This is a genomic window from Plesiocystis pacifica SIR-1 (genome assembly GCF_000170895.1).
Classification (GTDB): Bacteria; Myxococcota_A; Polyangia; order Nannocystales; family Nannocystaceae; genus Plesiocystis; species Plesiocystis pacifica.
The window spans coordinates 1-40,715 of the sequence record NZ_ABCS01000085.1 but is presented as its reverse complement, the minus strand read 5'-3'; the positions used below and the strand labels follow the sequence as shown (position 1 = coordinate 40,715).

The window sequence follows — 40,715 nt, the reverse complement described above, 5'->3', positions numbered from 1 at the left end:
GCCCTCGGCGGCCTCGCCCTCGCCGACGACGACGCAGCGCCCGCTCAGCCGAGACCCGGCGCGGCGCAGGGCGGCGAGCAGGCCCCGGGCGCCGACGACCCCGGGGAGGTCGTTGTTGGCGAAGGGGATCATCGGCTCGCGGCAGCCCGTGGCGAACACCAGGTGGCGCGGGCGGAAGGCGTAGAGGCGCTCGTGGTTCGAGGACTCGCCGCCCTCGCTCGCGGCCACGAGCGCGCGGTCCGGCCCTTCCTCCTCGCCCTCGAGCCCGAGCTTGGGTCCGGGGTAGACCCCGAACACGCCGGTGTCGGCGAGCACGTCTTCGACGGGCGCGAGGGCGGGGGCCTCGGCTCCGAGGGCGGGCGCGGCGCGGAGCTGGGGCCGGTCGAGGCGATCGACGATCGCGTGGTCGATGCCCGCCTCGCGCAAGCGGGCCGCGAGCGCGCGCCCGGCCGGACCCGCGCCGATGATCAGCACGGGCAGCTCGTGGGCGATGTGCTCGCAGCCGCGCTCGCCCACGACCTCGGGGAGCTCGCCGAAGCCCGTGAGGTTGCGGGCGAACTCCTGCATGATCTGGTTGGCGATGCGCGGGCGGACCATCAGGTGGTGGTGGTCCATGCCCTTGACGAAGACCTTGTCCACTATAGCGGTGGGGTCGAGGCGTCGCGGGCGGTAGGTGTTTTGCGAGCTCACGCGCATGCCCTCGCGGACCGGAGTCATGCACGCGCGCACGTTGGGCCGGCCGTCGACGCGGACCAGACAGGTGCCGCAGTCGCCCGCGAGGCAGTAGGCGCCCCGGGGCCGGCGATACTTGGGCGAGCGGCTCGTCATCAGCTCGCCCGCGCCGATCAGCGCCGTCGCGAGGGTGTCCTCGGGGCGCGCCGCGATCAGCGTCTCGTCGAAGCGAATGTGCACGGTTTCCCCGGTCTCCCGGTCCGGCTCCAACAAAGGGCGCGCACGAGTCACGCAGCCTAGTTAGCAGATTCCAGGGGGCGTGGAAGCCCGAAGGTCGGCCCGAACCCGGAAAAGTTCTTGGGCCCGAGGGGTGGCGCAAGGGCCTTCGCTGGGCAACTCCTCGCACACTTGGGCGGGGATCCCTCGGGAGAACCGGGTTTTTGTATGGGCGCGTTCCGAGGGCTCGCTGTTCGAGCCCCGCTCGGGACTAGTTTCGGGGCCCAAAGATGGCGGTTCCGACCCGAACGAGGGTCGCGCCCTCCGCTATGGCGACCTCGAAGTCCGAGCTCATGCCCATGGACAGCTCGCGCAGCAACACCCGCGGGGCCTCGCCCGTGCCCGGGAAGCGGCCGCGCAGATCATCGCGGAGCTCGCGGAGGGCCTGGAACCAGCATCGGGTGTCCTCGGGCGTGCCGGCGGGGGGGATGATCATCAGGCCCAGGCAGCGGACGCTGCCGTGCTCCGCGCGCTCGCAGGCCGCGAGCAGGTCGGGGAGCGCGGCTGGGGCGACGCCGGCCTTTTGCGCCTCCCCGGCGATGGCGACCTCGATGAGCACGTCCTGGACGACGCCGGCGGCGTGGGCCCGGCGATCGATGGCGGTCAACAGCTCGGGGCGATCGACGGTGTGGATCAGCGTCGTCTTGCCGACCAGGTACTTGAGCTTGTTGGACTGGAGCGCGCCGATGTAGTGCCAGCGCGGCGCGTCGTCTCCCGCGGGCGCCCAGTCGCGCTGCTTGTCGCGGAGCTCCTGGGCATAGTTCTCGCCAAAGTCGCGGAGCCCGGCGGCGTGGGCCGCCTCGAGCTTGGCCAGGGGCTGGCGCTTGCTGACGCCGATCAGCCGGACCTCGGGGGCGTCGGCGGCGATGCTTGGGTTGCGCCGGGCCACGGCGGCGTCGAGGCGCGCGCGGATGTCGGCGAGGCGGGCGGGGACGTCGATGGTGGGCATGGCGAGCTCAGCGGGACAGGGCTTCGAGGTGCGCGACGACCTGGGCGAGGGGGAGGCCGACCACGCTCGTGTAGCTCCCCGTGATGCCGGTGACCAGGGCGGCGGCGAGGCCCTGGATGGCGTAGCCCCCGGCCTTGTCGGTCCACTCGCCGGCGTCGAGGTAGGGGCCGATGAAGGCCTCGAAGGCGGCGTCGTCGAGGTGGCGCATGCGGACCTCGGTGGTCTCGCACAGCTGACTGTGCGCGCCGGTGGACAGCTCGACGAAGGCGCAGGCCGTGGTCACGTGGTGGGCACGGCCGGCGGTCAGCGAGCGGAGCATGGCCCGGGCCTCGCCGCGCTCGGCAGGCTTGGCCATGGGCGGCGCCGAGCCGTCGCCCTCGAGCCACACCGTGGTGTCGGCGGCGAGCAGCAAGGTCGGGGATGTCGTCGGGCCGTGCCGCGCCGCGGCGAGCTCGGCCTTGGCCCGGGCCACGCGCTGGACGTAGGCGACGGGGGTCTCGCCCGGGTGCCAGCTCTCGTCGCAGTCGACGGGAGCCAGCTGGCGCTCCCAGCCTGCCCGGGCGAGGAGCTCGGCGCGGCGGGGCGAGGCGGACGCGAGGATCAGCGGCGGGCGCATGGCCGCGAGATGCTCGCCCGAGTTGGGCAGGGGCGCAAATCGGGATCGGGCGCACAGATGGTCTAGACTGCGGCCATGACTCGGCCCGCGAACGTCTCGCCTTGTTCCCTCGCCAGCGTGCTCATCGCGGGGGTCGTCGGCCTGTCCGTGGCCGCGACCGCGGTCCGCGAGGCCCGGGAGGAGCACCGCGAACACGACCGCGCCGCCGCGCCCACGGAGGAGGCGGGCGAGGGGGAGGTCCAGGCCGATGTGCTGCGGGGCTTGTGGATGCGCTACGACCGACGCGGCGAGGGCGACCCGCTGCGCTTTTGGTACTTCCACGGCGACGGCAAGGGGCTGTACCGCTACGGCAAGGTCGGCCTGGCCCACACCCACAGCTTCGACTACGCCGTCGACGGGGACCTGCTCGACCTGCGCTTTCGCAAGTCCGGCGAGCGCCACCACAGCCGCGTCCGCCTCGAGCGCGACGGCGCGGGCGACCAGTGGCTGGTGATCCTCGACGATCCGCGGGAGGCCGGGGCGCGCTACCGCTTTGTGCCCTCGGACCTCGGCGAGGCCTTGACGGATGCGCCCGCGCCCGGGCTCGCGGGGGCGGGGGAGCTCGGCGATCGCATCTGGATCGACTACCGCAACTACGCCACCGGCGGCGCCGGCTTTGCGATGTACCAGCTCGCGGCGCCGGCCATCGACGGCCGCGGCGTGGGCTGGTTCCACCGCGGCGACTTCGACGACTGGAGCACGGAGTCGCTGACCTACCGCGTCGACGGCGAGCGCCTCGAGCTGTTCTTCGACCTCCGCGAAGAGCCCGCGGTCACGCCCTTCGCCCTGGTCGCCGACGAGGACGGGGCGCGCACGCTGGTGCTCGACGCGGATCCCCGGGACTACTGGGCGCGCCACGTCTACAACGACGGCGGGCGCTCCTTCGGCACGCAGGCCTTCGGGGCCGTCGAGGCGGTGCGGGCCTTCGAGGCCTCGCTGCAGGCGGACTGAAAGCCCCGCGGGTCCCGGCCGACGAGGGAGCATGCCGCGCTCCCTCGCCCTCGCCGCCTTCGCCTGCCTCAGCCTCGGGTGCCTGCCCGAGCCGACCGTCGACCTCGACGGACCCCGCGTGGTGACCAGCACCCTCGACGCGGGCGCCGTCGCCGTGCCCGTCTTGCCCGAGCTCGCGCTCGCGTTCAGCGAGCCCCTCGACCCGACCTCGCTGCACCGGGGCAGCGTCGCGCTGATCCCCTGGGAACTCGGCGAGGACTGCGAGCACACGCCGGTGTGCGCGGAGGGGCTGTGCGTGGCGGGCCGCTGCCAGACGGATCCGGTGCGCTCGGCGGTGCTCTCGGACCTCGAAGACGGGGAGTACCTCGGCGAGGACGACCCCCAATTCGAGCTCGCGCTCTCGGCCGAGGGCACCCGCGCGACGCTGACCCTCGGGCGGGCCCTCGACGCGGGGCGGCGCTACAGCCTGGTCCTCGGCGCGGGCGTGCGCGACCGGGGCGGCGCGGGGCTGCTCGGCGGCGGCGGAGGGACGCCGGGCCCGTGGCTGCGCGTGCTGTCTACGGCGCGGGCGGGCAGCGGCGGGCCGGAGCCGCGCCTGGTCTCGCCGGCCCCCGGGCGCGAGGGCGTGCCGACGAACCTCGGCCGCGTCGAGCTGAGCTTCTCGCCGCCCGTGCCGTTGCCGGGATCCGAGAGCGGGGCGAGCGTCGAGCTCGAGGCCGAGGACGGCGGACCCGGGGTGATCCTCGAAGCGCCCGAGCCCTGCCCAGGCTGGGTCCCCGGCGCGTGCTTGCGCCTGCGACCCCGCACCCTGCTGCGCCCCGGCGTTCGCTATCGGCCCGCGGGGGGCAGCCTCGTCGATCGTCTCGGTCGGCCCGTCGTGCGCCCGAGCGCGGCCAACGAGGGCTGGTTCGCCACGGGGGAGGGGCCCGACCTCGACGCGCCGGGCTTCGTCGTGGCCGGCGCGGACGAGACGCGGGGTCGCTGCGTGGTCCTGGAGGTGACGGTGTCCGAGCCCGTGCGCGCGCGCCTGGAGGTCGGGGAGGCCTCGATCGTCGCCGAGCTCCCCGAGGGTCTGTCGGTCCTGGGCGCGGCGGCCGAGGCGAGCGGCGTGGGCGAGGCGCTCCCGTGGACCCTCGAGCTCGAGGACGCGGCGGGGAACTGGGCCCGCGCGGGCGGTGCTGCCGTCGCCGGCCCGAGCTTCGACCCCGCGGTACCCGAAGGCCTGCGCATCTCGGAGATCCTCGCCAACCCCCTCGGCCCCGAGCCCCACGCCGAGTTCGTCGAGCTGGCCCTCGCCGCCGACGCCCCCGGGCCCGTGGAGCTGGCCGGGCTGATCCTCAGCGACCGGAGCATGGCGGAGATGCGCGCGGCCTCACTGGCCGGGGAGGCGATCCCCGGGGACTCCTTGCCGGCCATGGCGCTCGCGCCCGGGGAGCTGGCCGTGGTCGTCGCGCAGGGCTGGGCGCCGGGCTTGGGGGACGATCCCCCGCCGCCTCCGGGAGCGAAGCTCGTCGTGGTCGACGGTAGCCTCGGCGAGGGCGGCCTCAAGAACGCGGGGGAGCCGCTGACGCTGTGGATGCCGGGGCCCGAGGGGCCGATCTCCATCTCGAGCTACGGGAACTGGATCGACCCGAGCGCGGCGGCCCACGCCGGGCGGAGCGTGGTTGCGACGCCCGCCAGCGACGGCTGCGATCTGCCCGCGCACCCGCCCCGCTGGCGCTCCCATCCCCTGGGCTCCGCGTCACCGGGCCGCTCACCCTGAGCCGCCGGGCTTTTGCCATCGAGCCGCGAGTGCCGGATGCTTGGCGGACATGCCGATCGACGACCAGGGCTCCGAGCCGCCCGAGCGAGGCCGCGGCCCCGCCCGCCAGCAAGCTCGCCCGCAGCTCGACAAGGTCGAGGGCGTCGTCGAGCGGACCGTCTACCACAACGTCGACTCGCGCTGGACCGTGCTGCGGGTCCACGTCGAGGGCGAGCTGGGCCTGGTGACCATGGTCGGGCGCACGCCCGGGGTCGAGGACGGCGGCGAGGTCGTGGCCCGGGGACGCTGGACGGTGCACCCCACCCACGGGCGCCAGTTCCAGCTCGAGCACATCGAGCTGGCCCGGCCCACGACCACGGCGCAGATCGTCGCGCGGCTCAAGACCTACCCGGGCATCCGCGAGGTCATGGCCGAGCGCATCGTCCGGCGCTTCGGCGCGGACACCCTCGACATCCTCGACACCGACGCCGACCGCCTGCTCGAGGTCTCGGGCCTGGGCCAAAAGACCCTCGACAGCATCACCGCCTACCACGAGACCCGCCAGGGGCCCGTGGCCGAGCTCGAGAATCGTCTGCTCGAGCTCGAGGTCTCGCCGCGCCTGGGCCTGAGCCTGCACCGGCGCTACGGCGACCAGGCCATGGCGATGCTGGTCCACCACCCCTACCGCCTCGCGCGGGAGGTCAAGGGCATCGGCTTCCAGACCGCCGACCGCATCGCCCGAGCCCTGGGCGTGGACCTCGACAGCGACGAGCGCGTCGACGCGGGCATCGTGCACGCCCTCGAGAAGGCCAAGAACGACGGACACTGCGCGCTGCCGCCGGGCAGCTTGCTGGACCAGGCGCGCTCGATCCTCTCGCTGCCCGAGGCGCGCATCGAGGCCGGCATCGATCGCCTCATCGACGCCGGCGACCTGATCCCGCGGCTGCGGCCAGAGTCGGGCTTCCACTCGGGGGAGAAGGGCTCGGGGGGCCCAAAGCCGGCGGGCGGCCCCGACGAGCTCTACTTCCTCGAGCGCTTCGACGAGGCCGAGACCAACCTCGTCGCGGCCCTGCTCGCCCTCGCCAGCGCCCCGAGCGAGGCCTGGCCCGTGGGCGAGCTGCCCGACCACCTCAGCGAGGGCCAGCGCCGGGCCGTCGAGGCCGTGGCGCGCTGCGGGGTCACGATCCTCACCGGCGGTCCGGGCACGGGCAAGAGCACCGTGGTCGCCAACGTGCTCAACGTCGCCAAGGCGGCCCTGGTCCCGATCATGCTCGCCGCGCCCACGGGCCGGGCGGCCAAGCGCCTCGAGCAGACCACCGGCGAGGCCGCGCGCACGGTCCACCGCCTGCTCGAGGTCCAGGGCGAGACCGGCGAGTTCAAGCACTGCGCCAACGACCCGCTGCCGCCGGGGCTGGTGGTCATCGACGAGAGCTCGATGCTCGACCTCGAGCTCGCCGAGGCGCTGATCACCTCGCTGACCGCCGACAACCGCCTGCTGCTCGTCGGCGACGCGGATCAGCTGCCCTCCGTGGGCCCGGGCAACGTGCTCCGCGACCTGATCCGCGCCGCCGAGACCCTCGGCGAGCGGGGGGGCGAGCTGGAGGTCCCCGTGGTCCGCCTCGACCGGATCTTTCGCCAGCAAGAGGGCTCGACCATCGTCCTCAACGCCCACCACGTGCTGTCGGGGCGCCCGCTGGCCCCCGACGGGGCCGATCGCGGCAAGGCCGGGGAGTTCTTCGTGCTCCGGGCCCCGGACGCCGAGCGGACCCACGCCAAGATCGTCGAGATGGCCGCCGAGCGCATCCCCGCCGCCTTTGGCCTGGACCGCATCACCGAGGTCCAGGTGCTGTGCCCCATGCACAAGGGTCGCGCGGGCACGGAGGCCTTCAACCGCGCGCTCCAGGCCCGCTACACCGGCGACCGCGAGTGCCTCGAGGCCCCGGGAGCGGGGCGGGGCAAGGGCGGCGACGGGCGGGTGTTTCGCCTGGGCGATCGGGTCATGCAGATCCGCAACGACTACGACCGCGGCGTGTTCAACGGCGACATCGGCGTGGTCCTGCGCATGGACCAGAGCGCCGCCAACGGGGCCGGCACGATGACCGTCGACTTCGAGGGCAGCCTCTCGACCTACGAGCGCAAGGACCTGGGCTCCCTGCGCCTGGCCTACGCCATCTCGATCCACAAGAGCCAGGGCAGCGAGTTCCCGGCCGTGCTCATCCCCATGCTCACCGAGCACCACGTGATGCTCCGCCGCAACCTGCTGTACACGGCGATGACCCGGGCGCGGCGGCTGTGCGTGCTCGTGGGCGACCCGCGGGCCATCGAGCGGGCGATCCGTCGGGCCGACGCGGCGCACCGGTGGACGGGGCTGGCCGAGCGGACCATCGCCATGGCGACCCTGGAGTGGGACGGCGGGGGAGGGGCGGAGGCGGACCTGGGGATGGGCGAGGCGCTGTTCGGGGACGCGGGCGAGGACGCCGGTGAGCTCGACTCGGAGGACCTGCCGCTGTGAGCTGCACGCGAATCCTGGGCATCGATCCGGGCACGCGGGTCGTCGGCTACGCCCTCGTCGAGGTCCCGACGCGGTCCAAGTCCAGCGCGGGTCCCGGGCCCGCCCGCTTCGACTACGTCGAGTGCGGGGTCCTGCGCGCCAGGGCCCGGGACGAGATGCACGTGCGCCTGGTCGAGATCGCCAGCGGCCTGCGCGAGCTCCTCGCTGAGTTTCAGCCCCACGAGCTCGCCATCGAGCGGGCCTTCCACGGCCTCAACGCGGCCAGCGCCCTGACCCTCGCCGAGGCCCGGGGCGCGTTCAAGCTCATCGCCCTCGAGCACGGGCTGAGCGTGGCCGAGTACGCCCCGGCGATGATCAAGCGGGCCGTGACCGGGCGAGGCCGGGCGACCAAGGCCGAGGTCCAGGCCCGGGTCCAGCTATTGTGCCGGCTGGCCAAGGAGCCCCAGGCCGACGCCGCGGACGCCCTGGCCACGGCCATCTGCCACGTACAAGCGCGGCGCTTGTCGGGCGTCACCGAGGCGACGCCCGCAAAGGCAAAAGTGAAGGCAAAAGCGAGGAAATCCCCATGATTGGTTGGCTATCCGGAGTCGTGAAGCACCGCGACCCCGCCTCGGGCGTCGTCATCCTCGACGTCAAGGGCGTGGGCTACGAGCTCTTCGTATCCATTCAAACCCTCGCGGGCGTGCCCGCCGAAGGGGACGAGGTCGAGCTGTGGGTGCACACCAACGTGCGCGAGGACGCGATCACCTTGTTCGGCTTCGCCGAGGCCGAGGAGCGCCTGCTGTTCCGCATGCTGACCTCCGTGCCGAAGGTCGGCCCGCGCAACGCCGTCGCCGTGCTCGGCGGCTTCCCGGCCATCGAGCTGCTCGAGACCATCGCGGCCAAGGACAGCGCCAAGCTGGTCAAGATCCCCGGCATCGGCAAGAAGACCTCCGAGCAGATCGTGCTGACCCTGGGGGACAAGGTCGTGACCTTGCTCGAGCTGCTGCGCGCGCAGCGGGGCGGTGAGCCCGGGACCCAAGCCGAGCTCCTGCCCGCCGAGGCGCCGGACTTTGGCACGGAGGCCCGGGAGGTGCTGTTGAGCCTGGGCTGGAAGGGCCGCGCCGTCGAGAAGGCGCTGGTCGCCGTGGAGGCCGAGCTCGCCGAAGGGGCCAACGTGCAGCTGGACGCCCTCGTGCGCATGACCCTGGCCAAATTGATGGAGCGCTGAACTCTGCTCTACCCCCGCAGGCATTTGAAGACCGGGGGCGCTTCGTCGCTATCCGCTCCTCCGCTTTGGCTTGGTGGGCAATGGGGTTCGTGCCTTCGAGAGGGCTGGTGGTCGCCCCCGCGAGCGGGGGCGTGGATTCGTTGACAGCCCCTGAGCTCTGCTTTGCCCCCACGGAGGTCCGGGGACCCCGTAGAAGTCGCCCACCCCGGCCACGCCGGGACCCATGATCCAGGAAAGCGTCGTCCACGGACTCAGCTGGCGTTGAACCCGTGGGCGGCTGCCTTTCTCGGTAGGGGCGAACTTTTTTGCGTCCGCCAGGGGAGCTCTGCGTCTGCCAGGACATGCAGACCTCAGCCGTCACCTTCGCCACCAAGATGCGCGCCCACGTCGCCCTCGCGTCCGCGGACGTCGAGCGCTCCATCGCCTTTTACTCCGAGCTGTTCGAGACCGAGCCGACCAAGGTGCGCCGGGCGGTGGTCGAGGCTGGCGAGGACGCTGCCGTCGCGAGCGGGACCGCCATCTACGCCAAGTTCGAGCTCGCCGAGCCGCCCCTGAACCTGACCCTCAATTTCGCCAAGGACGCGCCCAAGCAGCGCTCGCCCGCGCACTTCGGCGTCCAGGTCAAGTCCACGGGCGAGGTCATGACCAAGCGCGCGACCATGGCCCGGGCTGGCTTTGCCGCCCGCGCCGAGGTCGGGGTGGGCTGCTGCTACGCCGTCCAGGACAAGGTATGGTTCGAGGACCCCGACGCGAACGCGTGGGAGGTGTTCGTCGTGACCGAGGCCGACATCCCCGAGCACAGCCGCCCCGCGGTCTCCGTCGAGGGCACGGCGGGCGTCGGCATCGAGGCCTCGACGGACGAGGCCTGCTGCTCACCCGGGTGCTGCGCATGACCGAGGCCCTGGCCAGCCCCAGCGGGGCGGACGCGGTCGCCGAGTCGACCTGGCGCCGCGTCCACGCCAACCTGCGCGCCTTCCTGGGCGCGCGGGTCTCCGATCGTCAGCTCGCCGAGGACCTGACCCAGGAGGTGGTGCTGCGCATGCACGAGCGCCGGGAGCAGCTGCGCGACGAAGAGCGCCTCGACGCCTGGGCCTTTCGCATCGCCCGCAACGTGCTCATCGACCACCGCCGCCGCCACGTCCCGCCGTCGGTGAGCGCCGACGACGAGGCCCTCGGCTTGGGCCTGCCCTCGGAGCTCGACCGCGCCATCGAGGCGGACGACCGCGCGCCCCGCTTTCTCGGCGCGTGGGTGCGCCAGCGCATCACCACGCTGCCCCCGAAGATGCGCGCGGCCCTCGAGCTGACCGAGCTCGAGGGCCTGAGCCAGCGCGAGGCCGCCGAGCGCCTGGGCGTGCCGCTGTCGACCCTCAAGTCCCGGGTTCAGCGCGGGCGCGAGCGGCTGCACGCCGAGCTGCTGGCGTGTTGCGCCGTGGAGCTCGACGCGCGCGGCCGGGTCACGGACTTCGCCCCGCGCGGCTGCGGGCCGTGCGGGTGCGACTGAGAGCTCGAGAAGGATCAAAAGGGCACGCCGAGCACGCCGCACAGCCAGCCCACGTAGGGCGCCGAGGTAGCGAAGCGCTCGGCGATGCGGTCGACGCTGCCCGGGCCGAGCAGGTCGCCGATGCTCAGGTCGCACACGGCGATGTGGTCCTTGCGCTTGATGTCCTCGATCAGCGGGTGCTCGGCGTCGAAGCCCCGGGGCGGGCGCTTGAGGCTGTCGCCGCCCAGGCGCCAGTGCTCGCGGAAGCGCGCGTCGTCGCGGGCCGCCGTCCAGGCCCCGTCGTCTTCGGCGATGGCCGCACGCAGCTGCGCGAGGGCGGAGCTCTCCGGGCGCCAGGTGCCCGCGCCGAGGAACACGCCCTCGTTGTCCATGTGCACGTAAAAGCCCGGCGCGTGCACGTCCTTGCCGACCTCGTGGCGGAACTGGATGCCGAGGTTGGTCTTGTAGGGGGTCTTGTCCTTGGAGAAGCGGACGTCGCGATAGATGCGCATCAGCGAGCCGCCGACCTTCTTGTCCGAGGCGACGAAGTGTCCGCTGATCTCGGCGAGCCTCGGGCCCATGGCGCGGACGAAGGCCAGCGCGGGTTCGCGGACTTGCTCCTCGTAGCGCGCCTTGTTGGCCTCGAACCAGTCGCGGTCGTTGTTCATGGACAGCTCCGCGAAGAACTCGAGCAAGCCCGGGCCGAAGCCTCGGAAGTCTCCGCTGGCGGCTGCGGGGGCCTTCTTCTTGGCGGTCGACTTCTTCTTCTTGGTGGCCTTCTTCTTGGCGGTCGCCTTCTTTTTGGCGGGGGCCTTCTTCTTGGCGGGGGCCTTCTTCTTGGCGGGGGCCTTCTTCTTGGCGGGGGCCTTCTTCTTGGCGGGGGCCTTCTTCTTGGCGGGGGCCTTCTTCTTGGCGGTCGCCTTCTTCTTGGCGGTCGCCTTCTTCTTGGCGGTCGACTTCTTCTTGGTGGCCTTCTTCTTGGTGGCCTTCTTCTTGGTGGCCTTCTTCTTGGTGGCCTTCTTCTTGGTGGCCTTCTTCTTGGTGGCCTTCTTCTTGGTGGCCTTCTTCTTGGTGGCCTTCTTCTTGGTGGCCTTCTTCTTGGCGACCTTCTTCTTGGCGACCTTCTTCTTGGCGACCTTCTTCTTGGCGACCTTCTTCTTCGAAGCCTTCTTCTTCGCGCGAGCCATGGGACCCTCCTTCGCTCCCATGATGCACCGCGCCCGGATCAGCCGTCGAGCGCTAGCCCCGGGCGCGGGCGAGGAGGGCCGCCCGGGCGGCGTCGTGATCGGAGAAGGGCGTGCGCTCCTTCCCGCGGATCTGGTCGCGCTCGTGGCCCTTGCCGGCGACGATGACGAGGTCCCCGGGCTGGGCTTCGGCGATGGCGAGGGCGATGGCCTGGCCCCGATCGAGCTCGACGACGTGGGGGTGTCCAGCCGGGATGCCTGCGCACACTTGCCGGGCGATGTCCGACGGATCTTCGTCCCGCGGGTTGTCGGTGGTGACGAAGATCCGGTCGGCCACGCTGGCGGCGAGGCCCAGGGGGGCGCGCTTGCTGGGGTCGGCGCTGCCTCCAGCCCCAAACACGACGAAACAGCGTCCCGGGTGGAGCTCTCGGGCGCAGCGCAGCACGAGCTCCAGGGCCTCGGGGGTGTGGGCGTAGTCGATCACGACGCGCGGGAGGCGGGCGCGGGCCTCGGCGTCGAGCTCGGGGAGGGCGAGGAGCTCGAAGCGACCCACGGGCGGCTCGCACTCGGCGATGGCGGCGGCCGCTGGGGCGGCGGGCAGGCCGAGGGCGAGGGCCGCGAGCAGGGCCGCGGCCGCGTTCTCGGTCTGGAAGCGGGGGAGGGCGCGGAGGGTCAGGGTGGACGGGAGCGCGGATCCGGCGGGCAAGGAGCAGTCGACGCGCAGGCGCTGGCCGGTCCAGGCGCTGCGGGGCTCGGGCGGCTCGCCCGGTGAGCTGGGGAGGGTCGAGAGGCGCAGATCGACGGGGCGATCTTCGGCCCGGCCCGGCCCGGCGAACCACAGCGCCTGCACGCCCTCGGGCAGGACCTCGGCGACGAGGGCGTGGGTGGGGTCGTCGGCGTTGAGCACCGCGAAGCCGCCAGGGGGCAGGGACAGGAACAGCTGGGCCTTGCTGGCGAGGTAGTGCTCGTAGCTCCCGTGGGCGCGGAGGTGGTCGTGGCCGAGGTTGGTGAACACGCCGACGCGAAACGGCCACGCGGTCGCAAAGCCGATGGCGAGGGTGGTCGAGGTGGCCTCGATCGCGGCGAAGCGCGGGCCCGGCTCGTCGCGGAGCTGGCCGAGGTGGCGCAGGAAGGCGCGGTGGTTCTCGGGCGGGGGGCCGCCGTGCTCGCGCAGCGGAGCGGAGCCGTCGGGGTCGCAGCGCAGGATGGAGGCGTCGACGGTGGTCACCCGAGCCGTCGGGCCGCCCCCGGCCCGGGCCATGGCCGCGGCCAGAAAGCGCGTCGTCGAGGTCTTGCCGTCGGTCCCGGTGACCCCAACCGAGACGATGTCCTCGGCCCAGCTCGGCGGCGGCGGGTAGGGGTTGTGCATTCCTTGGAGCTCAGCGGTGGGAGAGGTCCGTGATGCAAAAGTCCGTCTCGCAGAACTCCTGGATGCACGCTGCCGCGGAGGCGCGGTGGCGCGGGCGGATGGCCGAGAGCGCGCGCTGGCAGGTGAAGGTCTCCACGCTGCCGCCGCAGCTCGAGCTGACGGTGTCGCAGGTCGCTCGGGTGTCGGCCTCGATGCACGCGGCCTGCATGCCGACCTGGGTGCAGTCGTTCCAGACCCGCCACGAGCAGATGCCCTGGCTGCCGGACTGCTCGAGCATGCACTCGATGGCGGCGTTGGCCGGGCGCGGCTGGAGGAAGGCCGGGAAGGAATTGCACAGCCGGAAGGTGTCGTCGAAGCTCTCGCAGTGCCCGGCTGGGGCCTCGAGGTTGCGGCAGGTCATCAGCTGGGGCGGCGACTCGTCGCAGCTGGTCGGCGCGCTGACGTCCTGGCTGCCCGGGGGGATCTCGAGCCACACAGACGGCGGCGACTCGCCGTCGCGGGTCTCGTCGGGGCCCGCGTCCGTCGCCCGCCCGCTGGGCTCGGCGGCGACGAGGGCCGGGTTGGAGCCGGGGTCGTCGCTGGGCGTGCTCGGCTGGGCGACCTGGCTCTGGTTGCAGGCCGCGGCGAGGGAGGCGGTCAGCAGCATGAATCGGGAGCGATCGATGTCCATTGCGGCGGGCACAGCATACGCGCGCCCGCGGCCGAACATTCGCGTTTCGCCAAGAACGCGCCGAGAGCCCAACTAGTGCGCATCGCGCGCGGGCTCAGGGCGGACTCGGGGCCGTCTCGAAGGAGCGGATGGCGACAGAGCACCCCAGCCTGAGGGCGCCCAGCGATGAGATGATCTTCACCCCCGCTAGACGACGCCTCGTAGTGATGCGGTGACCTTCACCCCGGCAGACCACGCCCCCGCGAGCGGGGGCGACTCAATGCCCATGCCAAGGCACGAACCCCATTGCCCACCAGCCAAAGCGGAGGAGCGGACAGCGACGAAGCGCCCCCGGTCCGAGGGCGCTCGTGGGGGCATGACAGAGAGCGCCCCCGGTCCGAGGCGATTGTGGGGGTATTTCAGTACGCGGACAGCTCGTCGAGGGTGCGCAGCTCGAGCTCGCCGAGCTGGGCGAGGGCGGCCATGTCCATGCGCTGGGTGTCACCCACGAGCACCACGGCGGCGCCAGCTTGCCCCAGCGGCGCGGCGAACTCGAGCAGCTCGGCCAGGCCCAGCTGGCGCAGCTCGGCGAGCAGGCGCGGGCGGGGGTCCTCGTCGAGGCCGCGCAGGCGCCAGTCCTCGGCGTTGAAGCCGTAGCCGCGAAAGCGCACCCGGGCGTTGACGAGCTTCTCGATGGCGGCGCCTCGGGCTCGCTCGAAGCGGCGTTCCTGGACAGGCAGCTCGCGCATCAGCCCCATGAGCACGGCCACGGCCTCGGCGGCGCGGTCGGGGCGGCTCGCGGCGCTGGCCCAAAACAGGTTGCGGTCACCCAGGCGCGCGCCCATGGACATGCCGCCGTGGGCCGAGTAGGCCAGGCCCCGGGCCTCGCGGACCTCTTGGAAGATCAGCCCGGCCTGGCCGCCGACGTACTCGGAGTAGAGCCGGTAGCGCGGGGAGCGGGTCGGGTCGTAGGGCTCGCCCGGGAGGTAGAGGCCGATCTTGGCCTGGGCGGCCTCGTGGTGGACGACGAATACGCGCGTGCCGGTGAGCGGGGCGAACTCGGTGGCCTGGTAGTCCGGCGAAGGCAGCGGCGCGGGGCGGGTCTGCGGGGTCCCCTGGTCGTAGCCGAGGATCGCCAGGAGCTCGTCGACGCCGTGGGGCCCGGCGTAGACGCAGACCTCCTCGTAGGCGGCGAGCTTGGCCGAGGCCGCGCGCAGCTCGTCGAGCTCGAGGGCGAGGACCTGCTCGTTGGTCAGGGCCTCGGCCAGGAAGGGGCTCCGCTCGCCCCGCAGCGCCCACTGCTTGAGCACGCGGAACTTGAACTCGGCGGTCTCGCGCCGCTGGGTCCGCTTGCTGACCACGTCCTCGGCCCAGCGCTGGCGCTCGCCCTCGGTCAGCGCGGGCTCGGCCAGGCGGGCCTCGACCTTGCGCAGCACGGGGGCGAGCACGGGGGCGCGCCCGGCCATGCTCAGGTCCGTCGACTGGCGCCGGCAGTCCACGCTGACCGCGGCCGCGCTGTGGAACAGGTAGCGGCGGTAGCCGGCCAGGTCGAGCGCGCCGACGCCGGCCCGGGTCCACAGCGCCAGGCCCTTGGCGAGGACCGGGTCGTGGCGCGAGCCGATGTAGCGCCGGAAGGTCAGCTGGGCCAGATCGTTGTTGGGGTTGTCGCTGTGGTAGAGCCGGCCCCGGGGCGTCTCGACGCACTGGTAGTGCTCGCCGCGGCGCAGGATCTGGACCCCGAGCTCGTCCACGGGCAGGGCGCGGACGCGGTGGTAGAGGGCGGAGTGGGCCTCGGCGTCGACGCTCAGCTCGCTCAGGCCGAACACGGGGATCTTGGCGACCTCGGGCTCGCCCTCGACGCGCCGGGCGACGACGCGCTCGGGCCCGAGCCAGCGCCGGGCGGCGTCGACGACCTGGTCCCGGCCGATGGTCGCCAGCCGGGCGATGCGGTTGCGGATCGCCGACCACGGCTGGTCGTAGATGAAGGCGTCGAGCATCAGCCCGGCCTGGGCCGCGTTGCTCTCGAGCTGGCGCAGCTCCCCGACCTCGAAGTTGGCGATCAGCGCGCGCAGATCCGCGGTCTCGAAGTCGCCGGCGCGCAGGGCCTCGACCTGCTCGTCGAGCAAGGCCTCGACCTCGTCGAGGCTCTGCCCGGCCCGCGGCCGCCCCCACACGGTCTGGCTCCCGCCCTGGAGCCGAAAGCGCGGGAAGGAGCCGGCGTCGCGGACCTTCTGGGGCTGGGTCAGGCGGGTGTCGAGCAGGCCCGTGGCGCTGTTGTCGAGCATCATGTCGGCGAGCAGCAGGGCCTCGGCGTCGGGGTGGGTGCGGGCCACGGTCCGCCACACGATGCGCACCTCGGGGTCGCCCCGGTGGGTGATCTGCACGCGCTGCTCGGCCTTCGCCATGGCCCCGAAGGGGTGGGCGCGCTCGGGCAGGGCGCGGGCCTCGAGGCCGCCGAAGTGGGTACGGATGAGCTCGAGGGTGCGCGCCGGGTCCAGATCGCCGGCGAGGATCACCGCCATGTTGTTGGGCACGTACCAGCGGCGGAAGAAGGCCTCGGTCTCGGCGATGGACGGGGTCAGCAGGTGCCCGACCTCGCCGAGGACGTCGCGGGCGTAGGGGTGGTCGACGAAGATCCGCGACGCGACCTCCCGGGCCAGGGCTCGGTTGGCGTTGTCGAGGGCCCGGTTCTTTTCCTCGATGATGGTCTCGAGCTCCGTCGGGAAGCCGCGGAACACGGGGTGGCGGAAGCGGTCGCCCTCGAGGGTCGCCCACGCCTCGATGCGGTTGCTGGGGATGTCGACCGTGTAGATGGTGCGGTCGTGGGAGGTCATCGCGTTGAGCCCGCGGGCGCCCATGAGCCCGTAGGCCTGCTTGAGCTCGTTGGCGATGGCGTAGGCGTTGGCGCTGACGCTGGCCTCGTCGATCTTGGCGAGCAGGCGCGCGCGGGCCTCGGGCTCTCGGCCCTCCTCGCCGCGCAGGCGCTCGTAGAGCTCGCGCAGGGCGTCGAGGTGGGGGCGCTCGGCGGCGGCGTCCTTGGTCCCGAGCTCGACGCTGCCCTTGTTGGCCAGCATGTGCTCGAGGTAGTGGGCCAGGCCCGTGGCGTGGGCGGGCTCTTGCGCCGCGCCGGCCCGGACGGCGATGCGACAGGCGATCCACGGCTCGTCGTGGTTCTCGGCGAGGTAGACCCGCAGTCCATTGTCGAGGGTGTGGACGGCGACGGCCATCTCGGGGACGGGCAGGGGAGTGTCGGGCACGCTCGTGCCAGGCTAGTGTTCCTGGACCTCGGTCCGCAACCACCCCCAATTGGCGCAGGCGCAAGGGCGCGCGCCGAGCGAGCTGTGCCGGTCGGGCGGGGCTCTCAGCGCCAGACCTCGAAGCGGGCGAACTCCCCGGTCGCGTCGGCCCAGCGGGCCTCCAGGCCGTCGACCCGAGCCGCGGGCGGCCCCTGGTGGCACCACCGCTCGAGGGCCTCGAGGGCGGGCCGGGGGCCCTCGGCGCACAGCTCGACGCGGCCGTCGGGGAGGTTGCGCACCCAGCCCACGAGGCCGAGCTCGCGGGCGCGCTCGCGGGTGCTGGCGCGGAAGTAGACGCCCTGGACGCGCCCGGATACGAGGGCGCGCAGGCGCAGGTGCGATGCCGTCATGGCTCCAGTGTAGTCCACGCCCGCGCATTGACCTGGGCCGCCGCGGCCTCCATGCTCGTCGCATGGGCAGCGAGGCGAGGCGCGTGGTGGGATGTCTGGGCCTGGCCTGCTCGCTGATGGCGTGCACGCCCGAGGACCCCGTCGAGGCGCCGACGACCGCGGGCGAGGGCGCCGACGAGGTCGGGACCAGCGAGGACACGGGCACGGAGACCGACAGCTCCGAGGCCGAGATCACCGAGACGGACACGGAGACCGACACGGGCGCCCAGGAGTGCGCCTGCGCCCCGGGCACGGATCTCATCTACGTCGTGTCGAAGTTCGGCGACATCTGGACCTACGACCCGCCCACGGACACCTTCGCCGAGGTCGGCCCGATCACCTGCGGCAGCGGGCTGGTCTACTCCATGGCCGTCGACCACGACGGCCGCGGCTGGGTCCTCGACCTCGACACCCGCGACCTGTTCACCGTGGACCTGGCCGCGCCCCAAAACTGCGCCGAGCCGCCGTGGGTCCCCGGCAACGGCGGCTTCAATTACTTCGGCATGGGCTTCGTCAGCCACGACACCCTCGAGGTGTGCGAGAAGCTCTACCTGCACAGCTACAGCGGCTCCGGCCCCTTCAGCGAGGGCGAGGATCTGGGCAGCCTGGCCGTCTACGACCCCGCCGACGGCAGCCTCGAGACCCTGGCGAGCATCGACTTCGACGGCGGGGAGATCGACGGCACCGGCGACGGGCGGCTGTTCGCCTTCGCCGGCGAGAACCCCGTCAAGCTCGTCGAGTACGACCGGGAGAGCGGCGAGGCGCTCACCGTGCTCCCCCTCGAAGGCCTCGACAAGACCTCGGCCTCGGCCTTCGCCTTCCACTCCGGCGACATCTACCTGTTCACCGAGGCCGACGCGCCCGAGTGCGCCGACTGCCTCGAGGGCTGCTCCGAAGAGTACGCGGCCTGCCTCGAGGACCCCGAGTGCGCCGAGGCCCTCGACTGCGCCCTGACCCAGGGCGAGGTCACCGACGAGTGCGGCGGGCTGATCTACGCCAGCGTCCAGGACTGCATGGCGGGGACCTGCCACGACGCCTGCTTCCCCATCGGCGGCAAGCTCAGCCAGGTCCACCGCCTCGACTGGGACGAGAGCGAGGGCAACGGCAAGGCGCTGAGCCTCGTCCACCCCCTCGCGCCGCTGCGCATCGTGGGCGCGGGCACTTCGATCTGCGCGCCCTTGCAGGTCCCCTGAGCTCAGGGACTGTGAAGTTTTCACAGTCCCTGTCTGCTTTCGCCGTCGTGGACGACGCCACGCCCTCCCTGCCCCACGTCCACGACTCAGCCGTCGTGGACGACGCCACGCCCTCCCTGCCCCACGTCCACGACTCAGCCGTCGTGGACGACGCCACGCCCTCCCTGCCCCACGTCCACGACTCAGCCGTCGTGGACGACGCCACGCCCTCCCTGCCCCACGTCCACGACTCAGAGACTGTCAACGAAACCACGCCCCCGCTTGCGGGGGCGACCACCAGCCTTCTCGAAGGTACGAACTCCATTGCCCACCAAGCCAAAGCGGAGGAGCGGATAGCGACGAAGCGCCCCCGGTCCTCAGATGCTTGTGGGGGTAGAGCAGAACTCAGCCGTCAGGGGCAGCTGCTCGGGACCGGGTCCGGGAGGGTCTGGGGGTCGGTGCCGTCGTCGTCGAGGCGCACCGCGGCGAAGGTCGAGCCGTCGAGGTCGAAGACGAGGGGGACGGTGATCTGGCCGACGACCTGACCGCAGGCGGTGTCGGGGTCGATCCACTCGCCGTTGAGCTGGACGCTCGCGGTGATGTCGGACCCGGTGACGGGGTTGTTCGCGCCGGCGATCTCGGTGGCGCCCCACGGCCAGATCATCGGGCCCGCGCCGGGGATGGGCACGTCGGGGTGCGGCGTGACGGGGCCGTTGAGCTCCCGCGGGGTGGTCGAGGAGCCGACGTCGAGGCTCAGGGGTTGGACGTCGATGTCGGCGATCCAGCCCTCGCCCTCGGGGACGGCGTCGACGGTCATGATCCACTGGAGCGGGAGATCGGGACCCAGGGTGGTCTCGACGGCGAGGAGGTAGGTGCCGCTGGGATCGTCGGGGTCGACGCTGGTGTCGGTGCTCGTGTCCTCGTCGGTGTCCGTCTCGGTGTCGGCGGTGTCCGTCTCGGTGTCGGCGGTGTCCGTCTCGGTCTCGGTGGTTGTGTCGGTCTCGGTCTCGGTGGAGGTGTCGGAGCTCGACTCGGTGGTGTCGGAGCTCGACTCGGTCTCCGTCTCAGTGGACTCGGTGGACTCGGTGGACTCGGTGGACTCGGTCTCGGTGCCGGTGCTCGACTCGGTCTCGTCGGTCGTCGTGTCCGCGTCCGTCTCGCCAATCTCGTCGTCCGTGGGCCCCGAGCTCGGGCCACAGGCGAGCATCGAGACGCTGAGCGCACTGCTGATCACCAAGGAACGTGCGCGGGCGCCAAGGCTCGACTCAAACCATTGCATGCGCCGATGCTCGCACGCCCGTGCTAGCTTGGCGAGGTGGCGAGCGCCCCTGGTCCCTCGCCGGACACGGCCCCCGAGCCGTCCGGCGCCCTCGCGCCGCGGGTGTGCCTGGCCCTGCTCGCGCTGACGGTGCTCGCGGTGTGCCTGGTGACCCGCCTCGAGCTGCGCCCGCCCGCGCCGGTGGGCCTCGACGCCCCCGCCACGGCCTTCTCCGCCGCGCGGGCGCGCAACACCATGGAGGCCATCTTCGGTCCGCCCGGGCAAGAGCGCCCGCACCCCATCGGCTCCCAGGCCAACGTCGAGGTTCGAGAGCGCATCGTCGAGGCCCTGCGCGACCTGGGCCTCGAGCCCGAGGAGCAGCGCGCCTTCGTGTGCCTGGGGTGGCGCTGCGCGTGGGTGGTCAACATCGTCGCGGTGATCCCGGGGACCGACGCGGGCAGCCACGACACCCTCGGGCTGGACGCCCGGCCCGGCGCCATCATGCTGGCCGCGCACTACGACTCCGTCGCCGCCGGCCCGGGCATCGGCGACGACGGCAGCGGCGTGGGCATCGTGATCGAGAGCGCCCGGGCCATCCTCGCCGGCCCGCCCCTGCGCGACGACCTGGTCTTGCTCATCGACGACGGCGAGGAGACCGGGCTGTTCGGGGCCCAGGCCTTCGTCGACCAGCACCCCCTCGCGCCCAGCGTCGACGCCGTGGTCAACGTCGAGGCCCGGGGCTCCCGCGGGGTCTCGCGCATGTTCGAGACCAAGGGCCCGAGCGCGTGGATGATCGACGCCTACGCCCCGGAGGCTCGGGCGCTGCGCGGCCAGCCGAGCTCGCTGTCTGCCGCCATCTACGAGCGCATGCCCAACGACTCGGACCTCACGGTGTTCGGCCGCGCGGGCATGTCCGGGCTCAACTTCGCGTTCATCGGCGGCGTCGAGCACTACCACACGCCCAACGACGACTTCGCCCACCTCGACTGGGGCTCGGTGCAGCAGCAGGGACAAAACGCGCTCGCGGCTGCGAAGGCCCTGGCGAGCGCGGACCGCCGACGCGCGGACACGGGGCGGGTCGTGGGCCTGCACGAGGCCAGCGGGGCGGGGCTGGACCACGTCTACCATCCGGTGCTGGGCCTGGTGCCGCGTCTGCCCGAAGCGTGGGTGTCTGGGCTGAGCCTGGGCTGCCTGGTGCTCGCAGCGCTCGGGTGGCTCGTCGCCCTGCGTCGAGACTGGCGGGAGCAGGGCAGGGCGGCCGCGCTCGGAGCTGCGCTCGCGGCCCTCGTCGGCGTGCCGGTGGTTCTGGTCCTCGCAGGGCTCGCGGGCGCGGGGGTCGAGGCGCTGGTCCAGGCCCTCTCGGGCAGCGCGGCGCCCTTCGTGCTCCATCCGGGGCCGCGCTGGCTGGCCCTGAGCGCGGCGGCCTCGTTCGCGCTCGGGCTCGTCGGCCTGGGCTTCGCCCGCTTCGCTCCGAGCGGCGGCGGGATGGCGCTGCGCGGAGCGATGGCGGTCTGGGCGGCGCTCCTGGCCGTCGCCGTGGCCTCGCTGCTGCCCGGCGGCGCGCTGGTGTTCATGGTCCTGGCCGTCGCCAGCGGCGTGCCCCTGGCGGCGCACCTGCTCGGGCCCGAGGGGAGCCGGGCCGTCATCGTCGAGCTGTTCGGGGCTTTCGTGTTTGGCGAGGTGCTGCTCGTGCTGATCCTGTCCCTGGGCGACGCCTTCGGCTTTGGCCAGCCGATCAGCGCCGCGCTCGCGGCCCTGATCGCGCTGGTCTTTGCCCCCGCGCTCGGGCTGTTCGCGGCCTCGCTGGCGGCCGCGGATCGGCCCAAGCGCGCCCGCGCGGGCCTCGGTGGGGTCGGCCTCGTGGCCCTCGTCGCGGCGGTGGTCGCTGGCCGCTCGCCGGTGTACTCGGTCGACCACACCCTGCCGCTCACGGCGATCACCACCCACGACCGCAGCACCGGCGAGTCCGAGGTCGCCCTCGAGGTGATGCGCGAGCGCCCGGCGGATCCCGAGGCCCTGGGCATCGGCGCGCAGCTGCGCCCGCGGCCGCCGTGGTCCTTTGGCCCGCTCTTGGGTCGGGGTCGGGTCGAGGTCGAGGCGCAGCCCGAGGGGCTCCACGTCGAGGACGCGAGCGCGGGTGAGGGGGTGCTCCCCGGGCACTCGACCCTCGAGTTTCGCCTGCGATCGGGGCGGGGGTCGCCGTGGGGCATGCTGCTGATCCCCGAGGCCCTCGCCATCAACCTGTCCGTCGAGGTCGAGGGCGCGCCCGTGGGCACGCGCGAGTATCAGTGGGCGCCGGCCGGGGAACAGACGCAGACCTTCTACGCCGTCGGCCTGTTCGGGCTGCCGGACGAGGGCGTCCGCGTCGAGCTCGACCGGCGCGGGCCGTTGCCGGCGGACGCGGTGCTGTGGACCGTCGACTTTCGCCTCCACGCCGCCGAGGACCCGGCGACCCAGGCCCTGCTCGCGGCGCGGCCCGAGCACGCGGGGCCGATCCAATCGGGCGACCGGGAGGTGGTGGTCGAGCGCGTCGAGCTGCGGGCATTCGGACCTGGGGCGCGGTAGACTGGCCCCGTGTCTGAGGACGAGAGGGGGCCGGGGGCCCACGGGGGGCCGGCGCACACCTTCAGCTCGGAGATCGGGGCGCTGCACGAGCACGAAGGCCCGGCGGGTCCCCGGGCCCACGGGGGGCCGGCGCACACCTTCAGCTCGGAGATCGGGGCGATGCACGAGGGCCCAGGCCCAGGCCCAGGCTCGGGTGGGGGTGGGGGTCGAGGCCGCGGCCCGGCCTTCCGGACCTTCGACGACGTGTTCGAGGGCGCGCCGCCGTCGAGGCTCGGCGACGACGATCAGCCCTCGATGATCATGAGCCGATCCGAGGGTCGTTTTTGGCGGTGGGTGGGCATCCCGCTCATCGTCGGCGCCCTCATCGGGGCGGGCGTGGCCATGTGGCAGTTCCGCGGGTTCTTGTTTGGCGTCGACACCGGCGAGACCGACGAGACCGAAGTCGTCGCTGAGGTGGAGGCGGAGGCTGAGGCTGGCGCGGCAGACGAGGACGAGGCGCCCGAGCCGACTCCCGAGCCAACTCCCGAGCCCGAGCCGACGCCCGAGCCCACGCCGACCCCCGACGCGACCACGGGCGGCGAGACCCCGACGCCCGCGCCGCCCGAGCCCACGAAGGCCTTCACGGCCAAGGTCGAGACCCTGAGCACGGCCGTCCGCGGCAAGGTCAGCTCGGGCACCATCGAGGCCAAGCTGCGCCCGGTCGATCAGGCCCTCGAGACCTGCTGGGCCGACGCCGTCGCCAAGGGCCAGCGCGAGACCGTCGAGCTCGAGCTGCGCTTCACCATCAAGTGGAACCGGCGGGCCCAGGGCATCGCCGTGTCCGGCGAGGGGGCGTCCAAGGTCGTGCGCGACTGCGCCAAGGGGGCGGTGCCGCGGGCAGGCTGGCCGGAGCCCAAGGACCTGGGCAACGCCGTGGTCACCCGCCGTTGGCAGCTGCGCGCCGAGTCTTCGGGCTGATCGATCCCAGACTCAGGCCTGCTCGGCCCGCAGCCGCTGGTTCCAGTAGCGCTGGCACAGCGGGTAAGAGCGCAGCAGGTTGTGCTCGACGGCGCGCTCGAGCAGGCCGCCGACGGCGGGGATGCTGCACTCGACGGTGGCCTGGGTGCGCCAGTGCATGCCGGCCTCGCCGCGGGGGTCGGCGCGCATGTGTCCGTGGATCCACAGGCGGTCGCCGAACACGGTGGTCCGCTGGCGAAAGTGGAAGATCTGGGTGGCGCGATCGAAGCGACCAAACTCCTCGTAGCCGAGGGACTCGCCGACCAAGCGCGCCGCTCGCCCGGACACGTCGAGCTTGGGGTGGGCCGCGACGTTGCGCAGGATCTCGGTCTCGGTCTCGCGGTAGGCGGTGATGCGCGGCTCGGACCAGCGCAGGCCGTGGAGGAAGGTGTCGCGGTTGAAGTCCTCGTCGAGGTAGAGGGCCCAAAAGCGCGCTGGGGTGCACTCGACGGGGAGGGAGACGTCGCAGCGGCGCATCGCCCGAGTGTGCGTCGGGAGCCCGGGGAGAGCGAGCGACGCAGCGCACATCGAGCAGCGGCGCCCGAGCGCGCGGCGTGGGCGGATCCGGTGCTAGCGCTAGCTTCGCTGCCGTGGGCCGAGGCCGAGGGCATCGACGTCAGGGCCATGCGGGCCAAGCTGCGCTTCGTCGGCATGACCCCGCGCCGGCACACCAGCCCAACACCTGGCGGTGGTGGCAGCACAGCGAGTGGGCGGCGAGCTTTCCCCTTCGGCGATCAAGAACGCCACGCTGCCCTACGGCCTGTTCGGCTACCTCGCCAACGATCAGCCCAAGGTCGCCCGGACCCACCCGCCGCGGCTGTGGGCGGACAACCTGCTGGCCAAGCTTGCGCAGACGCAGCAGGCGGTACTCGGCCGCGCCGGTCTTCATGCCCTGGTAGGGGCGAGCCGGGCGGCCATGACGACGATGGCGACGGCGCTGTCGCTGCTCACAGCGTCCTCTCGACGGTCCGCTGGGCGCGGAGCTGGGCGCGAGCGCGGCCCTTGGCGCGAGCCCGGGCCCGCGTCGCCGCTTGCTTGGTGAGGGCGCCGCGCTTGGTCTCGGCCGCGTCCTCGGGCCCGACCGCGTCGACGCCGAGGACCTCGGCGAAGGCCGCGGCGATGACCGCCTCGCTGCCCGTGCCGAGCGCGCTCACGTCGTCGGGCTGGCGGATGGGCTCGGCGGCGGGGGGACAGGCGGCCCCGAGGCTCACGGCGCGGACGCCCGCCTCGTTCGGGTCGAGGCCCACCAGGGGGTCGATCCAGCCGGCTTCGAGGCAGGCGCACAGCGAGAGGAAGCCGGGCTCCGGGTCGATCATCAGGAAGCCGTCGTCGCGGTCCTCCACGTGCCCGCGGCTGAGGCCGGTGTCGCGCCAGTTGCTCCACCCGATGGTCACGCAGGGGCGCACGCTGGCGATGGCTTCGCACAACGTGCGCACGCCGGAGTTGGCCGCGCTGTAGGCCGCGCCCGCGGCCGCGCCGAAGTGCCCGGCGACCGAGCCGAACACGGCGAGGTAGGCCGCCGGCGGGAGGTGGCGGTGGAGCACCCGGGTGCCCTGGGTCTTGGGCGCGACCACGGCCTCGAAGCCCTCGACGGTCTCGTCGGCGAGCAGGCGCGCGGGGAAGCTCCCGGCGAGGTGCATGGCGCCGTCGAGGGGGCCCCCGAGCAGAGCCTCGGACGCCTCGATGATCGCGGCCACGCGGCCCTCGTCGCGGATGTCCGCGGCGCGGTAGTGGACGGTCCCGAGGGTCTGGAGCTCGCGCAGGGCCCCGGCCAGCTCGGGATCGTCGGCGGGGTCGCGGCGGCCCACGAGGATCAGCCGGGCGTCGTAGTGGCGCAGCAGCCCGCGGGCGACCTGGCGACCGATGCCTCCGAGGCCGCCGGTGATCAGCAGGCGCTGGCCGGGGGCGAGCAGGCCCGCGCGGGCCTCGCTGACGTCGGGCTCGGCCTGCTCGAGGCGCGGGGCCATGCGCAGGTCGCCCTCGAGGTAGAGCTCGGGCTCGGGGTGGGGCGACTCGAGGCTCTCGAGCAGGGTCCGCAGCTCGAGCATGGCCCCGCGCGAGCTCGGCGGATCCGAGAGCTCGACGAAGCGCGCGTCGAGGCCGGTGAGCTCGCGGTTGGCCGCGCGCAGCAGCCCGCGGACGATGCCGCGCCGGGAGCTGTGGGTCAGCGCGGCCGCGCAGGGGGCCTCGTATTGCAGGTCGCGGGGCAAGACCACGGCCACGCGCAGCCGCCGGGGCCGCGCCGCCAGCTCGCGCAGCAGCCCGAGCAGGTGGACGATCAGGTCGCGCTCGTCCGGCCTGGGGTCGGCGAAGATCACCGCGATGGCGGCGTCGTCCTGGACCAGGTCCGCGACGGAGCCGAGCCGGCGCAGCCCCGGTCGCAGGGCCATGAAGGTGTCCGCCTTCGAGCTCGAGCCGACCACGGCGATGGACTCGGCGGACCGCCGGTCGCGGGCCGGGCCGATCGGGACCCAGGTCCAGCGGTGGAACCAGGGCGGCACGGTCCGGTGGTTGCCCAGGCCGCGATCGAGGCGCCGACGGACCGCGTCGAAGTCGCCCGCGGCCGCCTCGGGCTGGGCGCGCTCGCCTGCGCGCTCGCCTCGCTCGGTTGGCTCGTCCTCGGTGTTCGCGGGCTCGAGGCCGTCACGTGGTGCCGGGGCCAGGAGCGCATCGGGCGAGACGAAGGGCCGCACACAAGCCGCGCGCAGGCTGTCCTCGTCGACCTGTCCGTTCGCGCGGAGCGGGATGCGATCGACGAAGTGGAGCGCGCGGCCGCCGAGCATCCCGCGGATCGCCTCGACGCGCGGGGCCGGCAGCGAGCTCAGGCTCACGAGCCAGGCGTGCTGGCCCGCCTCGTCGAGGTGGATGGCGTGCAGGGCGGGGGAGTCCGCGACATGGGCGAGGATGGCGTCGGTGCGCGTCATGGATCAGCTCCGTCTCGGGTGTGCACCGAGCGGAGGATCTGATCATGTCACCGACGCCAAAACTGCGTGGCACCATCGAGTTGGCCGATGGCCGTGTCGCGCATTACTCGAGCCGAGCGTTGCGACCAAAAGACCAACTCTGGTCCTATAGCCAGTCGATGAAGTCGACGAGCTTTTGGGTCTCCTGGGCGACGACGTCGGCCATCTGCGGCCCGATGGAGTTGGTCTCCTCGTAGTGGTCGCCGTCGGCCTCGCTGAGGTAGGCCGGGAAGCCGAGCACGAAGTCGTACTCGGGGATGATGTAGCCGAGCTGGTCGTTGCCCAGGCCGATGATCCACGTATAGGGCGAGTCGAGGCGATCCTTGAGGTAGGGGCCCTCGGGGGCGTCGTCGAGGTTCGGCGGGTTGTCGTTGTTGGGGTCGAGGAGCGGGACCTCGGCGGTGAACATCTGCGAGCCGTCGTAGCCGCCCACGGCCAGCTCGGGGAGCAGCTCGCCGGGCACCGTCACCATGCGCACGGGCCCGATCTCGACCACGCCCATCTGGGTCTGGACGTACTGCCCGCCGTTCATCTCGAACACCTCGCGGTCGAAGATGCCGAGCATGAACAGCAGCTTGAAGCCGTCGTTGATGATCTCGATGAACATCGACTGGTTGGCGAACTGCAGCCGCGGGTTCTCGATCACCTCGCCGTCCTCGACGGCGGCGACGGTCAGCTCGCCGAGCAGCTGCCCGATGGTGTCGGCCTTCTCGAACTCGCCGGTGCTCCAGGTGTCGCCGTCGGGGCTGTCGGTCTGGATGCCGAGCGGGGTCATCATCCCGCCGAGCGCCCCCGAGATGAACACCGCGGTCCCGCCCAGGCCCTCGACGCCCTCGGCCTGGGTCCAGGTCGAGCCGCTCTCGACGGTCTTGCGCAAGGCGTGCACGTAGTCCGAGGTGATCAGGTTGTTGTCGTCCGCCATCGCCTCGGGGTGGCTGGCGTAGTTGATCAGCGTGGTGATGGTCTCGCCCTCGGTGTCGGCGAAGTGCAGCACGTCGATGTCGGGGTCGACGACGAAGGGATCGCGGGTGTCGTTGCTGACGTTGCGGATGCCCTTGTCGGCGTCGCCCAGGCTGGCCTGGGAGGCGTCGCCGCGGCCCACGGTCAGGGTCCCGACCTCGGTCAGCTCGCCGATGGCCTGGGTCACCGCCGCGGCGATGGTCGTGCGCACCTGGATGCGGTAGTCGGGGTCGAAGCCGTTTTGGCCGAAGGACTCCCCCCACAGGCCCATGGTGTCCGGGCCCTCGTGGTTGTGGGTCGAGTGGACGATGAGGTAGTCGACGTTCTGCGGCTCGAGGAGCTCGCGGATGGCCACGACCTCGTCGTAGAAGTAGCCGACGGTGTCGATGGCGACGATCGCCACCCGGGTCTCGCCCTGGTCGAGGACCATCGCCCGACACCCGATCCCGTCGCCCTCGCCGACCAGGCCCAGGTCGGCTCCGCGCACGCCAGCGGCCGGGCGGTTGTTCTGGAAGCCGGCCATGAAGATGCGCTGGAACTGCCCGTCGCCCTCGCCCTCGTCGGGGCCGGGGTAGTCGGCCTCGCCGGGGCACAGCCGGTCGCAGCCGCAGTCGTTGAAGTCGTCCTCGTCGTCGTAGGTGCCGTTGCCGGCCACGTCGTCCCAGCTCTCGTAGCAGTCGGGCTCGAGGTCGAGGACGGCCACGCCCACGCGCAGCGGGGCCTCGGGGTCGTCGGGGCAGTCGCCGTCGGGCCCGTCGGGGCACCAGTCCTCGGGGCGATCGCCGGGGTAGGGCTCTTGGCCGGTCTCGGTCTCGGTCTCGGCCTCGGTGTCCGAGCTGTCCGTGCTCGCCTCGGCCTCGGTCTCGCCGTTGGTCTCGGTGCCGTCCTCGCTCGTGGTGTCCGCGCTCGTGCTCGACTCGGTCTCGCCGTCCTGGCCGACCTCGTCGTCGCTGGTGCCCGCGCCATCGTCGGCGCAGCCCAGCCCCAGGGGCAAGCTGGCGAGGGCCACGGCGAGGCCCAGGTGGCGGCCGAGCCGGGCGCCTTTGTCACGCGTCTGGTCACGGGTCTGGGAGGACAGCCAAGGAGCGAGCGTGGTCATTCACGGAGTGTCGCACAGCCGCCCGGCACGGCGTTCGCAGCCGCGCCGCGTTTTCTCTCCGGGTGGGCACCGGAAAACGTGGGATCCTCGGCCCATGTCCGACGACGCCCCCGAGTTCGCCGATCCCGAGCGCTACGCCGAGCTCGCCGCCTTCGACGGCGAGTACCGCGATCTGTGGTGGAACTCCGATTTCCTCGCGCTGATGGCCAAACGTTGGCGCCTGGCGGGCAAGCGCGCGCTCCTCGACGTGGGCTGCGGCGCGGGCCACTGGGGCTGCCTCGTGCTCGGGTTGATGGACGAGGCGGCCACGCTCACGGGCGTCGACGCCGAGGCGGCCTTCCTCGACTACGCCCGCGAGCGGGCCGAGGCCAAGGGCTTCAAAGACCGCTCCCGCTTCGTCGAGGGGCGCGTCGAGGCGCTGCCCTTCCCGGACGCGAGCTTCGACGTGGTCACCTGCCAGACCGTGCTCATCCACGTCGCCGACGCCGAGCTGGCGCTGCGCGAGATGATCCGGGTGCTCCGCCCGGGGGGCGTGCTGATCTGCTGCGAGCCCGACAACCTCGCCGGCGACCTGGCCCTGCTCGGGACCTCCGTCGAGACCCCGGACGTCGACACCCTCGCGATCCTCGCCTTGCTGATGCGTTGCCAGCGGGGCAAGCGGGCCCTGGGCGAGGGGGACGAGCGCGTCGGCCATCGCCTCGCCGCGCACATGGGCCGCCTCGGCCTGAGCGAGGTGCGGGGCTACACCAACGATCGCTGCATGCAGCTGTTCCCGCCCTACGACCCCGCGATGCGCCTGGTCATCGAGCAAGAGCGCAGCTGGGCCGAGCAGGGCATCGGCATCTTCGCGGGCACGGAGCACGACGCCCGGCGCTGGTGGGACGCGGCGGACTCCGAGGCGCCCGGATCCGACGACGACTTCGAGCGGGGCTGGGGAGCGATCCGGCGCCACGTCGACGGCTTCGTCGAGCAGTCGGGGAGGGGGGCCTTCAGCGCGGGCCGAGGCTTCGTGTTCTACGTGGTCTCGGGCGTGCGCTGAGCGTCGCCGAGGTCTCGGTATCGCGGTCAACAGTGCTCGCGGTGGGGTCCACCCTGGGCGTTGCGCTGGTGTACCATCGTGACATGAGCGAGTGGTCAGGCCGGGCCATGGAGCTGGTGGCCAAGCTCCCGAGCGAGGGCCTCGAGCCGGGGCTGCGCGACGAGCTGGTCGCGACCCTGCGCGGGTTGGCGGTCGAGGCCGATATGGCCGAGCTCACCCTCGAGGCGCGCGAGGAGGAGCTCGCGGCCGCCCGCGAGCTCCTGGCCCGGCGCTCCTATCCGCTGATCCAGGTCCAGATCGACGTCCTGTGCCTCCCGATCGTCGGCCCCGTGGACGCCTCGATCATGGAGCAGATCATCGAAGAGGTGATGGGCACGGTCGTGGCCCGTAGAGCGCGGTGGCTGATCGTCGACCTCACCGGCGCGCTGCTCGGGGACGTCATCGCCGCGGACGCGCTCCGGCGCCTGTTCCGGATGCTGCGACTGATCGGCGTGCGCTCGGCGCTCTCGGGCGTGAGCCCGACGCTGGCCCAGACGCTGGTCCAGATGTCCACCCCCCTCGACATCCCCGTGCACCGCTCGCTCGCGGCTGCCCTGGACGCCGCCAAGCGAGGAGCCAAGCGATGACCACCGAATCGATCACCACGCGAACCTCTGTCTACTCCGTTCGTCCCGACGGCATCGTCGTACAGCGGAACCTGTCCGACGTGACCCAGACCGTCGAGGACGCGCGCGAGAACGTCGCGGCCTTCAACCGCATCGCCGATGGCCGCAAGCGCCTGCTCATCGTCGACGCCCGGGCCTTCCACTCCCAAGAGTCCGGGGTCCGCGACGTCTATGCCAGCGAGGAGGCGATGCGTTGCACCGTCGCGGCGGCGATCTTGACCAACATGTCGGGCCCGGGCCGGGTGCTCGCCAACTTGTTCATCTCGCTCAGCGCCCCGAAGGCGCCGACGCGGCTGTTCACCAACGAGGAGAGCGCCGTCACCTGGCTGAACAAGATCGGGCGGCTGCAGGGCCTGAGCTCGGGAACGAGCGCGTAGCGGACCGAATGCGGTCACTTTCGCCGCCGACAGTGTCGAAGGAGAGACTGTAGTCTTTTCGTGAGAGGGGGAACTTTACTCGACCATCCCACGGGCCGCGTTGTGTGGGTGTGGTGTGGAGCACTACGCGCGATCGGGCATGAAATGTCCACCAGTGTCAGCCGGCCACCTGGCCGCAATGCCGGACAATTCGGCTCAAGAGGCCGTTTTTTGGCCAGAACTGCGAATCCAGCCGTTCGCGTAGGCCAGCAGACGTGCGCGGCAACGCACAGAGTGCCATGACGTCATCCGTGTCGAATAGTCTACTGAATGAACAGAGTCGAGAAGTGCTAAACGATTAATTGGTGATATTTTTATTTTGTCGCTCGAGGGTGTTGATTTGGCCGGTGCTGAAAAGTATGCAATGAAAATGACACCATTAAAACGTTGACATTGAGGGCTGTTTAAAAGAAGCCTGAAGGCGTGATCGCATTTGTTGGTTGTTCTCGGCGTCGAGCCCGGCGCCTCGGGGTCGTGATCATGGGTCTCGGCGCCCTCGCGGCCTGCTCCGAAGAGGAGGGCAGCGACGAGCTCGCGCGGGCGGTGATCGGCCCGGAAGGCGGCGAGCTGGCCGGCGGAGGGGTGAGCGTGACGCTGCCGCCCAAGGCGGTGCTCGTCGACACCGAATTCGTGCTGCGCAGCAGCGATCGCCAGCTGAGCGAGGCGGGCTGGGAGCAGGTCGGCAAGGCCGTGGTCGTGGAGCCGAGCCAGCGCTTGTTGCTGCCCGCGAGCGTGCGCAGCACCGGGGCCGAGGCGCTGCTGATCGCCGGTGGAGCGGAGGAGGGGCTGACCGTGGTCCACGAGGGCGACTGGGCCTACCTCGAGTACCTGGGCACCATCGCCAGCGCCGCGCCCGACGCGGACAGCCCCGCGCCGAGCCTGGCCCTGCTCGAGCCGGAGCTCGACGCCTCGCCCGAGCAGCCCGGGGTGCACTTCGTCGACAACCTCCACGTCGAGCTCGCCCTCGAGGGCACGGACCGCGTGGACCTGGTGCTCTCGGCCTGGGACTACTCCGGGGAGAACCTGGCGCTCAACGGGGCGGGGCACTGCGCCTTCGAGATCGGCCACCTCGAGGGCGGGAGCCTGACCACGGGCTGCGCCAGCGGGCAGCTCACGGCCTCGATCCACGCGACCGGCGACTGGATCAGCTTCGACATCCTCCCGCTCCAGCTCCCGGCCCTCGACGCGCAGATCAGCGTCGGCGTGGTCGCCGGCGACGGGGAGCTGAGCTACGCCCTGGGCTACTTCGCGTTCGAGACCGCTGGTTGCTACCAGGAGGTCTGCGACGACCACGGCATCTGCGTCAACGGCTCGGAGCCCAGCTGCGAGTGCGACGAGGGCTACGCCCCGCCCCCCGACGACCCCCTGGGCTGCGCGTGCGTGCCCCAGTGCGGGGGCAAGGAGTGCGGCTCCGACACCTGCGGCGGGAGCTGTGGGTCGTGCGCGGACGGGATGGCCTGCGACGACGGGACCTGCGTCCCCGAGGGCGGCGGCACGGACGACGGCGGCACCGACACCACCGACACCACCGACACCACCGACGACGGCGGCACGGATACGACCGACGGCGGCACGGACACCACGGACGGCGGCACGGACACGACCGACGGCGGCATGGACACGACCGACGGCGGCATGGACACGACCGACGGCGACACGACCGGCTAGCCCGCAACTTCTAGACAGACCGAACACCCTCCTGGGAGGTCCCATGACCATTAATCGAAACCGGACACGACCCCTCGTCCTCCTCGCCCCGAGCTTGTGCGCGGCGCTGGCCCTCGGCTGCGCCGAGCCCGAGCCCGAGCCCTGCGTGAGCACGGAGCAGTTCTTCAAGGAGGCCGTGTGGGCCCCGGTGATGTCGCAAAAGTGCATCACCTGCCACAACGCCTCGGGCGTGGCCAAGAACAGCCAGTTCGTGCTCCAGAGCTCGGACTGGGCCGGCTACCTCGAGGCCAACCTGGCCACCGTCGAGCGCCTGTCGAAGCTGCAGTACGAGGGCGAGCCGTGGATCCTCGTCAAGCCGACGAACACCGTCGAGCACGGCGGCGGGGTCCAGTTCGAGCGCGGAAGTGAAGAGTTCGAGGCCTTCGCCGAGCTCGTCGAGCGCATCCAAAACCCGGTCGTCTGCCCGGACGAGACCCTGTCTGGGGAGTACTTCGCCGACGTCGAGCTCCTCGACGAGCTCGGCACCCTGCGCAAGGCGGCGCTGCACCTCGCCGGCCGGGCGCCGACGGCCGAGGAGGAGCTGCTCGTGGCCGCGGGCGGCATGGACAGCCTCGTCGAGGTGCTCGACGACATGATGCACGAGGAGGCCTTTTACGACCGCCTCGTCGAGCTCTACAACGATCACCTGCTGACCGACCGCTACCTGCCCGGGACCGGGGCCGTCGACCTGCTCGACAGCGTGACCTACCCCGAGGCCTACTGGTACGAGGGCATCGAGGACGAGGCCGAGCGCAACCTGGCGCGGGCGCGGACCAACGAGGCCCTCGCCCGCGAGGCGCTGATGCTCGTGCCCCACGTGGTCCGCAACGACCTGCCCTTCACCGAGATCCTCACGGCGGACTACACCCTGGTCAACCCGTGGTCGGCCCAGAGCTACGGGGCGGCGGTGAGCTTCGTCGACCCCAACGACCCCGAGGAATTCGTGCCCGCGACGCTGCCCGACCGGCCGCACGCGGGGATGCTGACCTCGACGATGTTCCTCAACCGCTTCCCGACCACGCCGACCAACCGCAACCGGCACCGCTCGCGCATGGTCTACAAGCTGTTCCTGGCCACGGACGTCCTGGCCCTGGCGGAGCGGCCCATCGACCCGACCTCCATCGAGGACTTCAACCCGACCCGGGAGAGCGAGACCTGCACGGTCTGCCACGCCAACATCGATCCCATCGCGGGCACGCTGCAAAACTGGGACGCGCTCGGCCGCTACAGCCCGCCAGAGGACGGCTGGTACCCCGAGATGTTCGCGCCGGGCTTCGCCGACGCCGAGCTGCCCGCGGGCGAGAAGCTCGACGCGACGGGCTGGCTCGCCGATCAGATCGTCGACGACCCGCGCTTCGCCGCCTCCCAGGTCCACATCGTGTTCGAGGGCCTGACGGGCCAGGCGCCCCTGCGCGAGCCCAGCGACGCGGGCGCGCCGGACTACCTCGGCAAGCTCACGGCCTTCGAGGCCCAAAACGCCGAGCTCCAGCGCATCGCCGAGGCCTTCATCGAGTCGGGCTACGACCTGCGCGTGGTCGTCGAGGCCGTGGTCCTCGGGCCCTACTTCCGGGCCGCGGACTTCGACGCCCCGTGGTTGTCGACGCACGAGGCCGAGGGCGGGAGCCCGGCCGAGGGCGCCGACGCCGAGGCCATCGCCCTGCGCGAGGCCGAGCTCGGGCCCGTGGGCACGGCGCGCTGGCTGACCCCGGAGATGCTCGACCGCAAGATCACCGCGCTGTTCGGGGCGCCCTGGCAGCAGCGGGTCGGGACCGACAACTTCCTGACGCGCTTTGACCAGTACCGCATCTTCTACGGCGGCATCGACTCCGACACCATCGTCGACCGCATGACCGAGCCCAACGGCATCATGGTCAACGTGGCCGAGCGCATGGCCAACGAGGTCGCGTGCTGGGGCACGGCGCGGGACTTCACCCGGCAGACGGACCAGCGCCTGCTCTTCCCCTTCGTCGACCCCGGCTTCGAGCCCGAGGACGGCAACGGCTTCGAGATCCCCGGGGTCACCGAGGCCATCCGGGCCAACATCCAGCACCTCCACTGGCACCTGCTCGGCGAGCGCCTCGAGCTCGACGACCCCGAGCTCGACCGGGCCTACGGGCTCTTCCTCGAGGTCTGGCGCGACGGCAAGCGCGGGCTGGCCCTCGACGAGTACGGCACCGGCCTGCCCGGGAGCTGCCAGGCGACCCGCGACTTTTGGAGCGACGAGGAGCTCCCCGAGTCGCAGCGCATCACCCAGGACCCCAACTACACCATCCGCGCGTGGATGGCCGTGATCACCTACATGCTCTCGGACTACCGCTTCTTGCACGAATAGGACAACCCCGATGGATCGCCGTGACTTCATGCGCCTCGCCGGCCTCGCCGGCCTCGCCCTCGTCCCCGGGGCCTCCCACCACGCCCGCGCGGGCTGGGCCACCTCGGGCAAGCCCCCGACCTCGAACCACGTCTACGAGGGCCCGCTGTGGGTGTTCGTCAACGCCTCGGGCGGTTGGGACCAGACCATGCTCTGCGACCCCAAGGGCCGCGAGAACGAGGAAGAGCTCGACCCCGTCAACAACTACTTCACCGACGAGATCGGCAGCGCGGGCAACCTGCTCTACGCCCCCGTCGGCTACAACGAGGTGTTCTTCCAAAAGTACTACCAGGATCTGCTGGTCATCAACGGCATCGACATGCAGACCAACGGCCACGACAGCGGCTCGCGGCACTGCTGGAGCGGCCGCCTGGTCGAGGGCTTCCCGAGCCTCGCCGCCCTGGTCGCGGCCCAGGCCGACCCCGGGCTGCCCATGGCCTACCTGAGCTTCGGCGGCTATGACCTGACCGCCGGCCTGGTCGCGCGCACGCGCAGCGGCAACGTCAACGCCCTCGGCCGCATCGCCCACCCGGACCGCATCGACCCCAACGACCCGGGGTCGAACTTCCACTCCTCGGCGGCCCAGGAGCTCATCACCCAGGCCCGAACCGGGCGCCGCGAGCATCTGCTGGTCGAGGCCGGGCTGCCGGCGGAGCGCGAGGCCATGAGCCAGATGTTCACGGCCTCGGGCGGGGCCAACGAGCTCAAGCTGCTCCAGGAGTTCCTGCCCGACACGCTCTCGGACCAGCCGATCCACCGCCAGGCCCAGGTCGCCCTCGCGGCCTACCGCGCGGGCATCTGCGCCTCGGTCAACATCAACTACGGCGGCTTCGACACCCACGGCAACCACGACGACAGCCACAGCGCGCGGCTGTACACGCTGATGGAGGGCGTGGACCTGCTGATGCAAGAGGCCGAGGCCCTGGGCGTGGCCGATAAGCTCATCGTCGTGATGGGCTCGGACTTTGGCCGGACCCCGACCTACAACGACAACAACGGCAAGGACCACTGGTCCGTGTCGAGCATGTTGCTGATGGGCCAGGGCATCTCGGGCAACCGGGTGGTCGGCGCGACGACCCACAAGGTCCAGCCGCTGACCGTCAACGCGGGCAGCCTGGCCCTCGACGAGGGCGGGGTGCGGATCCGGCCCGAGCACATCCACGCGGCCCTGCGCGACCACGCGGGCCTGGGCGAAGATCTCGCGGCTCGCTTCCCGCTCAACCCGGCGGAGTCGCTGGCGCTGCTGGGGTAGCGACTACCGCGGAGCCGCGGCCGGAGCGTTGGCGGTTCAGTAGTCGTAGGCGCTGAGGTCAAAGCCGATGCGCGCGCCGAGGGCTTCGTTGTTCTCGCGGTGCAGGTCCATGAGGGCCGCGGCGAGCTCCGGGGACAAAAAGCGCTTCTTCTTCCTGGGCCCAGAGCTGCTCGCTTTGGGCCCAGGCCCGGGCTTGCCCAGGCCCAAGCCCGGGGCGACGGCGCTGACCCGGCTGACGAGCTCGGCGGGGTGCAGGTCCTTGGGGATGCGCTCGCGCAGGGCTCGCTTGACGGGCATGGGGATGGTGTTGACCACCCGGGCGACGTTGGCCGCGAGCGGCGACCAGCTGGTGTTGACGCGCTGGCTGGCGTCGGGGAAGGGCCCGCCCTCGACGGCCATGAACGCGTAGAGGTGGCGCAGGAAGGCGTCGCTGTCCCGGGTGAACAGCTCGAAGGGCAGGGTGCACACGGCCCGCTCGCCGAAGCGCCGGCGGTAGTGGGCGTCGAAGGGGCCCCAGTCGAGGTCGCGGGCGTCGACGTTGGGCCCGTGGTAGAGGCCGACGTTGTAGCGCTGGAAGCGTCCCTCGCGGAAGTTGAGGTAGCGCTCGATGCTGGTCGAAAAGCCCGCCTTGAGCACCTGGCTGTAGGCCGACTCGACCCAGCGATCCTGGCGGCGGACGACGAACACGACCTGGGCGTTGGGGAAGAGCTCGGCGAGCAGGTCGGCGTTGACCCGAAAGTTGCTGTGGTTCTCGATCGGCCAGCCGACGATGGCCTCGGAGCTGATCAGCACCGTGGGCTCCTCGACGCGCGCGAGCCAGGCCGCGATCGCCTTGCGGTGGTGGCCCACGTCGATGTGCGCGGCGTTGCGGAAGAACAGCTCGAGCATGAAGCGCTCGATCGGCCCGTCGCTGGCCTGGGCGTAGTGGAGGGGATGGACGAAGCGCACCCCGGGCAGCGCGGGGAACACCCGGTCTTGGAGGAAGGTGGTCCCGGTCTTGTGCAGGCCGACGTGGAGGATGATGCGCTTGGGCTCGCTCATGGGGTGTGGCGGTCGTGCCCGTTGGGGGTGGAGCGGTCGGCGGGGTGGCGGTAGCCAGACCCGGGCTCGGCGGCCTCGCGCTGGGCGAGGAGCTCGAGGTTGGCGCGGGCCTCGGTCACGGCCTCGCGCACGGCGGGCCGGGGGTGTCGAGCCAGGCGCTCGAGGGCGGCCTGGCCCGCGCGCGGATCGGCGTCGACGCGGGCGAGGGCGTAGGCCGCCCGGACGCGGGTGAACACCGGGATGAGCAGGGGCCTGGACAGGCGCTCGATGGCCTCGAGGGCGCTCGCGCGGGTGTCGGCGTCGAGCTTGGGGCCGAGGGCGGCGAGGGCCTCGAGGGCGCGGTCGCGGGTCTCTCGGGGGCCCGTGCCCTGGACCAGGCGCGGCCCCGCCTCGGGGCTGCCGGCGGCGGCGAGGGCCAGGGCCGCCTCCCACCCGGCGGCGCTGCGGCCCTCCTCGCTGGCCAGGATCACGCCGAGCCGGGCGCAGGTCGCCGGGCTCGGCGGGTCGAAGGTCGCGAGCGCAGCGATGAGGTTCTCGCGGACCTCGGGGTGGGCCTCGGCCTCGAGGGCCTCGAGCAGCCGGGCCTCGATGGGCGCGCGGGCCAGGCCGGCACCCGAGTCGCCCTCGACCAGCTCGGCGAGGGCAGGGCCGGCCTGGAAGCGGACGTCGTCGCGGGCGTCGGCGAGGCGCTCGAGCAGGGCCTGGACGACGGCGTCGAGGGTGTCCCGGGCGCGGGCGGTCTCGGCCGCGTGGGCGCTTCGGGAGGCCGCCGGATCGCCGAGCCAGGCCTGGGCGCCGCGGCCGAGCAGGGCCAGGGCGATGACCCCACACTCGCGGATCAACACGACCGCGTCGTGCTCCGGGGCCTCGGGGGCGGCGTCGAAGTCGAGGGCCTCGAGGGCCCGGGCCAGGGCCGTGGGCGCGCCGAGCTCGGCCAGGCCGATGCGGGCCAGGGCCGCGTCCGCGGCGGCCTCGGGGCGCCCTTGGAAGTCCACGGGGCACGCGGCCTCGAGGGCGGCGAGCACGGTCTCGCGCTCGGCGTGCTCGGCCGAGGGCCACCACGTCGGCGCGACCAGGCCCAGCTCGTCGAGGAGCGCCCTCGACAGGTTGCGCACGGCCAGGTTGCGGGCCTCGGCCCGGGTCGAGCTGGCGTCGCGCAGGGCCGCCCCGAGGGTCAGCTCGGCCCGGCTCGGATCGCCCGAGCGGCGCCCGAAGATCACGAGCGCGCTCCGAGCTGGAGCAGCAGCTGCTCGAAGCTGAGGCGGACGTTGGGGTTGCGCACCAGCTGGGCCTGAAACAGCTGGATGGCCTGCATGTGCGCGGCGAGGGTGGAGGTGTCGATCCGGGTCGCGGCGGGCATGTCGGCCAGGCCCGAGCGCCCGAGCAGGAGCTCGCGCAGGTGCAGCAGCCACAGCTCGGCGAGGCGGCCGGCGGCGGCGCGCTGGCGAGCCGGCGACTCCTTGGCCTTGCTCGACTTCTTCTTGGCTTTTTTCTTGGTCTTCTTCTTGGCCCGGCCCTTGGCCTTGACGACCACGACCTCCTCGCGGGCCTCGGCCTCGGCGGCCGCAGCGGCGGCGAGCTCTCCGGGCTCCGGAGTGGCCTGGACGGCGGTCTTCCACGCCGACCACAGCGGCGAGCGATCGCCCCCAAAGATCGCGGGGACGCCGAGCTCGAGGGCGCGGAGCGTGGCCGCGAGCAGCTCCTTGGTCGGCTCGAGGCTCGCGTCGCTGAGCAGCTCGAGGGCCACGCCGGGGCTGCCGCCCGCGAGGGAGATGGCCAGCTCCCGGCGGCGCGGGTCGACCTCGAGGCCGCGGGCCTGGGCCAGGCGCTCGAGCTCGGCGTCGACCACGGACCGGGTGTCCTCGGTGTTCAGCGCCTCGAGCGGGATGGTCATGCACCGGCTCAGGATCGTGTCGAGGATGTCGTGGAGGTTGGTCGCCAAGAGCACCCAGTGGACGCCCGGGCGCGGCTCCTCGATGGACTTGAGCAGGGCGGCCGCGGCGGCCGGGTGCATGCGATCGGCGGGATCGATGACGATGACGTGGGCGGCGGCCTCGAAGGGCGCGTGCTGAACGCGGAGCGCGACCTCGCGGGCGGGCCCGGTGGCGACGGTCCGGGACTTGCCCTGGCCCTCGAGCACGGTGAAGTCGGTGTGCAGCCCACAGAGCATGCGCCGGCAGCTGTCACACTGGCCGCAGCCGACCGCCGGTGAGACCGCGCAGGTCAGCGCGCACGCCAGGCCCCGGGCCAGGGTCGCCTTGCCGATGCCGCGGGGGCCCGAGAACACCAGCCCGTGGTGCAGGCGGCTGCGGGCGATGGCCCTGGACAGCATGGCGGTGACGCGTCCATGGCCCACGACGCCAGGAAAGCGCGGGGTCGGCGTGGAGTCGGCGCTCACGGACCCGGAGCCTACCCCATCGACGCCTCCGATCTTTCGATCGCGGTCCCGGCAGGCGGGTTTCGATCCATTCCCGATTCCGAGGGACGCGGGCCTCCCCGCTTTGGCTCTGGCGTATCTTCCGCCGAGCGGTCAAACTGTGGCCGCGACATGAGCCACGAAGACGGAAAGCCTGGGTTCTTCACGCGCCTTCGCCGGGCCATCTCTTCGACCGTCGACGATGCCGTCGACGCCGTCAGTGACCCGGGCGCGGAGCTCGCGCTGATGCTCGACGACCTCGGCGCGGAGATCAAGCGAGCCGAGCGGGACCTCAAGTCCGCCGTGGTCGAGCGCAAGGTCATGGAGCGCCGCATCGGCGAGACCAAGAAGAAGGCCGAGGCCTGGCAGGGTCGGGCCGAGCAGGCCCTCAACCTCGGCGACGAGACCCTGGCGCGGGCGGCCTTGCAGCGCAAGGTCGAGATTTCCCAGGAGCTCGAGGCCCTCGAGGACAACCTCGTCGAGCAGACCAAGCTCGTCGAGGACATGCGCCTGCACATCGTCGAGTCCAAGAAGAAGCTCAAGTCCCTCAACATGCGCCGGGGCACGCTGATGGCCCAGGCGCGGGCGGCCAAGAGCGGGAGCTCGGGCTCGGCCGCGGCGGTGGGCATGGGCCAGAGCTCGCGGATCAACGCCATCGAGGACAAGATCGCGGCGCTCGAGGCCATGAACGAGGTCTACGCCGAGACGGCCAGCGCCGAGATCGAAGAGCGGCGCATCGACGCCGAGCTGCGCAAGCTCGACGAGCGCACCGAGCTCGACGACGAGCTCGCGGCGCTCAAGGCCAAGCTCGCTGGCAACGACCCCAAGGCCCTCGGCCGCGGGGACGACTGAGCGCGGCGGCGGGATCTTCGGCGCCGACACCCGCGAACCCATGACTACGGAGGACAGCGGCTGGCGCGAGGGCACCCTCGTCGTCCTAGGCCTGGCGCTGCTCCTGCTCGCGGTCTTTCCCTACTTCGAGGCGGTCCGCAACGCCAACGAGATCCCGCGCCTGCTCCAGGCCATGAGCGTGGCCGAGGCGGGGGAGTGGGCCATCGACGGGCCGAGCCGGCGGGGCATCGCGGTGGGGCCGGACGTGGCCCGCAGCCCCGCAGACGGGCGCCTGTACCCCAACAAGCCCCCGGGGGCGACGGTGGTCGGGGTGCTGGCCGTTCGGCTGGCGCAGCTCGGGGCGCAGGCGCCGACCCTGCGCGAGTTCACCTGGTGGGCGCGGCTGCTCGCGGGCGTGGTGCCGGTGCTGGTCGTCGCGGGGCTGGGCTGGCGGCGGCTCGGTCGCGACTTCGACCGGCCCACGGCGACGGCGGCGGTGCTGCTCCTTTGCCTGGGCACGCCGCTGTTCGTCTATGGCCGGCTGTTCTACGGCCACGCCCTGGCCGCGGCGCTGCTCTACGCGGGGGTGCTCGCCCTCGAGCGCGGGGTGTCGACGCGCGCGCGACCGCTG

Annotated in this window: 32 protein-coding genes and 2 pseudogenes; 18 read left to right on the top strand and 16 right to left on the bottom strand. The window is 72.3% G+C overall.

From position 1 onward, the window contains the following. The 4 genes and pseudogenes from PPSIR1_RS44365 to PPSIR1_RS31165 form a co-directional block, all read right to left on the bottom strand. The coding region (locus PPSIR1_RS44365) for an FAD-dependent monooxygenase (protein WP_232296572.1) at window positions 1-639 on the bottom strand (639 nt) is incomplete at its 3' end. Window positions 640-687: 48 nt separating this feature from the next. Then, window positions 688-912 (bottom strand): annotated as a pseudogene (locus PPSIR1_RS51345) ((2Fe-2S)-binding protein); the annotation flags it as partial. 247 nt (window positions 913-1,159) lie between these two features. Beyond that, window positions 1,160-1,897 carry a YggS family pyridoxal phosphate-dependent enzyme gene (locus PPSIR1_RS31170; protein WP_006975215.1) on the bottom strand — a complete coding sequence of 246 codons (738 nt, stop codon included), beginning with the start codon at window positions 1,895-1,897 and terminating at the stop codon, window positions 1,160-1,162. A 7-nt stretch (window positions 1,898-1,904) separates the two neighbouring features. Further along, window positions 1,905-2,513, bottom strand: coding sequence for a Maf family protein (locus PPSIR1_RS31165; protein ID WP_006975214.1), 609 nt, complete (start codon window positions 2,511-2,513; stop codon window positions 1,905-1,907). A gap of 75 nt (window positions 2,514-2,588) precedes the next feature. On the opposite strand from PPSIR1_RS31165, the gene PPSIR1_RS31160 reads away from it, so the two are divergent. From PPSIR1_RS31160 to PPSIR1_RS31130, 7 genes are all read left to right on the top strand, one after another. Next, window positions 2,589-3,503, top strand: a complete 915-nt coding sequence (locus tag PPSIR1_RS31160) for a hypothetical protein (protein WP_157596154.1) — start codon at window positions 2,589-2,591, stop codon at window positions 3,501-3,503. A 31-nt stretch (window positions 3,504-3,534) separates the two neighbouring features. Next, entirely contained in the window at window positions 3,535-5,265 is a 1,731-nt protein-coding gene (locus tag PPSIR1_RS31155; RefSeq protein WP_006975212.1) for an Ig-like domain-containing domain, read from the top strand. 49 nt (window positions 5,266-5,314) lie between these two features. Next, the gene (recD2, locus tag PPSIR1_RS31150; protein ID WP_006975211.1) at window positions 5,315-7,756 is read left to right on the top strand and encodes an SF1B family DNA helicase RecD2; all 2,442 of its coding nucleotides are present in this window, start codon (window positions 5,315-5,317) and stop codon (window positions 7,754-7,756) included. Further along, window positions 7,753-8,325, top strand: coding sequence for a crossover junction endodeoxyribonuclease RuvC (ruvC, locus tag PPSIR1_RS31145; RefSeq protein ID WP_006975210.1), 573 nt, complete (start codon window positions 7,753-7,755; stop codon window positions 8,323-8,325). Before recD2 ends, ruvC begins: the two co-directional genes overlap by 4 nt. A 20-nt stretch (window positions 8,326-8,345) precedes the next feature. Then, the gene (gene ruvA / locus PPSIR1_RS31140) at window positions 8,346-8,966 is read left to right on the top strand and encodes a Holliday junction branch migration protein RuvA (protein WP_006975209.1); all 621 of its coding nucleotides are present in this window, start codon (window positions 8,346-8,348) and stop codon (window positions 8,964-8,966) included. A 341-nt stretch (window positions 8,967-9,307) separates the two neighbouring features. Then, complete coding sequence (locus PPSIR1_RS31135; protein WP_006975208.1) at window positions 9,308-9,859, top strand: VOC family protein; 552 nt, start codon at window positions 9,308-9,310, stop codon at window positions 9,857-9,859. Further along, window positions 9,856-10,467, top strand: a complete 612-nt coding sequence (locus PPSIR1_RS31130; protein ID WP_045117130.1) for a sigma-70 family RNA polymerase sigma factor — start codon at window positions 9,856-9,858, stop codon at window positions 10,465-10,467. Before PPSIR1_RS31135 ends, PPSIR1_RS31130 begins: the two co-directional genes overlap by 4 nt. A gap of 14 nt (window positions 10,468-10,481) precedes the next feature. On the opposite strand, the gene PPSIR1_RS50405 is transcribed toward PPSIR1_RS31130, so the two are convergent. The 5 genes from PPSIR1_RS50405 to PPSIR1_RS31105 all read right to left on the bottom strand — a co-directional run bounded on the left by PPSIR1_RS50405 (window position 10,482) and on the right by PPSIR1_RS31105 (window position 17,294). Beyond that, a complete protein-coding gene (locus PPSIR1_RS50405) occupies window positions 10,482-11,141 on the bottom strand; it encodes a DUF2461 domain-containing protein (protein ID WP_269744737.1) in 660 nt (219 codons plus the stop codon). A gap of 544 nt (window positions 11,142-11,685) precedes the next feature. Beyond that, entirely contained in the window at window positions 11,686-12,999 is a 1,314-nt protein-coding gene (locus tag PPSIR1_RS31120; RefSeq protein WP_006975205.1) for a Mur ligase family protein, read from the bottom strand. 10 nt (window positions 13,000-13,009) lie between these two features. Then, window positions 13,010-13,669: a hypothetical protein gene (locus PPSIR1_RS31115; RefSeq protein WP_006975204.1), complete on the bottom strand. Its 660-nt coding sequence runs from the start codon at window positions 13,667-13,669 to the stop codon at window positions 13,010-13,012. Window positions 13,670-14,067: 398 nt separating this feature from the next. Next, window positions 14,068-16,905, bottom strand: coding sequence for a M16 family metallopeptidase (locus PPSIR1_RS50875; RefSeq protein ID WP_157596153.1), 2,838 nt, complete (start codon window positions 16,903-16,905; stop codon window positions 14,068-14,070). A 104-nt stretch (window positions 16,906-17,009) separates the two neighbouring features. Further along, on the bottom strand, window positions 17,010-17,294 hold the full coding sequence (locus PPSIR1_RS31105; RefSeq protein WP_006975202.1) for an acylphosphatase: 285 nt from the start codon (window positions 17,292-17,294) through the stop codon (window positions 17,010-17,012). 83 nt (window positions 17,295-17,377) lie between these two features. On the opposite strand from PPSIR1_RS31105, the gene PPSIR1_RS31100 reads away from it, so the two are divergent. Further along, complete coding sequence (locus tag PPSIR1_RS31100) at window positions 17,378-18,526, top strand: NHL repeat-containing protein (RefSeq protein WP_157596152.1); 1,149 nt, start codon at window positions 17,378-17,380, stop codon at window positions 18,524-18,526. 391 nt (window positions 18,527-18,917) lie between these two features. Here the strand turns inward: PPSIR1_RS31100 and PPSIR1_RS44360 are convergent, their stop codons facing one another. Next, window positions 18,918-19,712 carry a hypothetical protein gene (locus PPSIR1_RS44360; RefSeq protein WP_157596151.1) on the bottom strand — a complete coding sequence of 265 codons (795 nt, stop codon included), beginning with the start codon at window positions 19,710-19,712 and terminating at the stop codon, window positions 18,918-18,920. Between the two features lie 108 nt (window positions 19,713-19,820). Between PPSIR1_RS44360 and PPSIR1_RS31080 the strand changes: the two genes are divergently transcribed. Next, entirely contained in the window at window positions 19,821-22,328 is a 2,508-nt protein-coding gene (locus tag PPSIR1_RS31080) for a M28 family peptidase (RefSeq protein WP_045117119.1), read from the top strand. Between the two features lie 9 nt (window positions 22,329-22,337). After that, window positions 22,338-23,285 (top strand): hypothetical protein, encoded by a 948-nt coding sequence (locus PPSIR1_RS49670; protein ID WP_006975198.1) that lies wholly within the window; start codon window positions 22,338-22,340, stop codon window positions 23,283-23,285. Window positions 23,286-23,297: 12 nt separating this feature from the next. On the opposite strand, the gene PPSIR1_RS31070 is transcribed toward PPSIR1_RS49670, so the two are convergent. The 3 genes from PPSIR1_RS31070 to PPSIR1_RS31060 form a co-directional block, all read right to left on the bottom strand. Further along, window positions 23,298-23,801, bottom strand: coding sequence for a DUF2505 family protein (locus PPSIR1_RS31070; RefSeq protein ID WP_006975197.1), 504 nt, complete (start codon window positions 23,799-23,801; stop codon window positions 23,298-23,300). Window positions 23,802-24,271: 470 nt separating this feature from the next. Continuing rightward, a complete protein-coding gene (locus tag PPSIR1_RS31065) occupies window positions 24,272-26,248 on the bottom strand; it encodes an SDR family NAD(P)-dependent oxidoreductase (RefSeq protein ID WP_006975196.1) in 1,977 nt (658 codons plus the stop codon). A 145-nt stretch (window positions 26,249-26,393) separates the two neighbouring features. Next, the gene (locus PPSIR1_RS31060) at window positions 26,394-28,346 is read right to left on the bottom strand and encodes a neutral/alkaline non-lysosomal ceramidase N-terminal domain-containing protein (protein ID WP_006975195.1); all 1,953 of its coding nucleotides are present in this window, start codon (window positions 28,344-28,346) and stop codon (window positions 26,394-26,396) included. A 94-nt stretch (window positions 28,347-28,440) separates the two neighbouring features. Between PPSIR1_RS31060 and PPSIR1_RS44355 the strand changes: the two genes are divergently transcribed. The 6 genes from PPSIR1_RS44355 to PPSIR1_RS31030 all read left to right on the top strand — a co-directional run bounded on the left by PPSIR1_RS44355 (window position 28,441) and on the right by PPSIR1_RS31030 (window position 35,796). Beyond that, window positions 28,441-29,385 (top strand): class I SAM-dependent methyltransferase, encoded by a 945-nt coding sequence (locus PPSIR1_RS44355; protein ID WP_006975194.1) that lies wholly within the window; start codon window positions 28,441-28,443, stop codon window positions 29,383-29,385. Window positions 29,386-29,468: 83 nt separating this feature from the next. Further along, a complete protein-coding gene (locus tag PPSIR1_RS31050; RefSeq protein WP_086001862.1) occupies window positions 29,469-30,011 on the top strand; it encodes an STAS domain-containing protein in 543 nt (180 codons plus the stop codon). Then, window positions 30,008-30,427 carry a DUF7793 family protein gene (locus PPSIR1_RS31045; RefSeq protein ID WP_006975192.1) on the top strand — a complete coding sequence of 140 codons (420 nt, stop codon included), beginning with the start codon at window positions 30,008-30,010 and terminating at the stop codon, window positions 30,425-30,427. The genes PPSIR1_RS31050 and PPSIR1_RS31045 overlap by 4 nt, the downstream gene beginning before the upstream one ends. A 462-nt stretch (window positions 30,428-30,889) precedes the next feature. Next, window positions 30,890-32,134 (top strand): hypothetical protein, encoded by a 1,245-nt coding sequence (locus PPSIR1_RS49665; protein WP_198154654.1) that lies wholly within the window; start codon window positions 30,890-30,892, stop codon window positions 32,132-32,134. A 43-nt stretch (window positions 32,135-32,177) separates the two neighbouring features. Further along, window positions 32,178-34,505, top strand: a complete 2,328-nt coding sequence (locus PPSIR1_RS31035; RefSeq protein ID WP_086001861.1) for a DUF1588 domain-containing protein — start codon at window positions 32,178-32,180, stop codon at window positions 34,503-34,505. A gap of 10 nt (window positions 34,506-34,515) precedes the next feature. Then, window positions 34,516-35,796, top strand: coding sequence for a DUF1501 domain-containing protein (locus PPSIR1_RS31030; RefSeq protein WP_006975189.1), 1,281 nt, complete (start codon window positions 34,516-34,518; stop codon window positions 35,794-35,796). A gap of 36 nt (window positions 35,797-35,832) precedes the next feature. Here the strand turns inward: PPSIR1_RS31030 and PPSIR1_RS31025 are convergent, their stop codons facing one another. From PPSIR1_RS31025 to PPSIR1_RS44350, 3 genes are read right to left on the bottom strand one after another with little or no spacing between them, the layout of a single operon-like run. Continuing rightward, the gene (locus PPSIR1_RS31025) at window positions 35,833-36,837 is read right to left on the bottom strand and encodes a sulfotransferase (RefSeq protein ID WP_006975188.1); all 1,005 of its coding nucleotides are present in this window, start codon (window positions 36,835-36,837) and stop codon (window positions 35,833-35,835) included. Then, on the bottom strand, window positions 36,834-38,057 hold the full coding sequence (locus PPSIR1_RS31020) for a HEAT repeat domain-containing protein (RefSeq protein ID WP_006975187.1): 1,224 nt from the start codon (window positions 38,055-38,057) through the stop codon (window positions 36,834-36,836). The genes PPSIR1_RS31025 and PPSIR1_RS31020 overlap by 4 nt, the downstream gene beginning before the upstream one ends. Then, window positions 38,054-39,235 (bottom strand): DNA polymerase III subunit, encoded by a 1,182-nt coding sequence (locus tag PPSIR1_RS44350; RefSeq protein WP_006975186.1) that lies wholly within the window; start codon window positions 39,233-39,235, stop codon window positions 38,054-38,056. Before PPSIR1_RS44350 ends, PPSIR1_RS31020 begins: the two co-directional genes overlap by 4 nt. Window positions 39,236-39,385: 150 nt before the next feature. Between PPSIR1_RS44350 and PPSIR1_RS31010 the strand changes: the two genes are divergently transcribed. Both PPSIR1_RS31010 and PPSIR1_RS31005 read left to right on the top strand, forming a co-directional pair. Next, the gene (locus PPSIR1_RS31010) at window positions 39,386-40,105 is read left to right on the top strand and encodes a PspA/IM30 family protein (protein ID WP_006975185.1); all 720 of its coding nucleotides are present in this window, start codon (window positions 39,386-39,388) and stop codon (window positions 40,103-40,105) included. A 40-nt stretch (window positions 40,106-40,145) separates the two neighbouring features. Beyond that, window positions 40,146-40,715: pseudogene (locus PPSIR1_RS31005) on the top strand (hypothetical protein); the annotation flags it as partial.

Excerpts from the sequence above, each read along its gene's own strand:
- PPSIR1_RS31170 (WP_006975215.1), bottom strand. The coding sequence starts at position 1,897 with ATGCCCACCATCGACGTCCCCGCCCGCCTCGCCGACATCCGCGCGCGC.
- PPSIR1_RS31165 (WP_006975214.1), bottom strand. The coding sequence starts at position 2,513 with ATGCGCCCGCCGCTGATCCTCGCGTCCGCCTCGCCCCGCCGCGCCGAG.
- PPSIR1_RS31160 (WP_157596154.1), top strand. The coding sequence starts at position 2,589 with ATGACTCGGCCCGCGAACGTCTCGCCTTGTTCCCTCGCCAGCGTGCTC.
- PPSIR1_RS31155 (WP_006975212.1), top strand. The coding sequence starts at position 3,535 with ATGCCGCGCTCCCTCGCCCTCGCCGCCTTCGCCTGCCTCAGCCTCGGG.
- recD2 (WP_006975211.1), top strand. The coding sequence starts at position 5,315 with ATGCCGATCGACGACCAGGGCTCCGAGCCGCCCGAGCGAGGCCGCGGC.
- PPSIR1_RS31135 (WP_006975208.1), top strand. The coding sequence starts at position 9,308 with ATGCAGACCTCAGCCGTCACCTTCGCCACCAAGATGCGCGCCCACGTC.
- PPSIR1_RS31130 (WP_045117130.1), top strand. The coding sequence starts at position 9,856 with ATGACCGAGGCCCTGGCCAGCCCCAGCGGGGCGGACGCGGTCGCCGAG.
- PPSIR1_RS31120 (WP_006975205.1), bottom strand. The coding sequence starts at position 12,999 with ATGCACAACCCCTACCCGCCGCCGCCGAGCTGGGCCGAGGACATCGTC.
- PPSIR1_RS31115 (WP_006975204.1), bottom strand. The coding sequence starts at position 13,669 with ATGGACATCGATCGCTCCCGATTCATGCTGCTGACCGCCTCCCTCGCC.
- PPSIR1_RS31105 (WP_006975202.1), bottom strand. The coding sequence starts at position 17,294 with ATGACGGCATCGCACCTGCGCCTGCGCGCCCTCGTATCCGGGCGCGTC.
- PPSIR1_RS44360 (WP_157596151.1), bottom strand. The coding sequence starts at position 19,712 with ATGCTCGCCTGTGGCCCGAGCTCGGGGCCCACGGACGACGAGATTGGC.
- PPSIR1_RS31070 (WP_006975197.1), bottom strand. The coding sequence starts at position 23,801 with ATGCGCCGCTGCGACGTCTCCCTCCCCGTCGAGTGCACCCCAGCGCGC.
- PPSIR1_RS31065 (WP_006975196.1), bottom strand. The coding sequence starts at position 26,248 with ATGACGCGCACCGACGCCATCCTCGCCCATGTCGCGGACTCCCCCGCC.
- PPSIR1_RS31060 (WP_006975195.1), bottom strand. The coding sequence starts at position 28,346 with ATGACCACGCTCGCTCCTTGGCTGTCCTCCCAGACCCGTGACCAGACG.
- PPSIR1_RS44355 (WP_006975194.1), top strand. The coding sequence starts at position 28,441 with ATGTCCGACGACGCCCCCGAGTTCGCCGATCCCGAGCGCTACGCCGAG.
- PPSIR1_RS31050 (WP_086001862.1), top strand. The coding sequence starts at position 29,469 with ATGAGCGAGTGGTCAGGCCGGGCCATGGAGCTGGTGGCCAAGCTCCCG.
- PPSIR1_RS31045 (WP_006975192.1), top strand. The coding sequence starts at position 30,008 with ATGACCACCGAATCGATCACCACGCGAACCTCTGTCTACTCCGTTCGT.
- PPSIR1_RS31035 (WP_086001861.1), top strand. The coding sequence starts at position 32,178 with ATGACCATTAATCGAAACCGGACACGACCCCTCGTCCTCCTCGCCCCG.
- PPSIR1_RS31030 (WP_006975189.1), top strand. The coding sequence starts at position 34,516 with ATGGATCGCCGTGACTTCATGCGCCTCGCCGGCCTCGCCGGCCTCGCC.
- PPSIR1_RS31025 (WP_006975188.1), bottom strand. The coding sequence starts at position 36,837 with ATGAGCGAGCCCAAGCGCATCATCCTCCACGTCGGCCTGCACAAGACC.
- PPSIR1_RS31010 (WP_006975185.1), top strand. The coding sequence starts at position 39,386 with ATGAGCCACGAAGACGGAAAGCCTGGGTTCTTCACGCGCCTTCGCCGG.